The following is a 55,034-nucleotide window of genomic DNA, read 5'->3' on the forward strand; positions in this document are numbered from 1 at the left end:
CCAGCCGCACGTCCTGGTCGACCGGCACTCCGAGGAGCTGACCCGCTGGGTGGCGCGCGGCGCCGAGCTGGTGGACCGCCGCCTCGAGCGCGCGCACCTCGAGGTCGAGCGCCTGCACGGCCACCTGCGCGCCCTCTCCCCCCAGCACACCCTCGACCGCGGCTACGCGATCGTCCAGAACGCGGCCGGGCACGTCGTCCGGGCGCCCGGCGACGCACCGGCCGGCGGCGCACTCGTCCTCACGCTCGCGGAGGGGGCCGTCGGCGCCCGCTCCGAGGGGCCCACCGGCGATCCCGCCGGCCGGTCCTGAGCCCGCCGCGCCACCCGTCCCCCTCAGCCCCGATCGATAGGATCAGACCCATGCCCGACTCCCCCGACGCCCCGGCGACCGACTCCGACGTCTCGGGATTCTCCTACGAGCAGGCGCGCGACGAGCTCGTCCGCGTCGTGTCCGAGCTCGAGCAGGGCAGCTCCACCCTCGAGCGCTCGCTCGCCCTGTGGGAGCGCGGCGAGGCCCTCGCCGCCCGCTGCGAGGAGTGGCTGATCGGAGCACGCGCCCGGCTGGACGCGGCCCGCTCCGGAGGGGCGGCCGCCGGATGAGCCGCGCGAAGCCCGCGCGGGTCGTCGCCGAGCTCGGGCGCCCGGAGACGGCGGCCGAAACGGCCGCACGCAAGGCCGAGAACTCCCGGCTCTACCGTCAGCGCAAGACGGTCAACAACCTCGTCTTCTCGCTGCTCGCGACCGTCGGCGCCGTAGCGCTCATCGTCCTGCTCGTCCCCCGCGGCGACACCGTGGAGCTCTCCTCGGTCGACGTCCCCCGCGTCGCCGCACAGGTCCAGCTGGGCGAGGAGCAGACGCTCGCCGTGCCCTCCCTGGCCGACGGCTGGAAGGCCAACGCGGCCGAGCTCCGCCGCGAGAACGGCACCGACTACTGGTACGTCGGCCTGATCACCCCGAAGGCGGGCTACATCGGCCTGAGCCAGGGGCTCGACGCGGACGCGGCCTGGGTCGCGACGCAGCTCGACCGCCGGGCGGCGACCGGCGTCGAGACGATCGACGGCCGCGACTGGACCGTCTACGACCACCGCGACTCCGGCGACGACACCGGCAACACGCCCTACGCACTCGAGACGACGGAGGGCTCCAGCACCTACCTCGTCTACGGCACGGCCCCGACGGACGAGATCCGCCTGGTCGTGGACGCCATCACCCCGCAGATCGGCCAGGAGGAGTCCCGATGAGCCTCGGAACCAGCAGCACCGTCCCCCGCGAGTCCCGCCCGCCGGCGTGGGTCTGGAAGGAGATGCTCCGCGGCAACCAGCGCTTCGTCGCCGGCGAGCCCCGCCACCCCCGCCAGGACGTCGAGCGCCGCGCCGAGCTCGCCGCCGCTCAGGCCCCGCTCGCCGCGCTCTTCGGCTGCAGCGACTCCCGCCTCGCGGCCGAGATCATCTTCGACCTGGGGCTCGGCGACCTCTTCGTCGTCCGCAACGCCGGCCAGGTGATCGCCGACTCCATCATCGGCTCGCTGGAGTACGGCGTCGCCGTTCTCGGCGTGAAGGTGCTGCTCGTGCTCGGCCACGACGAGTGCGGAGCGGTCCGGGCAGCGATCCAGTCGCAGGCGCCCGGCGCCGAGCGGCTCCCCCCGCACATCGAGCACCTGATCGAGCCGATCATCCCCGCGGTGCGCCGCCTCGTGGGCGCCCAGCCGGACGGCCGCGTGCTCGTCGACCCGTCGGCGACCGACGCGCTGGCCGTCGGCCGCGAGCACCTGCGCGACACGGTCGCCGAGCTGCTCCAGCGCTCCCCGCTGATCGCCGACGCTGTCGCGACCGGGCGGCTCGCCCTCGTGGGCGCCAACTACCGGCTCTCGGACGGCACCGTGATGTCCGATGTCGTGCTCGGCATCGATCCGCCCGAGCTCAGCCCCTACGTCTCCGAGCTGGAGCGCGACTCCGGCTCGGCCTCCTCCGCCGCCGCTCCGAGCGCGGTGGGATCGGATCCCGCGTGAGCGGCTCCGGACAGCACAGCACCAACCGATCAGACAAGGACGAACACAGCGTGGTGGATCACTCCCCGACCGACGACTCCGGCGACTTCCGCATCGAGCACGACACGATGGGCGAGGTGCGGGTCCCCCGCGACGCCCTCTACGCCGCGCAGACCCAGCGGGCGGTCGAGAACTTCCCGATCTCCGGTGCGGGCCTCGAGCCTGCCCAGATCGCGGCCCTCGCCCGCATCAAGAAGGCGGCGGCGCTGGCCAACGCCGAGCTGGGCGTGCTCGACGCCGACATCGCCACGGCGATCGCCGACGCGGCCGACCTCGTCGTCGGGGGCGGCTACGACGCGCACTTCCCGATCGACGTGTACCAGACCGGCTCGGGCACGTCCTCGAACATGAACATGAACGAGGTGCTGGGCTCGCTGGCGACCACGGCCCTCGGCCGCACCGTGCACCCGAACGACCACGTCAACGCCTCGCAGTCCTCCAACGACGTGTTCCCCACCTCGGTCCACGTCGCCGTCACCGGCGCGCTCATCGAGTCGCTGATCCCCTCGCTCGAGCAGCTCGCCGAGTCGCTCGAGGTCAAGGCGGAGCAGTGGGCCGAGGTCGTCAAGGCCGGCCGCACCCACCTGATGGACGCCACCCCCGTCACGCTCGGCCAGGAGTTCGGCGGCTACGCCGCGCAGATCCGCCTCGGCATCGAGCGCGTGCAGTCGGCGCTCCCCCGCGTCGCCGAGGTCCCGCTCGGCGGCACCGCGGTCGGCACCGGGATCAACACCCCCGCCGGCTTCCCGCAGAAGGTCATCGCGCGCCTCGCGGAGGAGACGGGCCTGCCCGTCACCGAGGCCCGCAACCACTTCGAGGCCCAGGGCGCGCGGGACTCGCTGGTCGAGGCCTCCGGAGCGCTGCGCGTGCTCGCGGTGAGCCTGACCAAGATCAACAACGACCTCCGCTGGATGGGCTCCGGCCCCAACACCGGCCTCGGAGAGCTGCGGATCCCCGACCTCCAGCCCGGATCCTCGATCATGCCCGGCAAGGTGAACCCGGTGATCCCAGAGGCCGTCCTCATGGTCTGCGCGCGCGTGATCGGCAACGATGCCACCATCGCCTGGGCGGGCGCCTCGGGCGCCTTCGAGCTCAACGTCGCGATCCCCGTCATGGGGACGGCGCTGCTGGAGTCGATCCGCCTGCTCGCGAACTCCGCCGTGCTGCTCGCCGACAAGACCGTCGACGGCCTCGAGGCCGACGTCGAGCACGCCCGCGCCCTCGCCGAGTCCTCCCCCTCGATCGTCACGCCGCTCAACAAGGTGATCGGCTACGAGGCCGCCGCCAAGGTCGCGAAGAACTCGGTCGCCAAGGGGATCACCGTCCGAGAGTCGGTCGTGGACCTCGGCTTCGTCGAGCGCGGCGAGGTGACGGAGGAGCAGCTCGACAGCGCCCTCGACGTCATGTCGATGACCCACCCCGGCTGAGCCCGGCCCTCCGACGGCCCGTCCCTGCGCTCGGCGCGGAGGCGGGCCGTCAGAGCACCAGCCAGAACCCCGTGAGCAGGAACGGTCCGAATGCGACCCGTCCGCGGACGCGCAGCACGAGCACCCACAGCCCCGCCACCGCGAAGCCGACAGCGGGCGCGGCGACGACCTGCTCGGGTCCGAGAGCCGCGAGCGGCGGTGCGAGGGCCGCCTGGAGCTTCACGTCGCCGAGGCCCAGCCCGCCCGCCGCATGCAGCACGCCCAGGCACAGCACCGTCGCGAGGACGGCGAGAAGCGTCCCCGCCGTGGGCGCGAGGACGGCTCCGACCACCAGCAGCGGGAGCGTGACCGCGTTCGGGAGCCGGTGCCCGCGCACGTCCGCCAGCACCAACGGCACGCTCGCGAGCGCCACCGGGACGAGGCCGGGCGCCCGACCCAGGTGCGGGGCCCCGATCAGGAGGAGCACCAGGGCGCCGAGGAGCAGGGCGGCCCGGTCGAGCAGTGATCCGCGGAGCATCCGCCGAGACTAGGGGGCACCGCCCTCGGGGCGTCGGAGTTCTCCACAGGGCGGCCCGCAGGTGTGCTCGGGCGGCGGCGGGTCCCTCCCCGGCCTCAGTCGCGCGGAGGCAGCGGTCCCAGCAGGAGCGACGCCCAGGCGCCGTGGGCCGACGCGTCGTCGGAGGGGTGGAACTGCCCGGCGAGCACGTCTCGGTAGAGGCGACCGAGCTCCGACCGGCGCTGGTACGCCGAGCCGCCCGCGATCCGGACGGCGCTCTCGACCACGCGGAGCGCTCCTTCCGTGGTGCGGATCTTCACCCCGACCAGCGAGGGGAACCAGCGCGCACCGCGGTCGACGAGCGCGTCCACGTCGGCCGCCGCCGTGCGCAGGGGCGCCTCGAGCCCGTCGAGCAGCATCCCGGCCTCAGCCACCCGGTGCCGCACCTCGGGGTCCTCCGCCAGTGGCCGCCCTCCCGCCCGGAGGGAGGTCCGTCGGCGGACGGAGGCGACGGCAAGGTCGAGCGCGCGCTGCGCGACACCGAGGTAGACCGAGGAGATCAGCAGCTCGAAGGCCGCGAAGACGGCGAAGACGAAGGGGTCGGCGGTCGGTCCGACGGGCAGCGAGCGGATCATCCGCCCGGCCGGGACGACGACGCCGTCGAGCACCGTCGTGCGGCTCTGGGTCGCCCGCATGCCGAGCGTGTCCCAGTCGTCGCGGACCTCGAGCCCGGCGACCGCAGACTCCGGGCTCTCACGGTGCACGAAGCCGTGCACGAGCCGCGGCTCCGTCCCGCTGTCGTCGCGGCCGAACACGCCGAGCCGCGTCCAGGCGGGCGCGAGGGAGGTGAAGACCTTCGTGCCGGTGAAGCGGTAGCCGCCGTCCCCGAGCGGCTCCGCCCGCGTCAGCGAATCCGAGAGCACCAGGTCGTTGCCCGCCTCGCTGTTGCCGAAGGCGAAGACGTGACCCGCCGCGGCGTCGACGAGGACCGAGCGGAGGGAGTCGTCGCCCCGCTCGAGCAGGAGTCGCGCGATCCCGGTCCAGACCAGGTGCATGTTGACGGCGAGCGCGGTCGCGGGCGCGGCGGTCGCGAGGCGCGTCTGCTCGGCTGCCGCCTGCTCCAGGCCGAGGCCGGCACCGCCGAGCTCCTCGGGGACGAGCAGCGCCAGGTACCCGATCGAGCGCAGCTCCTCCAGGTCGTCCGCGCAGAACGCGTTGCGCTCGTCGTAGTCGGCCGCGCGGGTGCGGAAGCGCTCGAGGAGCGCGTCGTCGAGGATGCTCACCCGTCCACGCTACGCCCCGGTGCCCTGCAGGGACGCGCCCGGCCCGGGGATCCTCGGATCCCACGGGTCGGACGCACGGCGAGCCCGTCAGGCGAGCTCGTTCGACTCCAGCATCTCGGTGACCAGAGCGGCGATCGCCGAGCGCTCGGAGCGGGTCAGCGTGACGTGCGCGAACAGCGGGTGGCCCTTCAGCGTCTCGATCACGGAGGCGACCCCGTCGTGCCGGCCGACCCGGAGGTTGTCGCGCTGCGCCACGTCGTGGGTCAGCACCACCCGGGAGTTCTGCCCGACGCGCGAGAGCACCGTGAGCAGGACGTTCCGCTCCAGCGACTGCGCCTCGTCGACGATCACGAACGCGTCGTGCAGCGAGCGCCCGCGGATGTGCGTGAGCGGCAGCACCTCTAGCATCCCGCGCTCGATCACCTCGTCGAGCACGTTCTGCGACACCAGCGCCCCGAGCGTGTCGAAGACCGCCTGCGCCCAGGGGTTCATCTTCTCGGCCGCGTCGCCGGGCAGGAAGCCGAGGTCCTGGCCGCCCACCGCGTAGAGCGGCCGGAAGACCATGATCTTCTTGTGCTGGCGCTTCTCCAGCACCGCCTCCAGGCCCGCGCAGAGCGCCAGCGCCGACTTGCCGGTGCCGGCCCGGCCGCCGAGCGAGACGATGCCGACCTCCGGGTCGAGCAGCAGGTCGATCGCGAGCCGCTGCTCCGCCGACCGCCCGTGCAGGCCGAACACGTCCTTGTCGCCGCGGACCAGCGTGATCTGCCGCTTGCCGGTGACCCTCGCGAGAGCGGAGCCGCGGTCGGAGTGGACGACGAGCCCGGTGTTGACCGGGATGTCGGCCACGACGTCCGTGAAGAGCCGCTCGCGGTCGTAGAGCTCGCTCATCGCGTCGCCGCCGAGCGTCACGTCGTCCATGCCGGTCCAACCGGACTCGGGGGCCTGCTCGGCCAGGTACTCCTCCGCGGCGAGGCCGATGGAGGCGGCCTTCACGCGCATCGGCATGTCCTTGGACACGACGGTGACCACGGCGCCCTCGCTCTGCAGGTTGAGCGCGACGGCGAGGATCCTCGCGTCGTTGTCGCCCATCTGGAGCCCGCTCGGCAGCACCGACATGTTCGAGTGGTTGAGCTCGACGCGGAGCGTGCCGCCGCGGCCGACGGCGATGGGGAAGTCGAGGCGCTCGTGCTGCACGCGCAGCTCGTCGAGGCGGCGCAGGGCCTGCCGGGCGAAGTAGCCGATCTCGGGATCGTTGCGCTTTCCCTCGAGCTCGCTGATGACGACGATCGGCAGCACGACGGCGTGCTCCGCGAACCGGAACATCGAGGACGGATCCGACAGCAGCACCGAGGTGTCCAGGACGTAGGTGCGGAGGAGCTGATCGGCCGGATCCGAGGAGCCGTGCTGGACACGGCGGTGGACGCCGCCCTGCGTCCCGGTCTGCGGATCCATGCCCTGGGGAACTGTCACGACGACTCTCCACACTCCGGGGGCCGGAGCCCCCGGCTCATGTCCTCGAGCCGGCCTCATCGGTGCGTGTCGTGCACCGCGCAGCGTCCCTTCGGCGTCTGCGCGATGTCGAGCCGTACTTCTGTGGCCGTCTCGACCAGGCGCTGTACCTGATGACTCGAACCTAACCCGGCGAATGACATCCGTGTGCTTCTCACCGCTACGAATGTGTAACCAACACGTAAACAGCGGGTTCTGGCCCGGAACTACGCGGATCCCGGCCGGGCGTTCCTCACAGATTCCTCAGGAGCCCCGAGAACAGCATCCGTGATGCCCTGCGCGGCCGCGCGCGTGCGTTCCTCCGCCTTCGGCCAGAGGTGCGTGTAGGTCCTCAGCGTGACCGTCGGCGACGTGTGACCGAGCGCGTGCTGCACCGTGGCGATGTCGCAGCCGGCGGCGATCAGCCCTGACGCGTAGAAGTGTCGGAGGCTGTGCAGCCGGAAGCCGTCGACGCCGGCCGCTGCCTTCGTCTTCCGCCAGGCGTAGCCGATGGTGTTCTGGTGCGCAGGGTTCCCATTGCTCCCGAGGAACAGCCACGCGTCCGAGAGCCCCTGCAGCTGGCAGAGGGCGATGTGCTCCGAGAGGATCTCGAGCAGCGCGGCCGGGGCGGTGACGACCCGTTCGCTCGCGTACTTCGGGAGACGGATCTCGACCTTGCCGCCGTTCTCGCGCTGGATCTGTCGGCGGACGTGGAACTCGCGGCGCAGGAAGTCGATGTCCCCGACCTTCAGCCCGGCCGCCTCGCCGAGCCGGAGTCCCGCGAAAGCGCACAGGGCGATCAGCGCCTTCCACTCGGGGTCGGCGGCGTCGAGCCATGCGCGGACATTCTCTGCGCTCGGGATCTCCATCGACGCTTCGGTCTTTCGCTGGCGCGGGAGCTTCACGCCGACGGTCGGGTCGGCGGTGATCTTCTTGTCGACGACCGCGGCCCGCAGGACGGTCCGCACGTTCGTGAAGCGCGTCGCGATGGTGGAAGGCGCGAGGCCCACCTTTCGCGGCTCACCGTTCAGCACACCGGCTCTCGGAGCCGTCTGCATCTTCTTCACCCAGAGCTCGACGTCCGCGCGGGTGATCGACCGCAACGGCCGGTCGATGAACGGGGTCGACTCGACGGCGAGCGTCATCCCACGGACTGTGCCCGATGCCCAGATCTGCCGCTCGGACCACTCCACGAAGTAGGCGCGCAACGTGACGGCGCCGGCCTTCTGCTCAACATGCGTACCGGTGACGAGCGCTGCGGTCGTCTCGTCGATCCACTTCTGCACCTCGGTCTTCGTGCGGGCGGTCTTCGAGATCTGCGGCCCGCCAGGGACTTTGCGGATCCGGGCCTGCCAGCGGCCGTCAGGGAGCTTCCGAGGAGACGGCATCAGCGCGACTCGCTCGGTCCGTAGACGCGCGTCTCGACGTCGATCCACCCCGGGAGCGCCTCGTGGCGAAAGATGCCCGAGTCCGTCAGGGCAATCTCATCTCGCCCAGTCTTCATCAGGTCGATCTCTCCGAGGGCCCAGCGCCAGACGACGTCTGCGCGGCCGTTGGCTCCTGAGATCTGGACATTCTCCTCAGGCCGCCTAGTGTCCGGCAGGAGCAGCGAGAGAGGCGAGACACCCAGCGCCAGCGCGAGGACCATCAAGTCATCCACTTCGACTCTGCGTAGGCCTAACTCGATCTTGCCGATGCTCGCCGTGGGGATCTTCCTCCCGAGCTCGGCGACCAGCTCCGCCAGGTCTGCCTGCTTCAGGTGGCGTAGCTGGCGGATCCTAGCGACGTTCTCGCCAACGACATCGCTGGTCGGACCGCTCGCGTTGCCTCTAACTCGGCCGCTGCTCTCCATAGAAGGAGACTCTACGGCACCGAGGGTCCGTGCTTGACAAGTAACGACACTGAGTGGTTGTCTTCCTTCTAACGAAGATGCCCTCCGGCCAAGGGGGGCGAGAGAGGACTGCAATGTCGACGTCACGTCTGCTACTCATCCCGGAGGCGGCCGAGAGGCTGAACCGATCGGAAGCGACGATTCGCTACTGGATTCAGCGAGGTGAGTTCGCCGAGACCTTCAAGCTCGGCCGCCGACGCGTCGTGCGTGAGGACGTGCTCGAGGCCTGGCTCTCCGCGCAGGAATCTGCAGGCGCCGCCTGATGGCCGGCGCGAAGCTCGGGGAGGTCCGCGTGACGCTCGCGATCGAGGGATCCACCACCCGAGTCGCAGCCGTGCAGCTCACCCGCGGGAAGACCATCACGGCGGGGCTGCTGCTGCGGTTATTACCTCGGCTCGTGCAGGACCTCACGGCGACGCTCGAGCGGTTGAAGAGCCGTGAGGACCATCCGGCGAACGGCAGGCCGCTGTGAGCCCGTCAGACGCGGCGGGATGGTCCACCCCCCTCGATACCCGCCCACAACGACAAAGGGCCGGAGAGCCATCATCACTGGCTGTCCGACCCAACGACACCCGCCCCAACCGCCAGGAAGAGGAAGCATCATGCTGAACACGAGACTACTGCCCACCCCCGACGCCGCGTCAAGCGAAACGACCTCCTTGGACCTGCTCACGGCGCCGAGTCCGCTCGAGGTGGACCACGCCGCCCGCTTCGAGGGGTGGGCGACAGTCGTCCGACTATTAGCTCGACCCGTGTTCGAGAAGGACGGCTACCGATTCGCCGGCGCGCTCGTCGAGGACGAGTCGGCGAGGACGTTCACCATCCGCATGTACGCGGGCTCGACCATCGGCGACCTGCAGCAGATGCAGCTCATGCTGCGGAGAGTCCGTGAGGGACTGAGCGGCAGGCTCCCGTGGAACGGCCTCGCGGATGGGCGCCGAGTGGTCACGCTCTCCGCCGAGCCGTTCGGCGGACTCCTGATCCCGTGCCGCGAGCCGGCGTGCGTGAACTACCGCGGCGCGCACGTCATCGGCGAGGACGGCAGCCCGTGGCATCAGCACACCGCGCTCAAGCTCGAGGACGACCGCTGGCGGGTGCAGGTTCTCAGGACCGACGACGAGCCCGAATGGATCGTCGAGCTCTCCGTCGACGACGAGTGCAGCGGCGACGAGGCCGCCGCGCTCTCGCTCGCGTTGTCTGCTGCAGCCGACGAGGCCCGGCGCTTGAACTCGAGGGACGGCGATGGATGAGCATCTCGGCCCGCAACTGGGCGTGGGCGGCGGGGAAGCACTACGAGCTCTCGGCGCCGGAGGCGTTCGTGCTGGTGTACCTGGCGGAGATGGAGAGCTGCGAGGAGGGCTGCGCGTTCCCCTCGCAGGAGACGATCGCGTCAGTCACGCGGCAGTCGGATCGGAACGTGCGAACGGTCATCCGCCGGCTCGAGGCGCGGAAGCTGCTGACCGTCGAGAAGCATCGCCGGAAGGGCGGCGACTGGGCGCGATCGGAGTACTTCCTGGCCGTGCCGGAGAGCTTCCGGGAGACGGACAAGGAGTGGGTGCGGCTGCAGGGATGACATGACACCAGCGGAAGGACGTTCCGGTACTACCGGAACCTCACGTCCGACCACCGGAACGTCCTTCCGCGACCACCGGAACCTCACGACCGATCTACCGGAACCACGTTCCGACTACCAGTGAAGACCAGTGACCAAGACCAGTGACCTGAGATCAGGGTCACTTCCTGCCGGAAGCGACCTACCGATTCTCTCTTCGCTGATGAAGACCAGACCATCTACCGGCTGCGGTCCTCGAGACCAGAAGTAGCCAGCTATGAGAGGAAGACCATGAGCAAGATCAACGACCGTCGCCGAGAGGTGACCGAGCAGCTGCAGAGGAAGGGGCCGGCGTTCGAGCGGCCCGAGGTGTCAGGACCGAATCAGGCGGAGCAGGTGATCGAGACGTACCGGGACCGCCGCCTCTTCGCAGCCGATGAGCGAGCAGCCCGCCGCACCCCCGCCGTCACCGAGAAGGAGAACCAGCTGTGAGCAATCCGACCCTCATCGTCACCGAGCCGTACAAGTCCCCGATCGCCCTCGACGGGCTCCAATCGCACGACATCTTCCACGAGGTCGCCCGAACGGTGCCCGGCTACGACGAGCTCGTCGAGCGCACAGCCCGCTTCCTCGACTACAAGGTCGCGGTGCCATCGGCGGGTGAAGCAGTCGTCGCCGCTGCCCGCGCGTACATGGACGGCACCAACGTCGACGATGCTCTCCGGCCCGCTGTGCTGGCCTCTGACGCACGGAAAGTGTCGGAGGTGGGCGAGATGGTGCGCCGGGAGATCTCGGGCACCCTGTCGGCGGAGGCGGACAGCTGGTATCGGACGCACGCAGGTCGTATCACTCGCGGCCTTTCGGCGCTCGCTCGAGAGGTGGAGAGGGAGGCACGTGAGCTGTTCGACGGGCCTCTCCTCGGCATCCGCTCCGCTGACGACGACCGCGAGGGAGCAGAAGCCGAGTGGAAGCGGGCCCGGCAGCTCGCTCGTCGGTACGAGCAGCTCGCGGCGATCGCGTCGGCGATGCTCGGCACGGTCCAGTCGCTCTACCCCGCGTCCTGGATCGTGTCGAACTACGCCGAGGTGTGGCCCGACTGCTGGCTCGCAGGCGGTGCCGACCTCAGCAGCGGCACCGACGTCGGCAGGCAGCTCCCTCGGCAGACCGCTCCGTGGCTGGATCACGTCACGGCTGCCGAGCAGTTCCGGTGGCTGATCGAGCACGGCGCTCACCTCACCGTCCCGACGCGGGCGGAGTACGACCAGCAGCTGCACGGCATCCGCGCCTACACCGCCGCGACCGTGAAGGCCCGCGCGGCCGCCGAGAAGGAGAAGCTCAGCCTCCGCCGCTGACCCCACAGACCGGGGAGTAGGTCAGAGGTGGTTTCTACTCCCCCGCGGCCGGCGTCCGCCTCCTCGCATTGACGCCGGCCGCACCCCACCGACTGAGCCACGAGCTCGCCAGACGCCGTGCTCGGTCGTCGACCGCACACCGAGCCGAGCCCGGCACGCACTGCGCCCCCACTGCCAGCACGGCACGGGGGCGCAGCTGTGTTACGCATGACCGCCCCTCAATGCTCGACCCCCGACAGCCGCACCACCTGTCCGGGATCAATGGCATTCTGCTGGGATGGCAGACGACATCGACCCGAGCAGCGGACCACTCGGCAAAGCCTTTGGGAGCCCCGGTGCGAGCTTCGGCGAACGACTCGCCGCACGTCTGGCCGAGAATGGCGCCCTGAAGTTTCCGCTTCCCGGGGATCTGCTCGAACCCGACCGAGTTGCGGAGCGCCTCAGCAAAATCCCCTACGAGATCGACCAGTCGCCGAAGCGAACCGCGGACAACACAGCCGCTATGACTCAGCACCTCTCTGCTCTCACTGAAGTGATGCGCGAGCAAGCAGAGCTCGTGGCGCAGCAGGTCGCTCTCTCGAAGGACACCCTCGCCACAGCAGAGCAAGCAGAGCGACGCGCGAACCGCATCGGCTGGATCTCCCTCGCGGTCGCAGCCGCATCGCTCGGCACATCGATTGGTGCCCTCTTCATCGTCGGCTGACAGACTGGCCTCTGTGGAATTCGATCCCCGTCAGATGCGCTACGCGAAGCCCTACGACCCGACGCCGTCGAACATTGAGCGCACGGCGGACGAGACCGAGAAGATGCGTGAGCGAGTAGGTGAGATGGTCGACGCGATGCACACGCAGCTAGAGCTGACCCAGGCGACCCTCGCAACGGCCCAGCAGGCAGAGGACCGCTCCCACCGCATGTCGATCGCCTCCACCTGGATCGCCGTCGTGTCCCTCGCCATCGCCGCAGCCTCCCTCGTCGTAGCGATCGCTACCCTCGCTACGACTGCCTGACCCCCGGGCCACCACCCCTTCCCCCACCCGCCACGGGAGCCCGCTTCGCGTTCTGCTGGACGCGGTGCGCAGGACTCTGGGGGGTTTTTTTCTCAGGGGGTCTCCTGGGCCTTCTGCCCCGTAATTCCGCGGGTTTTGCCCTCGTCAAGGCGACGAATTACGCGCGAGAATTGGCCTCTTTCGACCCTGTTTCGAGCAGGTTCTGAGACGGCCCTCGATGGTAGAATCGCCGTGTCGACGTCGCGGGGCTGTCTCGCTCTTCGTGAGGCACCCGCTCCGGTCTCGGGACGTCGACTCTCACCCTTCCGCGACGGCCTCAGGGCTCGGTGTGCAAGCCACGCGAGGAGCGTGCTTTGCTGAACCGAGACCCTGCCCCGACCTACGACCCGGGGCCTTCCTTCCTGATCGAGAACAGCCCGGACTACCCCCGCGCGGTCGAGGAGCTGTACTGCGCATCGATGGCGGCGGGCTCCGATCGCCGATCGTTCGCGGCCGACGTCGTGGCGATCGCTGACCGGTACGGGTTCGAGGGAGACCAGCCGCAGACGCTCCTCCTGGACGTCGTCATGGAGCTCGTGTCCTTCGTTCGGTCGGCTCTGTCGCTCGAGGCTCGAAGCGTCCTCGAGGAGGTTGTCGCTGAGCGCGCGATGATCGCCCGCCTCGCGGACGACCTCGAGAACTTCGAGGACGGTGACCGCTGATGGCCGGCGTAGGCGGCAAGTCAGTCGGCCGCGTCACCATCCGTGTCGTACCGGATGCGACCCGGTTCCGTGAGGACCTGAAGAAGACGCTCACTCGCATCGAGAAGAGCAACGTCCTGAAGATCAACGTGGACGCGGACATGCGCCCGGCCGAGAGGACGATCAAGCGGTTCATCGACCACTGGTCGGGCCAGGAGATCCACCTCAACGTCGACGTGAATGGTGCGACGCTCAGCAACGCGCGCATCGCGCAGGCCGCGCGACCTCGCGTAGTGCCGCTGAACCTCGAGGTGACGAAGGCATCCGTCGCGAAGGTCGGCGCCGCGATCGCCGCTCTGTCCGGTGCCCGCCTGGGCGGAGACATCTTCAAGGGCGTCGGGGAGCGCCTGGCGAATCTGGACCGGGCGCTTCCGAAGATCGCGGCCGTCGCCTCGTCGATCGCGTCTCTCGCCGCCGTGGGCATCTCGGCTGGCGGGGGTCTTGCGACGCTCGCCGCGAGCCTGTCGTCCATCCTCGCGGTGTCGGCCCTCGCGCCGGCCCTCATCGTCGGCGCCGGCGTCTCCGTCGCTGTCCTCGCGGTCGCGCTGTCGCAGATGGGCGACCGGCTCGGCGACGTCATCGACCGGTGGAAGGGCCTCGGCGACGTCATCGGCGACGGGTTCTGGGACCAGGCCGCGCAGCATCTCCGCGAGCTCTCCGACTCGATCTTCCCCGGCATCCGGGACGGCCTAGCCGGTACGGCCGGCGCCCTCGGATCCTGGACTGCCTCGCTCGCGCAGGGCTTCCAGTCCGCCCTCTCTGGCGCCGCCCTCGAGCAGATGTTCGGGCGGCTGAACGAGAGCATCGCGATCGCCTCGAGCGGCACCGGGGCCTTCGCCTCGGCCCTCGTCAATCTCGGCCTCGTCGGCTCCGACTACCTGCCCCGTCTCGCGCAGTGGATCTCGGACCTCACCACCCGGTTCGACGAGTTCGTCGGCGCCGCGGCCGCGGACGGCCGGCTCAAGGGTTGGATCGACACCGGCATCACGGCTGCTCAGGAGCTCGGCTCGGTCCTGTTTTCGGCCGGATCGATCATCTCCTCGATCGCGGACGCGGCGCAGGCTGCAGGTGGTGGCGGCATCGCGACGCTCGCCTCGAGCCTCGCCGGCATCGCAGAAGTGTTCAAGTCCTCCGGCGTGCAGGAGGCGCTCACAACGCTGTTCACCGGCGCAGCTGCTGGGGCTGCCGGGCTCGCTACTGCGTTCGCCCCTCTGGGCAACCTCATCGGCACCCTGGCGCCGGCGATCGCGGACATCTTCAGCGGTGCTGGTGCGGGACTCGGCGAGTTCATCGGCCGGATCGCCGATGCGCTCGCTCGCCCCGAGTTCCAGACCGGACTGACGGGTCTCTTCGACGGGATCCTTGCCGGCATCGACGCGCTCGGCCCATCCTTGCCCGCGCTCGCGGATGCGCTGGGCTCGGTCGGGACGTTCGCGGGGATCCTCGGAGCGCAGCTCGGGGAGGTCCTCGGCGCCGGCATCGAAGCAGTCGCGCCAGTCGTGACGACGCTGCTCGAGTCGCTCGAGCCCCTGATCCCCGTGCTCGGCGACGCGCTCGTCGGAGCGTTCGAGGCACTCGCCCCCGTGCTTTCCGACGCCGCCACGACGCTTCTGCCGCCTCTCGTGCAGGCACTGTCGGAGATCGTGCCCGCCCTCCTGCCGCTGATCGAGGAGCTGCTGCCCGTCCTCATCGAGTCCCTGCCGATCGTCGCGGAGCTGTTCTCCGCGCTCGCTCCGCTGCTGGTGCCGTTCCTCGAGACGCTGACGCTCATCGCAGGCGTCGCGTCGGACGTTCTCGTGCCCGCTCTCGACCTCATCAAGCCCGTCGTCGAGATCCTCGTCGCGTCGCTGACGACGGCCACGGACTTCATGAACGGCGCCCTGCAGACTGCGTTGCTGCTGATCTCGGGCCTCATGAGCGGCGACATGACCGGCGCTCTCGACGCGATCGGTGCTCTGTGGGAAAAGATCTGGCAGGGCATCATCGACATGCAGGAGAAGGTCGGGACGGCTATTGGCGACTTCGTCACCAAGCTGCTCGAGAACTTCGGCGTCGCGAAGGACAGCGCGGAGGACATCGGCGAGTCGATCTCCGACTTCTTCGGTGGTCTCGCTGAGGGCGTGCAGGGCATGGTCGAGGACGCTGTCAGGAACGTGACCAGCTTCATCGATGGGATCGTCTCGGGCGTCAGGACCGCCGTCGAAACGATCAACAGGCTGTTCGGCGGAGTGAAGGGTCCGGACACGTCTGGCGCCCGAGGCGGCGGCGGTGGTTCCTTCGGTGACCCTCCCGAGCTTGCCCGTGGCGCCGTTGTGCTGCCGGTCGAGGGCGGCACTGTCGTGCGTCTGGCAGAGGCCGGACGTTCGGAGGCCGTGGTCGACGAGGGTCGGCTGAACAGGCTGATCGAGCTGTCGAACGCGCAGCTTGCTCAGCAGCAGCAGGTCCCCGCCGGTGACCGCCCCGTCTACATGGACGGCGGCGCCCTCTTCGGAGTCATCCGTGAGATCGCCGACGGCAGCGCGCGCCTAGTCGTCAACGATGCTCTCGACCTCCGCGACCAGGACTCGAGCCGCGGCCGCTGGTAGGGTTCTATCGGGTAGCAGTCCTTCAGAGGGGGGCCTCGATCGTGCAGAATGACTGCATGGTCGAGGCTTCTTCTGTGTTCAACGTCCGGCAGGCGGCGAGGCGCATCAAGCGGGATCGCGTGACGGTCCAGCGGTGGCTCCGGGAGGGACTCCCGCACGAGCGCGTCTCGGAGTACGACGTGCGGATCCGGGAGGACGACCTGACGCTGTGGCTGCGGAAGAAGCTCGTGAATCAGCGTGCGTCGCGCTTCGGGGAGCGAGCAGCGTGACCGCGTACTCGGTCCGTGGAGCTGCTCGGCGGGTGAAGCGGACCCGAACGACGGTTCAGAACTGGATGCGCGAGGGGATGCCTCATCGCCGACTCGGGACGCACCGTGTGGAGATCGAAGAGGACGTCCTGACCGAGTGGTTGCGCCGGAAGATTGTCGCGAACCCGTGCCGTCCGGGCGCCCTGAACTACAACGCACGCCAGGAGCCGGTGACGGACCCCGTGGCGGTCTTTCACGCCGCCTGAGCACTCCCGGACGCAGGGAACCCCAGAGGTACAGGAGGGCCGACAGGCGCGCCACCGCGGTCCGTTTCGCGCCCGGCGCTCCGACCGTCGCGACGTCGCGTCACCCTGGACGCATGACCACCGCCGCGCATCACCTCGTCACCGTCACCCGTCTCTGGGCGACAGAGCCCGACGTCGTCGGCATCTTCGCAACGCGTGAGGCCGCAGAAGCCGCAGTCGCAAGCGCTCGGCGCGACGACGCTGGGCCCGACCGCTACTCGATCGAAACGTGGCGGGACCACCAGCGCGCCGAGAGGTAGCCGGAGACCCGGTGATCTAGACGCTCCCGGCCTTTCACGCCGTCTAGGCAGTCCCGGACGGGCAGATGTGCCAATGCGTCACAGAGGCGCACACCACTCGACTAGGGCGGGCTCGCGCCCATACGATCACGAGATGCCTTACGCCCTGGCGAACTGCCCAGTCCACGGCTCCGTTCCTGCCACCGCTTTCGGAGAGATGGGACCATGGACTGCCGGTCAGACCTTCGTCGGCAGCTCCCAGACCTGCCCGGTGCCTGGCTGCAACAAACGCGCAACCATCCTCGACGCGCGCTACGTGGCGGGGCCTTCGGGACAGCTCCACGTCACCCCATCCACGGAGCTTGGCGAGTATCAGCTCGCGCGACTTCGGAAGTCTCTCGAGCAGACGCGGCGACGCGTCAAGAAAGGCGACGATCCGGAGCGGGTCCTGGCCGACCTGGAACGTGACATCGCTCGCGAAGCACCGGCGCTGGCGTCCGTGATTCAACAGACCAAGAGCTCCTTCTGGGACAAAGCCACAGGAGACCGTGCCGTCGCGCTCTACGCCCTGATCAGCACGATTATGGCGATCATCTCTGTGTTCCTCGGCTCCGCGGCGTTGCAGGTGGCTATGGACAGCCGACAGGACATCATCGACCAGGTGGTCGAGGAGCAGCTTCGGGAGGCTGGTATCGGCGGCGGCGAGACAGGTACGCCATCGCCAGCAGCGCCCACCCCATCTGAACCGCCCCCACCACCTGAATCAGAACCGCCGGTCCTAGAAGCGTGAAGAGCGCGCCGATGATCGCGAGCACACCCCAGGCGATCATCCGTTCCATGCGCGCCAGGTTAACCCAGCGGGGCGCTGACGTCGATGGCCGCCAGAAGTATGAATCCCGTGGTGGCCGTGCTCGCAGGACACGCTGGCGGACGCATCGAGCGGCGCACGGCGGACAGGCGGTGATCGAGCCGCTCGCGGCCGTTCACGCTGCCTAGGCACTCCCGGACGGTCGGTGGGACCGACGTGCGAGACGGGCGCTCAGCGGTGGCACTCCTTCGGCCGTGGGCGCGATGCTGGCTTCATGGATCTTCCGCGGCTCGTGCACATCTGGATCGTCGGGCGGCGGTCGCTCTGTGACAACAAGTCGTACCCGGGGACCCACGAGCCGAACGTGCCGCGGAGCGTCGAGTCCATGAAGGAGGATTTCGAAGCGCCAGTGTGCGGCGCATGCTTGGTGGTCCTCCGCCTGCTGACGGAGATGGCGGACGAGATCCTCTCCCACAGGGCGAGCGTCTACCCGGACACCGTGCGCCAGGCGATCCGCGCGCTGCCGCCGAGTTGGGACAAGGAGTGGGACCTGGACGAGATGGTCGGCCGGCCCCCGTTCGCGAGCTCCTCGGTGTTGGCGTTCTGGGATCCCGAGACCGCGCTCGCGGCCGACAGCTACATGGTCACCGAGCTCGCCCCGAACACGGAAGCGCGAGAGCAAGCCGAGATCGCTGCTCGAGCCGAGTTCGAGGAGAGGCTGCGCCCTCGGGACTGAGCCCCTGCATTCCTCAGCCATTCCTCAGAAGGTCCGTTTCTTGCCGTCGATTGCCAGGCACAGCTATCGAATGAATCCGCGGATTCGCGGCACTGTCCACCATCACCGTCACCAGCCGGTCACCGTTGCCGGATGTGTAACCAGTGTGTGAACGCGCGGAATCCGGCCTAGTAGTCGATGCTCGTGGCCGACGAGATCAGGGCGGCGCGGAGCAGCGCGAGGGTCGCGTCGGTGGTGCCGGCGTGCGCGCTGAAGCGGACGGTGCTCGGACGCAGGCGCGCGGTGACGCCGTGCGCGGCGAGGGAGGCTGCCAGCGGGGCCAGCTCCTCCGGCTCCGGCTCGACGACCACGATGCCGGCGCGCTCGTGCTCGCCGCGGGAGCCCACGACCGCCAGTCCGAACTCGTCCGCGAGGTCGACGATCGCGCTGACCCGCTCCGCGACGAGCGCGGCGATCGTCGACTGCCCGACCGCGGCGACCTCCTCCAGCGCCGACGCGAGCCGGGCCTGGGCGATCGGGTCCGGGTTGCTGATGCTGAAGGCGCGGGCGTCGCCGCGCGGCGGAGCCACCTCGTCCCACGGCTCCGCCTGCTCCGATCCCGTCCAGCCGGAGAGCACCGGGGTCAGCCGCGACAGCGCCCGCTCGCTGAGCGCGAGGAAGCCCGTCCCCCAGCCGGCGCGGAGCCACTTCTGGCCGCCGGTGACGACCACGTCCGCCAGCTCGTAGGGCGCGTCGACGACGCCGAAGCCCTGGATCGCGTCGAGGACGAGCATCCGGTCGCCGATCACGTCCCGGATCGCCGCGACGTCCGCGAGGTAGCCCGTCCGGGAGTCGACCAGGCTCACCGCGACGGTCGTCACGTCGTCCGTGAGCTGCTCGCGGACCGCCTCCGGCGTCACCCGTCCCTGCTCGGTCCGCAGCCAGCGGGGCTCCACCGAGCCGAGAGCCTGCGCCGAACGCACCGCCGCGAACGGCAGGCTCGGGAACTCCGCGGCCGACAGCAGCACCGCGCCCGAGGCGCCGAACAGCGCGTGCAGGAGGCCGGTCGAGGTGTTGGGCTGGAAGACGACGCGGTCGCTGGGGACGCGCACGAGCGCCGCCGCCGCCTCCCGGACGCGCTCGTCCTGCCGGAACAGCTCGTCGAGGGTGCCGCTGCGCGCGCGCACCAGCAGCTCGACGGCCGCCTCCTGCTCGGCGGCGACGGTCGCCGAGAGCGGGCCCACCCGGCCGAAGTCGAGGTACCCGGTCTCCTCGCCGAAGCCGGCGAGGTAGTCCTCGGTCGTGGTGGAGGTGGCCTCGTTCGAGCTCATGCCGGCCCTTCCGGTCGGTGGTGCGGCAGGAGCCGCGAGGTCAGCTGCCGAAGCGGCGGTGCCGTCCGGCGTAGTCGCGGAGCGCGCGGAGGAAGTCGACCTCGCGGATGTCGGGGCCGAGCGCCTCCATGAAGTAGAACTCGCTGTGCGCGCTCTGCCAGAGCATGAAGTCGGAGAGGCGCTGCTCCCCCGAGGTGCGGATGACCAGATCGGGGTCGGGCTGCCCGCTGGTGTACAGGTGCTCGCCGATGAGCTCCGGGGTCAGCAGGCCCGCGACGTCCTCGATGGAGGAGCCGCGCTTGCCGTGCTCCTCCAGGATGCTCCGCACGGCCTGGGCGATCTCGTGCCGCCCGCCGTAGCCGACCGCGAGGTTGACGTGCAGGCCCGTGTGGGAGGCGGTGCGCGCCTCCGCCGTGTCGAGCGCGGCCACGAGCGAGGGCGGGAGGCCCTCGTCGGAGCCGACGTGCTGCACGCGCCAGTCGGGCTGCTGGGAGACCTCCTCGGCGAGGTCGGCGATGATCGCGATCAGCTCGGTCAGCTCGCTGCTGTCGCGGCCGACGAGGTTGTCCTGCGAGAGCAGGTAGAGGGTGACGTGGCGCACGCCGAGCTCGTCGCACCACTGCAGGAACTCGTGCACCTTGGCGGCGCCGGCCCGGTGGCCGTGCGCGGCGGTCTCGAGGGCCCGCTGCCGCGCCCAGCGCCGGTTGCCGTCGATGATCATCGCGACGTGGTTCGGCAGGGAGTCGGGAGGAAGGCTCGAGCGGAGGCGCTTCTTGTAGACGCCGTAGAGGAGGTCCCTTCCCACAGGCAGTCTCGGCTTCGGCACAGTGACACGGTAGTCGACCCGGGGCGCTCCTCGAAGCCCGGCGGCGCTCGGCGTCGGCCCGGGACGGCGTCGTAGTCTGTCCGGCATGAGCCAGCGGCCGACGCCTCCCCCGTCCGATCCCCGCGCCCGCACCGACCGCGGCGGAGACGCCGTCGGAGCGGACCGCCCGGACCTGCCCGCCCTCCCCCTCGTCGAGGACGCGATCGAGCACGACTCCTCGGCGGAGGTCCGGCCCACCTGGCGCGGCTGGATCCACGCCGGCCTCTTCCCGCTCGCGATCGTCGCCGGAGTGGTGCTGATCGTGGTCGCGGATGGGACCGCGGCGAAGTGGGCGGCCGCGGTGTTCGCGACCACGTCGCTCCTGCTCTTCGGCAACTCCGCTCTTTACCACCGCTTCGACTGGAAGCCGCGGACGAAGATGATCCTCAAGCGGATCGACCACGCCAACATCTTCCTGCTGATCGCCGGCACCTACACGCCGCTGGCCGTGCTCGCCCTGCCGCCCGCGCAGGGCACGCTCCTGCTGGTCCTGGTCTGGGCGGGGGCGCTGCTCGGGATCGGCTTCCGCGTCTTCTGGATCGGCGCGCCGCGCTGGCTCTACGTGCCGCTCTACCTGCTGCTGGGCTGGGCGGCCGTGATGTACCTCGGTCCGCTCTTCGAGGCCAGCGCGACGATGATGGTGCTCGTCCTCGCCGGCGGGCTCTGCTACTCCGCCGGAGCCGTGATCTACGGGATCAAGAAGCCCAACCCGGTCCCGGGCGTCTTCGGCTTCCACGAGATCTTCCACGCGCTCACGGCCGTGGCGTTCCTCTGCCACTGGACGGCGGCGCTGATCGTCTCGCTCCACCCCGCCTACAACGCCTAGCGGGGCCCGGGCCCACCGCTGCGGGCCGGGCTCAGCCCTCGGTGCGCTCCGCCTCCTCGGCGTCGAGCCGCTCCTTCACCTGGGCGGTGTAGGTGGTGCGCCGCACGCGCCGGACCATGTCGAGCGCGAGGAGGACGGCGGCCAGAGCGATCACGAGCATCGTGATGAAGCCGAAGAGGCCCGGCGTGACCGTGTCCTCGTTGAACTCGGGACCCGGGGTCGGCACCGTCGTGGAGGCGAGGACGACGACGCGCTGGGCGCCCTCGAGCAGCCCGGCGATCACGCGCGCACCTCGTCGGCGACGACGACGCCGGAGCCGTCGGGCTCCGGGGACACCGGGGCGTCCCCCGAGGGCTCGGGGTCGGGAGCGATCGGCGGGACGACCGCGGTCGGGCCCGGGGCGAGCTCGGCCAGGTCGAGACCGGCGAAGAGATCCGTCTCGGGCGTCGGCGCGTCGACCCGGCTCTCGACGAGCTGGAAGTCGTCGGTCGGCCAGGCGGCGTCGATCGCCTCGTGCGGGAGGAAGAAGAAGGCGTTGTCCGGAGCGACCTGGCTGGCGTGGGCCAGCAGGGCCGCATCGCGCCGATCGTGGAAGCCGGAGATCACGACCCGCGTGGTCGCGAGGTACGGGGTGTCCTCGTTCCAGCGCTTCATCTCCTCGAAGACCGACAGGCGCGGGTCCTCCGGGTCGATCGAGCGCAGGTGCTCGGCGATCGCCCGCAGCTTCTGGCCGCTGAAGACGCGGTCGTAATACAGCTTCGAGACCGACCACGGAGCGCCCGTGTCCCGGTACTCCTCGGCGAGGCCCGCCGCGCGGTAGGCCTCGACGGCGACCTGGTGGGCGCGGATGTGGTCGGGGTGCGGGTAGCCGCCGTTCTCGTCGTAGCTGATGATCACGTGCGGCCGGAACCGGCGGACCAGGCGCACGAGCGGAGCGGCGGCCGTGGCGAGCGGCAGACCCGCGAACGAGGCGGCGTCGACCTTCCCGTCCTCGGGCATGCCGGAGTCGACGAAGCCGAGCCAGGCGTGCTCGACGCCGAGCGCCTCGCGAGCGGCCGCCATCTCGTACCGGCGGAGGCCGCCGATGTCGCGCTCGGCGTACGCGCGGGCCTGGAGGCCCTCGTTCAGCACGGAGCCGGCCTCGCCTCCGGTGCAGGAGACCACCATGACCTCGGCGCCCCGCGAGGCGTAGGCGGCCAGCGTCGCCGCGCCCTTGCTCGACTCGTCGTCAGGATGGGCGTGCACGGCGAGGAGGCGCGGAGTGTCCCGCACCTCCGAATCGACGGAGACCTCGACGGCCTGGGACACGATCGCTCGATTCCTCGGGGTTTAATGGGATCGGCGCTCCCGTCCGCGAAGGACGCGCGCCACCCGTCCAGAGTAGACGCATCACCCAGGGAGTTCCGTGGCCGCCCGCACGTCCGAGAGCGTCGAGGGAGCCGCCGCGCCCGCGCTCGATCCGGACGCCGTCCGCGCCGCCGGACCCCTCGCCACCCGCTACGGCCGCACGACGCGCACCCGCCGCGGCAACCGCTGGCTCTTCGGCGGCGTCGCGCTCGCCTTCGTCGCCGTCTTCGCCGCCTGGGTCGTCTGGGCCGGACTCGACGGAGCACGCGGCGGGGTGGACGTCCAGGACACCGCGCACCAGGTCGTCGACGACCGCACCGTCACCGTCTCCTTCGATCTCACCGCGCCCGTCGGCCGCGAGGTCGCCTGCGCGGTCCAGGCCCTCAACGAGCAGTCCGCCGTGGTCGGCTGGCTGGTCGTGGAGTACCCCGCCACGACGGAGCGCTTCCGCTCCTACACGGAGACGGTCCGCACCACCGAGCTCGCGAACACAGGTTTGATCTCCTCCTGCTGGCTCCCGTAGGCTTGCCCGAAGCCCTGACGGACTCGTCGGGGCCTCGCCATTCCCACCGCCGCCTGACGCCGGCCGTCCCCACCGCCGGACGCGGACACCTCCGCACGGTGCTGCCGGGCGCCGCGAGCGCGGCCCGCAGAGCAGGAGCCCACCATGGCCGACCAGTCACAGGTGACCTGGATGACCCAGGAGTCGTACGACCGCCTCGAGGCGGAGCTCACCGAGCTGTCCACCAACGGACGCGAGGAGATCGCCAAGCGCATCGAGGTCGCCCGCGAGGAGGGCGACCTGAAGGAGAACGGCGGCTACCACGCCGCGAAGGACGAGCAGGGCAAGATCGAGGCCCGCATCCGCCAGCTGACCTCCCTCCTCCGCGAAGCCGAGATCGGCACGCCCCCCGAGAGCCACGGAGTCGTCGAGGCCGGCACCATCATCACCGCCGAGATCGCCGGCGACGAGTCCCGCTTCCTCCTCGGCAACCGCGAGATGGCGGGCGAGAGCGACCTCGACGTCTACAGCCCCCAGAGCCCCCTCGGATCGGCGATCATGGGCCTGAACGTCGGCGACACCGCCCGCTTCACGGCACCCAACGGGCGGGAGATCGAGGTCCGCGTCGCCAACGTCGAGACCTGGTCCGGCCACTGATCGCACGTCGCGGCGCTCTCCGCGGCGTTGTCGTCGGGCGCGATACCGCCGGTATCGCTTCCTCCTCCGCCTTGCGGAGAACGCCGCGACGCACGATCAGCCCTCTCCAGACGGGAGCGGGGCGCCGGCTTCGCGGCGACAGCGTCGGGCGCGATGCCGCCGGTACCGCTTCCTCCTCCGCCTCGCGGAGAACACCGCGACGCACGATCAGCCCTCTCCAGACGGGGGGCGCCGGCTTCGCGGCGGCAGCGGAGGACGCGAGATCGCCGTGATCGCCGTGATCGGATTCTTCCCCGCTGTGCGGGGAACGCCGAGACGGACGAACGGCCTTCCCCGGACTCGGGGCGCCGGCCTCGCGACGGGATCGCGGACGCGGCGCCCTCGAGCGGTCAGTTGCGGGAGATGCGGGGGGCGTAGCCGGCGTCGGTGAGGACCTGGATGACGCGGTCGGCGTGCTCGGGGCCGCGGGTCTCGACGCTGATCTCGATCTCGACCTCGCTGATCTGCAGGCCCCGGCCGTGCCGAGTGTGCAGCACCTCGACCACGTTCGCGTTCGCCTCCGAGATGAGCTCCGCGATGCGCGACAGCTGCCCCGGACGATCCGGCAGACCGATGCTCATCTTGAGGTAGCGCTCCGACGCGGCCAGGCCCCGGCTGATCACCCGCTCCATCATCAGCGGATCGATGTTGCCGCCCGACAGGATGACCGCGGTCGCTCCGGCGTCGCGGATCTTCCCCGTCAGGATCGCCGCGATGCCCACCGCGCCCGCGGGCTCCACCACGAGCTTCGCCCGCTCCAGCAGCACCAGCAGAGCCCGGGCGATGTCGTCGTCCTCGACGGTGACGACCTCGTCCACCATCTCGCGGACGATCGCGAAGTTCAGCTGCCCCGGCTTCGCCACGGCGATGCCGTCGGCGATCGTCGGAGAGATCGTGATCGCGGTCGGCTCGCCGCTCGCGAGCGAGAGCGGGTACGGCGCCGCGTTGGCCGCCTGCACGCCGATGACGCGGAGCGTGCGCCCCTCCTCGGCCGCCTTCTGCTTGGCCGCCGACGCGACCCCGGCGATGAGGCCGCCTCCGCCGATGGGCACCACGATGGTCTCGACGGCGGGGGCCTGCTCGAGGATCTCGAGGCCGACCGTCCCCTGGCCGGTGATCACGTCGGGGTGGTCGTAGGGAGGAACGAAGACCGCGCCGGTGCGCTCGGCGAACTCCGCCGCCGCCGCGAGCGCCTCGTTGAAGATGTGCCCGCTCAGCACCACGTCAGCGCCGTAGTCACGGGTGGCCGCGAGCTTGGGCAGCGCGACGCCGATCGGCATGAAGATCGTGGCCTTGATCCCCAGCTCCCGCGCCGCGTAGGCGACGCCCTGCGCGTGGTTGCCGGCCGAGGCGGCCACGACTCCGCGGGCCCGCTCCTCCGGGGTGAGCCGCGACATCCGGAACACCGCTCCACGGATCTTGTAGGAGCCGGTGCGCTGGAGGTTCTCGCACTTGAGGAACACGGGCGAGCCGAGGACCTGCGCGAGGAAGGTGCTCGTCTCCATGGGGGTGGCGGCGATGACGGGGGCGAGGACGGCGCGGGCCGCCTCGAACTCGTGGAGGGCGGGTCCGACGACGCGGCTAGTCTGCATGCTCTGCGGCAACTCTCTCGGGGGTTCGGGTCGGCGAGCGCCAGGCTCCGCTCGCGACGTACTTGACCATGACGTTGAGCGTGGCCACGACGGGCACCGCGAAGAAGGCGCCGGCGATGCCGCCGATGATCGAGCCTCCTGCCACCGCGAGCACGACGGCCAGCGGGTGGACCTTGACCGCCGACCCCATGATCAGCGGCTGGAGGATGTGGCCCTCGAGCTGCTGCACCGCGAGGACGACGATCAGCAGGAAGAGCGCGATCAGCGGTCCGTTGTAGACCAGCGCGATGAAGACGGCCAGCGCCCCGGTCACCACGGCGCCGATGACCGGCACGAAGGAGCCGAGGAAGACGAGCACGCCGATCGGGATGGCCAGCGGGACGCCGAGGAGGAAGGAGCCGAGGCCGATGCCGACCGCGTCGACGAAGGCGACCAGGATCTGCACCTTCACGAAGTTGGTCAGCGTCACCCACCCTGCGCGACCGGCGCCGTCGACGGCTCCGCGGGCGCGGCGCGGGAAGAGGCGGACGACCCAGCTCCAGATGTTCGGCCCGTCGATCAGGATGAACAGCGTCGAGAAGAGGGTGAGCAGCACGCCCGTCAGCAGGTGGCCGACGGTCGAGCCGACGCTGAGCGCGCCGCTGACCAGCATCCCCGAGTCCTGCTGCAGGGCCGTGAGGGCCTGCTGCGCGTACTGGTTGATGTCGGTCTCGGTGAGGTGGAGCGGCGACTCGAGGAGGAAGGCCTTGAAGTCGTCGTAGGACTGCACCGTCTGCCGGCTGAGGTCGTCGAAGCCGGAGTAGACCTGGGTGACGACGAGGAAGAGGAGCCCGCCGATCACCACGACGATCCCCAGCTCCGCCAGGACGACGGCGGCCCACTTGGGCCAGCGGTGGCGCTGGAGGAAGCTCGAGAACGGCACGAGCAGGGCGGCGATCACGATCGCGAGCAGGAGCGGGATGACGATCAGCCGCAGCTCGATGACGAGCAGCACCAGCACCGCGAGCGCCGCGACCACGACGAGGACGCGCCAGGCCCAGGCGCCGGCGATGCGCATCCCGTCGCTCACGAAGGCCGAATCGGCGACGGGAGCGGGCCGGGAGGGGGCGGCCGGGGCGGCGGGCGCGGCGGGCTGGACGGCGCGCGGGCCGGAGGTGCGGCGGGACCTGCCGAGTCTCATCTGCCCAGACTAGGCCCCGGCGCATACCCCGCGCGGTATCCCCGGGGAGTGCTCATGCGGCGTCGCCGACCGCCGCCTGCTCCGGTGCCGGACCGACCGCGACCGGGCGCCGCGCGGGCAGCACGCCGACCCGCTCCCCCGGCTCGAGGCGGTGACCCGACGCGTGCTGGACGGTGACCTCCTCGCCCGTCGACAGCCGGACGGTCGAGCGCCGCACCGGCCCCAGGAAGCTCGAGGCGAGGACGACTCCGGGCAGGGAGTCGGGAGCGCCGTCGGCCACGACGGCGAGGTCCTCGGGGCGGAGGAACACCGACACGGGACCGTCGGCCGCCGCCGCGTCGACGAGCGGCAGGCGCACGCCGAGCGCGAGGACCGATCCCGACGAGACCGTCCCCGCGACCACCGTCGAGAGGCCGACGAAGCGGGCCGTGAAGGCGGTCGCCGGGCGCGCGTAGAGGTCCTCCGGTGCACCCAGCTGCTCGATCCGCCCGGCGTTCATCACCGCGACGCGGTCGGCGACGGCGAGCGCCTCCTCCTGGTCGTGCGTGACGAAGAACGTGGTGATGCCGATCTCGGACTGCAGGCGCTTGATCTCGTCGCGCAGCTGGACGCGGACCTTCGCGTCCAGGGCCGACAGGGGCTCGTCCAGCAGCAGCACCCGCGGCCGCGTGACGAGGGCGCGCGCGAGCGCCACCCGCTGCTGCTGGCCGCCGGAGAGCTCGTGCGCGTAGCGGTCGCCGAGGGCGCCGAGGCCCACGACCTCCAGCGCCTCCCCCGCGGCCGCCCGGCGCTCGCGCGCCCCGACTCCCCGGGTGCGCAGCCCGAACTCGACGTTCTCGCGCGCCCGCAGGTGCGGGAAGAGCGAGTACGACTGGAAGACCATGCCCATGTCGCGCTTCGCGACGGGGACGTGGGCGACGTCCTCCTCGTCGACGAGGATCCGCCCCGCGTCGATCCGCTCGAGACCGCTGAGGGCGCGCAGGGCTGTGGTCTTGCCGCAGCCGGAGGGGCCGAGCAGCGCGATGAACTCACCCGGGGCCACGTCGAACGAGACGCCGTCGAGCGCTCGCGCGGAGCCGTAGTGCCGCTCCACGTCGACGAAGCGCACGCGGGCGCCGGGGAGGGTGGGAGCGGTCACGAGGAGCCTTTCGAGGAGCGCGCCCGGCCCGTCGGCAGGCCGATCCGCGCGAGGCGGCCGATCCCGAGCAGGAGGGCGAAGGCGAAGAGGAGCGAGAGCAGCGAGAAGATCACGGCGACGTAGGCGTCGGACTTCGACACCTGCACCAGGCCGGTCTGGAGAGTGGTGCGGCTGAGGAGCGAGGCGATCGTGTACTCGCCGAGAACGACTGCGACGGTGATCAGCGCGGCCGCGACCAGGCCCCGGCGCAGGTTCGGCAGGAGGACCCTCCCGAGCACCGCGAGCGGGCCCGCGCCGAGCGAGCGGGCCGCCTCCGAGAGCGTCACGGCGTCGAGACCGGCGAGGTCCGCCGCCACGGCGCGGTAGGCGTAGGGCAGGACCAGCACCCCGTAGGCGAGAGCGAGCGTCCACGGCGCGGAGCCGGCGAGCTCGGTGACCACGGAGTAGACCGGCGCGAGGCCGACGACGAGGACGATGGCGGGCACGGTCAGCGGGAGCAGGCAGACCAGCTCCAGAGCCCGGCGCAGGCGCGGGAGCCGGATCTCGACGAGCAGCATCGTCGGCACCAGCAGGACCAGGACGATGAGGGCGGTGACGACGGCGAGGACCAGCGAGTTTCCGATCCCCTGGAACAGCGAGCGGTAGGCGCGCTCGTTCTCCGGGTCGAGGATCGCCGTCCAGTGCGAGAGGTCGTGGCCGCCGGCGCGGCGGAGCGTGAACTCCGCCATCGCGACGATCGGAACGGCGAACACCAGCCCGGTGATCACGAGCACCGCCCCGGACAGGAGCCGCGCGGGCCTCATCGCTGCCACCGCCGGGCCCGGCGCTGCAGCAGCGCGTACCCGGACATCAGGACCACCATCACCGCGAGCATCCCGAGCGCGAGGGCGCCCGCGAAGTTCTCGCGGCCCAGCACCGTCTCGCTGACCAGCGCGGCGCGGATCTGCAGCGGGACGATCTGCGCGCCCTGGCTGATCAGCGCCGCCGCGGTGGCGAAGGAGGAGAACGCGTTCGCGAACAGCAGCAGCACGCAGCCGAGGAACGACGGCGCCAGCACCGGGAGGGCCACGTGCAGCCAGTAGCCGAGCCGGCCCCCGCCGAGCACCGCGTTCGCCTCGGCCCACTCCGGACGCAGACCCTCGAGCGCGGGCAGGAACGTGAGCACCATCAGGGGCACCTGGAAGTAGAGGTAGGGCAGGACGAGCCCGGGCAGCTGGTAGAGCCATACGCCGTCGGCGTAGAGGTCGACGCCCGCTCCCGCGAGGAGGGTCGTCACCAGCCCCTGCACGCCGATCGTCGCGATGAACGCGAACGCGAGCATCACCCCGCCGAACTGCGCGAGGACGCTCGCCGCTGCATCGACGACGGTCCGGAGCGCCCCGCGCGCATCGGAGCCGAGCAGGGCCAGGCACACGACCGCGCCCAGCACCGCGCCGACGACGGCGGTGACGGCCGAGAGCCCGAGCGACGCGCCGAAGGCGGACAGCACGACGGGATCCCCGAGCGCGAGCACGTTAGCCGTGGTGAAGCGGCCGTCTCCGTCCGTGAATCCGGTCGCCACCGCGAGGACCGTGGGGACGGCCAGGAACAGCAGGACGTAGAGCGCGAAGGGGGCGACGCCCAGCACGGCCGGGGTGCCGCGCCGTCCCCGGGGCGCGGACGCCCCGGGGACGGCCTCGGCGGGAGCGGTGGTCACTGGATCGCCGCGGCCCACTTCTCGGCGAGGAGCGACGAGGCCGCCTCGGTCTGCTCCTCCGTGAACTGGACGAGGTCGGAGGGAGCGGCGCCGACGGCGTCGAGCGCGTCCTGGTCGACCGTGCCGGCCTCGGTCATCGCGGCCAGGCGCACCGGGTAGGCGCCGGCGGCGAGGTAGAGGTTCTGCGCGGCGTCGGAGTAGAGGTACTCCTGCCAGAGCCGCGCGGCCGCGGGGTGCGGAGCGTCGGCGTTGACCGCCTGGTTGTAGTAGCTGCCGACGGCGGAGCCCGGGAGGACGGTCGTCGTCCACTCGCGGGTGCCCTCGTTCGCCTTCCCGGCGGCGAGGTCGTTGTAGCTCCAGTCGAAGACGACCGGGGTCTCGCCCGAGGCGACGGTGGCGTCGGTCGGGTCCAGCGGCAGGAAGTTGCCGGCGTCGTTCAGCCTCTCGAAGAAGTCGATCCCCGCCTGGACGTCGTCGGCGGAGCCGCCGGACTGGAGAGCCGCGAGCTGCACTGCGGCCGCGGCGGCTCCCGCCTGGGTCGGGTCGCCGTTGATCGCGACCGAGCCGCGGTAGTCGGCGCCGAGGAGGTCCTCGAGCGACGCGGGCGCAGGCACCGCGGCCGCGTCGAACCCGATCGACATCAGGCCGGTGTAGTCGTTGACCCAGAGGCCCGACTCCTCCTTGTTCCCCTCGGGGATGTCGTCCCAGGACTGGACCTTGTACGGCGCGAACATGTCCGTGTTCGCCAGAGCGACGGCCGGTCCCAGGTCGAACACGTCGGGAGCGGTGTCCTGCCCGGCGAGGTTCTCCGCCGTGCTGATCTCCTCCGCGGAGGAGACGTCGGGGTCGGCGGAGTTCACGGTGATGCCGTACTCGTCCTCGAAGCCGCTGATCAGCTCGCCGTAGTTCGCCCAGGTGTCGGGCAGGGCGATGACGTTGAGCTCACCCTCGGCCTTCGCGGCCTCGACCAGGGCGTCCAGCCCGCCGAGGTCCGCGCCGGACGTGGCGGACGCCGCGTCCGCGCCGCCGCCGTCGGACGAGGCGGTGGCGCCGCCGGAGCAGGCCGAGAGTGTGAAGACGAGGGCGGTGCCGGCGGCGGCGACCGCGGCGGCGCGCGACAGGCGCTGAATGGTCAAGGGTCCTCCAGGAGTCGGGTGGGCCGCCCCGGTGGGACGGCCTCGGGCACGGTAGGAGCGCCGCGAGTCGGTGACGGAGCGCGGCGGTGAATGCCGGGCGAACGCCGGGGGCCTTATCGGGGACGGCGATGTCGGGGGCGTTCGCTAGCGTGGGCGGACCATGACCGAGCAGCTCTCCGCCGCGCTGGCGCGCCGCATCGCCCTGGCGGCGCAGGGGTTCGGCGTCCCCCGTCCGTCCCGGGTCGACGCGCGCCGGGTGCGCGCCGCCGTGGACCGGATCCGCCCGCTCCAGCTCGACTCGGTGAACGTCTTCGAGCGGAGCCACTATCTGCCGCTGCTCGCGCGGCTCGGCCCGTACGATCGCTCCCTCCTCGACGCCGCGGCCTTCTCCCCCGACGGCCCCTACGTCGAGTACTGGGCCCACGAGGCCGCCCTCGTCCGCCGCGAGGACCTCCCGCTCTACCGCTGGCGGATGGAGCACTACCGCCGGGTCCGCCTGCCCGAGCACGAGGGCTGGGCCCACGAGAACCGCGCCACCCTCGACTGGCTCCGCGCCGCGCTCGCCGACGGTCCCCTCCGCGCCTCCGAGATCGAGCACGAGGCCAACGTCCGCACGGGACCCTGGTGGGGCTGGTCCGACATCAAGCGCGGCCTCGAGGTCCTGTTCCGCTGGGGCGAGGTGGTGACGGCGGGGCGCACGCGCTTCGAGCGCTCCTACGGTCTCGCCGAGCGGCTCCTCCCGAGCGCGGTGCTCGATGCCGACGTGCCCCTCCCCGACGCCGTCCGCGAGCTCGTGCGCCGGGCGGCCCGGGCCCATGGGATCGGCACCCTCGGCGACCTGGCCGATTACCACCGGCTGCTCCAGTCCCCCACGCGCGTCGCGATCGACGAGCTGTTCGAGGCGGGCGAGCTCGAGCGCGTCGAGGTGCGCGGCTGGGAGCGGGGCGGGCGACCCGTGCCGCTCTGGCGGCACGTCGATGCCCGACGCCCCCGCACGCTCCGGGCGGACGCGCTCCTCTCGCCGTTCGACCCCGTGGTCTGGCACCGGCCGAGAGCCGAGCTGTTCTTCGGCTTCCACTACCGGATCGAGATCTACACCCCGGCCGAGCAGCGGGTCCACGGCTACTACGTCCTCCCCGTGCTCCTCGACGACGTGATCGCTGCCCGGGTCGACCTCAAGAGCGAGCGCAAGCGCCGGGTCCTCCTCGTGCAGGCCGCCTGGCTCGAGCCGGGGGCCCCGGCCGACACGCCGGAGCGGCTCGCCGCACTGCTGGTCGAGGCGGCGGCCTGGCAGGGCCTCGACGCCGTCGAGGTCGTCGGTCGCGGCGACCTCGCGGGCGCCCTCGCCGCAGCACTGAGGAGGATCGCGTGAGCGCGCCCGGCGGCGTCCTGGCGCTGGCGCTCTCGGAGCGCTGCGTCGCCCGTCTGCTCGAGCGCGGGAGCGTCGTCGGGGTCGGCACGGGCGAGCTCGCCCACGCAGCCGGCGTCTCCCTCCGGACCTTTCACCGGTACCTCGGCGGGAAGGAGGACTGCGTGCGCCCGGTGCTCGCCGCCGCGATCGCCGCGATGGGACGCGCCCTCCTCGAGCGCCCGGCCGCCGAGCCGCTGAACGCGGCGCTCGGTCACGCCTTCGCCGCGGCGGCCTCCGGTCCCCAGCTCGACCGCACCCTCCGGCTGATCCCCCTGCTGACCGAGACCTCGGCGATGCGCGCCGTCTGGGCGCAGTCGCTGCACGACGGCGAGGAGGCGCTGACGCCGTTCCTCGCGGAGCGGATGGGGCTCGGCCGCACGTCCCCGCACCGGGCGGCCGTCCTGGCCACCGTCGTCCTCGCCCTGGTCCGGCGGGCGCTGGTCGACGCGGCGGCGAGCGGCATCGACCCGGCGCCGGTCTTCGCCGAGTACCTGACGACCGTCGACGGCGGTCCGCTCGCGGCTCCGACCGGATGACGTCCCGTCCGGCGCGGTGACGGGCGCGCCTCTGACCGAAGCGGGATGCGGTGCGGGGCGGCGATCGTCGACGGGGCGTCGGCCGGATCGGCCTGCTAGAAGCGCGAGCCCATCTCGGAGAGGCGGGCGACGCGATCCGCGATCGGCGGGTGGGTCGCGAAGAGGCGCGCGACCACTCCCGGCTTCGACGGGTCGGCGATCCAGAGGTGCGCCATCGAGCTGTTCTGCCGCTGCATCGGCCGGCCCGCGGACTCGAGCTTGAGCAGGGCGCGGGCGAGGGCGTCGGGGTGGCGGGTCGTCAGCGCGCTGGTCGCGTCGGCGAGGTACTCGCGCTGACGGGAGATCGAGAGCTGCACGACCGAGGCGACGATCGGCGCGAGGACCATCGACACCAGCCCGACGATCAGGAGCGCCGGGTTGCCCCCGCCGTTGCCGTTGCCGCCCCGCCCGAAGAAGGCCAGGCGGAGGAAGGCGTCCGAGAGGAAGCCCACCGCGACGACGAGACCGAAGACGATCATCGAGACGCGGATGTCGTAGTTGCGGACATGGCCCAGCTCGTGGGCCATCACGCCCTCCAGCTCGGCGTCGTCCATGATCGCGAGCAGGCCGGTCGTCGCGGCGACGACGGCGTGCTCAGGATCACGGCCGGTCGCGAACGCGTTCGGCGCCGGGTCGTCGATCAGGTACACCTTCGGCATCGGCGTGCCCGTCGCGATCGAGAGGTTCTCGACGATGCGGTAGAGCCTCGGCTCGTCCGCCTTCTCCACCGCCACGCCGCCGCTGAGCGCGACCGCCTGGCGAGCGGCGAAGAAGTACTGGACGAACGCGTACGCGGCGGCGATCACGAGCACCACCACGACGATCGTCGTGCTGCGGTAGACCGCTGCCGCCAGGGCGCCCAGGCCGCCGATGATCGCCAGGAACAGGACGAGGATCAGGACCGTGTTGCGCTTGTTGCGGGCGATCGCGCTGTACACGGCGGCTGCCTAGAACTGGACGCGCGGGGGCTCCGAGATCGCGGCGAGATCGCCGACCTCGAAGAACTCGCGCTCCGAGAAGCCGAGCCGGCGCGAGAAGAGCGTGTTCGGGAAGACCTTCACCTTGGTGTTCATCTCGCGCACGCCGCCGTTGTAGAAGCGCCGGGCCGACTGGATCTTGTCCTCGGTGTCGACCAGCTCGCCCTGCAGCTGGAGGAAGTTCTGGCTCGCCTGCAGTTGGGGGTACGCCTCCGCGACCGCGAAGATCGACTTCAGAGCGCTCTGCATGTGGTCCTCGGCGACCGACGCCTCCGCCGGGCCCTGGGCCTGCAGCGTCTCGGCGCGAGCCTGCGTCACCGACTCGAAGACCTGGCGCTCGTGCGAGGCGTAGCCCTTCACGGAGTCGATCACGTTGGGGATCAGATCCGCGCGGCGCTTCAGCTGGACGGTGATGTCGCTCCACGCCTCGTCGACGCGGACGTTGAGGGTGACCAGCGAGTTGTACGTCGCCCAGAGGTAGACCCCGAGGATGACGACGAGCGCGACGACGACGATGAGCGGGACGAGCCATTCCATGCCGTCCAGTGTAGGGACGGCGCGCTCCCCGGCACCTGTCGATGAGGCGCATTCGCAGGGGCGGGTCGGCCCTACTTGAGGGTCTTCTGCAGCAGGACGGTGCTGAGCCAGCGCTCGAACTTGAAGCCGACGCGGCCCATCCGGCCGACCTCGACGAATCCGAACTGCGCGTGCATCGCCAGCGACGCCTCCGCGCCCTTGTCGGCGATGACGGCCATGATCTGACGGATCCCCACGGCCTTCGCGCGCTCGAGGAGCTCGGCCATCAGCGCCCGGCCGAGGCCCTTGCCCGTGGAGGCCGCCCGCAGGTAGATCGAGTTCTCCACGGTGAAGCGGTACGCCCGCTTGGAGGACCACGGCGACACCATCGCGTAGCCGAGGATCTGGCCCGACGGCGAGACGGCCACGATGAAGGGCAGCCCGAGCTTCTGGTTGCGGGAGAACTTCGTGCGCCACTCCTTCAGCGTCGAGTCGTCCTCGTCGAAGGTCACCACCGTGTTGCGCACGTAGTGGTTGTAGATCTCGCGGATGTCCGGAAGGTCGGCGTCGCGGGCGTCGCGGATCTGGAACGAGAAGCCGGGCTCGGGAGGCGGTGCCTTCCGCAGGTGCGGCGGCAGGACGCGCCGGCTCTCGTACTCTTCCTCAAGCATCCGGCTCCCCTTCGGCTCCGCCCATCGATCCGGGCCAGCGTAGCCGCCCCGCGGGCGAGCGCCCGGTCACGCGAGAGCGCTCCAGTCGACCGGCTCCGCGCCGCGCTCCTCCAGAAGGGCGTTGGCGCGGCTGAACGGCCGGGAGCCGAAGAAGCCGCGCGAGGCCGACAGCGGGCTGGGGTGCGCGCTCTCGATCACTCCGGCCTCCCCCAGCATCGGGCGGAGCGACGCGGCGTCGCGGCCCCAGAGGATCGCGACGAGAGGCGCGTCCCGGGCGGCCAGCGTGCGGATCGCGTGCTCGGTGACCGCCTCCCAGCCCTTCCCGCGGTGCGAGGCGGGAGAGCCGGGGGCGACGGTGAGGACCCGGTTGAGCAGCATCACGCCGCTCGAGGTCCAGCCGCTGAGGTCGCCGTGCTCGGGCGGCTCGACGCCGAGGTCGTCCCGGAGCTCGCGGTGGATGTTCTGCAGGCTCCTCGGCAGCGGGCGCACGTGGCGCTCGACCGCGAAGGACAGCCCGATCGGGTGCCCGGGCGTCGGGTACGGGTCCTGTCCGACGATGAGGACGCGCACGTCCGCGAGCGGGGCGGCGAAGGCGCGGAGCACGTCGCGGCCCGCGGGGAGGTAGGGCCGACCGGCCGCGACCTCGCCGCGGAGGAAGTCGCCCATCGCGGCGATGTCCCCGGCGACGGGGGCGAGGGCCTCCGCCCAGCCCCTGTCGATCAGTCCCGAGGCCGCGAGCTCAGCGAGGTCCACCGGGTCAGCCCGCCGCGAGCGTCGCGACGACGACTCCGGCGTCGCTGCCGCTCACGCGCCACACCGAGCCGGCGCCGCCGACGCGGAGCGCGCCGGTGCCGACGATCAGCACGGTGGACTCGTCGAGCGCGACGCCGCCGTCGACCAGGCCCGCCTCGACGGCCGCGACCAGGCGGCCGAGGGTCCCCCACTGCGCCGCGTGCACGTCGACCGTCACGTCGATGAGGCCGATGCCCTCGAGCACCGTGACCTCGTCGAGCTCCTCCGCCGCGCCCTCCGGGACGACGGCGACACCGCCGATCCGGTGGCCGCCGACGAGGGCGCGATCGGCTGCGACGGCGGCTCCCGCCGAGTAGCCGGCGTACGGCACTCCGGAGGAGACGAGATCGCGCAGCCGCGGGAAGCAGGCCTCGAGCGCGTCGCGGTAGGCCGGGGTCAGCCCTCCGCCGACGAAGATCCCGTCGACGTCGTCGAAGACCGCGGGATCGATCCGGCCGCCCTCCGGCTTCATCACGGCGAACGCGTCGAGCGGGCCGACCGTCGCGAGCAGTGCCGCGTAGCCGGCGTAGGCCTCGGGGCCCAGCCCGTCGTGGACGACGACGATCGCGATGCGCGGGCCCTCGATCCGGCCGGCGTCGACCGCGTGGGCGCGCGCCTCCGCGAGGAACGCCCCGTACAGCTGCTGGTCGTGCTCGACGCCGCCTCCGCCGCCGATCAGGTGGACGCTCACTCGTCGTCCTCGGCGAGGGCTCCGTCCACCGGGGGCAGAGCCGACCAGGGGAAGACGATCCAGCGCGGGGTGCGGCGCCAGAAGAAATCGGGCTCGAGCACCGTGCGCGGCTTCGTGTAGAGGGTCACGGTGCGCACCTCGGCACCCATCGCGCGGATGAGCTTCACCGAGAGGGCGAGGGTGTGGCCGGAGTCGGAGACGTCGTCGACCAGGAGGATGCGCTTGCCGCGCACGGACGCCTCGTCGAGCAGCGGCGGCAGCACCACGGGCTCCGCCAGTCGCGCCTCGACGCCGGTGTAGAACTCGACGTTCAGCGCCCCGCAGCTCTTGATGCCGAGCGCGTAGGCCACGGCGCCCGCGAGGAGCAGACCGCCGCGCGCGATGGCGACGACCAGCTCCGGCCGGTAGCCCGACGCGACCACGTCGTCGGCCAGGTGCCGAGCGGCGTCGCCGAACTCGAGCCAGCCGAGCACCTCCTTCTCCGTGGCGGCGAGGAGGGCGGCGGAGTCGTCGGCGTCGGAAACCATGAGGGACAGGCTAGGCCGTCGCGGGCCTCCGCGTCACATCGGTCAGGCGCGCGGGGCCAGGGGTCCCTTCGCGACCTTGTGCGGGGCCGCCTGCGCGACCGGCTTGATGGTCACGAGGTCGAGGTTGACGTGGGCGGGGAGCTCCACCGAGGAGACGATCGCAGCGGCGACGTCCTCCGCGACGAGCGGGTCGGGGACCTCGGCGTAGACCGCGTCGGCGCGCTCCCGGTCGCCGCCGAAGCGGACCAGCGAGAACTCGTCCGTGTGCACCATCCCCGGCGCGATCTCGATCACGCGGATCGGCTCGCCGGCCAGCTCGAGCCGCAGCACGGCGACCAGCGCGTGCGCGGCGTGCTTGGCGGCGTTGTACCCGCCTCCGCCCTCGTAGGCGACGTGGCCGGCGATCGAGGTGACCGTCACGATGTCCGCGGAGGTGCCGCTCCCCCGGATCCCGGCGCGCAGCAGCGGGAGCAGCGCGCTGGTCACGAGCTTCACCGAGAGCACGTTGATCTCGAACATGCGGCGCCAGTCCTCGGGGTCGGACCTCTCGACCGAGTCGAGTCCGAGCGCACCGCCCGCGTTGTTCACGAGCGCGTGCACGGGCCCGGAGGAGGCGAGGTGGTCGCGCAGAGCGTCGACCTGAGCGGCGTCGGTGAGGTCGGCGGCGAAGTACCCGGCGCCGGTCTCGGCGGCGAGCGCCTCCAGCCGGTCGCGCCGGCGCGCGACGGCGACGACCTCCCAGCCGTGCTCGCGGAACAGGCGGACCGCGGCCGCCCCGATCCCTGAACTCGCTCCTGTCACGACAACGCGTCGATCCACGCCCGTCCCCTTCCGTCAAGCCTCGGACACCCTCGACTCCGTCGTCGCAGCCCAACGCTAGTCTGGCCGTGTGCCGCCCGCCGACCCGGTTCCCGCGACCGCCGGGACAGCCGTCACCCCGAAGCGCCGCGTGCCCCTCTGGGACAACGCGCGCTTCGTCTGCGTGACCCTCGTCGTGATCGGGCACGGCGTCCAGCGGCTGACGGCCAACTCCGACACCTCGCTCATCGTCTACCTGACGATCTACGCCTTCCACATGCCGGCCTTCGCGATCATCTCGGGCTACTTCTCCAAGAGCGGCGCACCGAGCGGGCGCGCGATGCGGCGGGTGCTGACCGACATCCTCCTGCCCTACCTGATCATGGAGACGATCTGGACCCTGGTGCAGTTCCTGGTCGAGGGGAAGCAGGAGTTCAACCCGACGAAGCCGAGCTGGACGCTGTGGTTCCTGCTCGCGCTGGGCATCTTCCGCCTCGTCCTCCCCTACCTGGCGCTGCTGCGCTGGCCGCTGCTGATCAGCGTGGTGCTCGCGGTCGGGGTCAGCTACTACGACAACATCGACTCGACCTTCTCGCTCGCACGCGCGATCGGGATCCTGCCGTTCTTCGTGTTCGGCTGGCGCCTGCGCGGCTTCGCCCCCGGCGGCCGCTCCGCCGTCGACCGCTGGCTCGATCAGCCGCCGTCGCGGGTGCTCCTCGCCCGGATCCTCGCCGTCGTCCTCTTCGCGGTCACGGCGGTCGTCATGACCGTCAACATCGAGGCGTTCCGAGCGGCGGACCTGCGCTACTGGTTCTTCTACGACCGCCCCTACGACGCGCTCGGCGAGACCCAGTGGTGGGCCGGGCTGGTGCGGCTGGCCCTGATGGCCGGAGCGGTCGTGCTCTCGCTCGCGCTCTTCGCGATGGTGCCCCGCCGCCGCACCCCGCTCACCGCCTGGGGGCAGTCGACGATGTACGTCTACCTCCTCCACAGCTTCGTCCTCTATCCGCTGCGGGAGTCCGGGATCCTCTCGCAGACGGAGAGCACGCTCGCCCTCGTGCTGATGATCGTGTTCTGCGTCGCGGTCTCGGTCGCGCTCTCGCTGGGCTGGACCCGCACCGTCTTCCACCGGCTGGTCGAGCCCCGCGCGGCCTGGCTCTTCGCCCCGGTGGCCGACGAGAGGCCTCCGAGCCCGGACCGCGCAGACCCTACGGGCGCCAAGCGCGACCGGCAGCCCGAGCGGCGCTGACGGCCGTTACCCCGTGTGTCGGCGGTCCTGGCCGCCCGGCGGGCCCCCGCGTACGCTCGTCGCGACGGAGAACGGCCCCGTCACCGACCCCGACGATCCGATGGGAAGCACCATGACCGACTCCGAGAAGTGGCAGTTCGAGACCAAGCAGATCCACTCGGGCGCCGCGCCGGACCCGGTGACCAAGGCCCGCGCGACGCCGATCTACCAGACCACCTCCTACGTCTTCGACAACGCGGAGCACGCCCAGAACCTGTTCGCGCTGGCCGAGTTCGGGAACATCTACACCCGCATCCAGAACCCGACCCAGGCGGTCGTGGAGGAGCGGCTCACCGCCCTCGAGGGCGGCTCCGGCGCCCTGCTGCTCGCCTCGGGCCAGGCCGCCGAGACCGCGGCCGTGCTGAACATCGCCCAGGCCGGCGACCACATCGTCTCGTCGTCCTCGATCTACGGCGGCACCTACAACCTCTTCAAGTACACCCTCGCCAAGCTCGGCATCGAGACGACCTTCGTCGAGAACCAGGACGACCGCGAGGAGTGGCGCCGCGCCGTCCGTCCGAACACGAAGCTGTTCTTCGCCGAGACCGTCGGCAACCCCAAGATCAACATCCTCGACATCCGCACCGTGGCCGATGTCGCGCACGACGCCGGCGTGCCCCTGATCGTGGACAACACCATCGCGACGCCCTACCTGATCCGCCCCTTCGAGCACGGCGCGGACATCATCGTGCACTCGGCGACGAAGTTCCTCGGCGGCCACGGCACGGTCATCGGCGGAGCGATCGTCGACGGCGGCCGCTTCTCGTGGACCGCGAACGCCGAGCGCTTCCCCGGCCTCACCACGCCGGACGAGTCGTACCACGGCGCCGTCTACACCGCCGCGGTCGGCGACTCCCTCGCCTACATCATCAAGGCCCGCGTGCAGCTGCTGCGCGACCTCGGCGCCTCGATCGCCCCGGCGAGCGCCTGGCAGCTCATCCAGGGCATCGAGACCCTCTCGCTCCGGATCGAGCGCCACGTGCAGAACGCGCAGGAGATCGCGGAGTACCTCGAGAACCACTCCGACATCGCCTCGGTGAACTACTCGGGCCTGCCCACCTCGCCCTGGTACGCCGCGGCAAACCGCTACGCGCCGAAGGGCGTGGGCGCGGTGCTCTCGTTCGAGCTCAAGGGCGGAGTGGACGCCGGCCGGGCCTTCGTCGACTCGCTGGAGCTGTTCTCGCACCTGGCCAACATCGGCGACGTCCGCTCGCTCGTCATCCACCCCGCGTCGACCACGCACTCGCAGCTCTCGCCCGAGCAGCAGCTGACCGCCGGCGTCACTCCGGGCCTGGTGCGCCTGTCGGTGGGACTCGAGAACGTCGACGACCTCCGCGCCGACCTCGACCAGGCCCTCCGCGCCGCGCGCGCCGTCGTCGAGGCCTCCCGCGCGAACGCCTGAGGCCCCTCGGCGCCCTGACGGGGTCCCCGTCCTCGAGGACCACGTCAGGGCGCTCCGCGCGCGGGCGGAGGAGCGCGGGAGCAGGGCGTAACAAACGGCTCCGCCCCGCGGCGCTCTGACACGATGGACAGCGCTATGGACTGGCAGCAGACACTCGAGGACACGGTCCCGTCGGCGTTCGTCACCGAGCGCCAGCTCCTCTCGGTCATCGGCAAGCCGCCCGCCACCGGAGCCTGGCGCGACGGCGACCACCCGGGCGGACGCCGCTTCGTCGACCTCGGCCCGTTCGACTTCGAGGCGGGCGGCCGCCTCCCCCACGCCCGCATCGCCTACGAGAGCTGGGGCGCGCTGAACGAGCGCCGCGACAACGCCGTCCTCGTCCTGCACGCGCTGACCGGCGACTCCCACCTGCTCGGCCGCGGCGATCCCGGCCACGCGACGGACGGCTGGTGGTCGGGACTCGTCGGCCCCGGCCTCGTCATCGACACCGACCGCTTCTTCGTGGTCGCCCCGAACATGCTCGGCGGGTGCCAGGGCTCCACCGGGCCCGCGTCCCTCGCCCCCGACGGCCACGAGTGGGGCGCACGGTTCCCGTACACGAGCATCCGCGACCAGGTGCGGGCGCAGGTGCAGTTCAGCGACCTGCTCGGCGTCGAGCGCTGGCACACCGTCATCGGCGGCTCGATGGGCGGGATGCAGGCGCTGGAGTGGGGGATCGACCACGCGGAGCGGGTCGCGCGCCTCGCGGTCCTGGCCGCTCCCCCGCGGGCCACGGCCGACCAGATCGCCCTCAACTTCGTGCAGCTCGAGGCGATCCGCAACGACGCGGCCTTCGCGGGCGGCTCCTACTACGACGCCGGCGACGGCCAGGGCCCGTACCACGGCCTCGCGCTCGCCCGCCGGATGGCACTTCTCAACTACCGCAGCCCCTCCGAGCTCAACGACCGCTTCGAGCGCAGCTGGCAGTCGGGGCTCAGCCCGCTCGGCGGCGGCGGCCGCTTCGCCGTGGAGTCGTACCTCGACTTCCACGGCAACAAGTTCACGCGCCGCTTCGACGCGAACAGCTACATCACGCTCGTCGAGGCGATGAACTCGCACGACGTCGGCCGCGGCCGGGGCGGCGAGGCGGCCGCCCTCTCCCGGATCACCAGCCCGACCCTCGTCCTCGGCATCGACAGCGACCGGCTCTTCCCGGTCGAGGGCCAGCGGATCATCGCGGCGCACGCTCCCGGCGCCCTCGACGGCGGAGAGGTCGCGGTGATCACCTCGACGTTCGGCCACGACGGGTTCCTCATCGAGGACGACGCGGTCGGCGCGCACCTCGCCCGGCTGCTGGCGCATCCCGCGACGGCCTGACCCGCCCGACCCCGGCGCGGTTCGACGCCCCGAACCGCTCCGACCGGCCCGGGCAGTGGCTATCGTGAGACGGGGGCCAGCCCCGCGCCACGACCGGAGGGGGCCAGAGCGTGCCGATGATCCGCAGCGCTCGCGAGCGCGATCGGCTGCTGCGCCACTCCGCCTGCGGGATCGGCCTGCTCACGGAGGCGGGGGCGCTCGGCATGGCCCTCATCCCCGGGACGCTCCAGCCCGCCGCCGTGCCGTTCGCCGTCGCGCTGCTCCTGGGCATGATGGCCGCCCACGTCGAGCTCGCCCGGACGGGGCGCCGCAGCCGAGTGATCGCCGTCGCCGTCGGCGGCCTGCTGCTGGGCTGGGGCCTCGCGCTGGGGCTCGCTCCGGGCGCCGACTTCGCCGGGTTCGTCCTGGTCAACACCGCGAACGCCGTGACCGCGAGCATCGCCGTGATCGTGACGACGTCCGCGCGCCGACTGCTCCTGCTGCTGCCAGTGGTCCTCCCGAGCCTGATCCCGTCGGTGCTCGTCTCGAGCGGCACCATGATCCCCACCGTGGTCGTCCAGAGCCTGCTGCCCTGGGGCACGCTCTGCGGATTCGCCCTCTGGATCGGCACAGCGGTCCCTCGGGTGGTGCGGCGGATCGACAGCATCGGCAACGCGCACCGTGTGGAGCGCCTCGCCAGCGAGACGGAGGCGCAGCGCCGGCAGGGTGCGCGGCTCCTGCACGACACGGTGCTGGCCACCCTCACGCTCCTCGCGCACTCGGGCCGCGGAGTGTCGGTCGACGCGCTCCGGCAGCAGGCGGCGCAGGACGCGCAGCTCCTGCGCCAGCTCCGGCTCGGCGGGACCCCCACCCCGAGCGCGTCCGGCTCCTACCAGCTGACCAGCGTCACCTCCGCCCCCGCGGCCAACACCCTCGAGACCGTCCGCAACCGCTTCGGCCGGATGGGGCTCGACGTGATCTGGCACGGCTCCGGCCAGGTGGCGCTCACCGGCGCGGCCCTCGACTCCTTCGTCCTTGCCCTGGCGGAGTGCCTCGAGAACGTGCGCCGCCACTCCGGCGTCGCCTCGGCCGACGTGACGATCACCGAGGACGAGACGACCGTCCGCGCGATGGTCACGGACGCGGGCGCGGGCTTCGACATCGCGACCGTCCCCGACACGAAGCTCGGCTTCAAGGAGTCGGTGATCGCCCGGCTCGGCGACGTCGGCGGCCGCACCAGACTGTTCAGCGCCCCCGGATCGGGGACGACCGTGGTGCTGGAGGTCCCCAAGTGAGCCCCGCGCCGGAGTCGCGGGCCCCGCTGCTGGGACGCGTGCCCGCGACGCACGGCCGCTCCTCCCGGTCCGCCCGCTCGGTCCGCCGACAGCAGGAGGGGCTCGGCACCAACTACCTCGGCAGCGGCCTCAACGGCATCGCCGCCGCGATCCTCGCCTACGAGCTGCTGATCTTCCTCTCGACCTCCGCCCGCTACAGCGACCTCGCGCCCGCGGCGATCGCCTGGGTCCTCGTCGTCCTGGCCTTCGGATCCACCGTCCTCGCGATCCACCTCGGCGGACGCCGCCTGCCGCTCCCGGTCTACCTCTGCTTCCTCGTCGCCCTCGGAGCCGCCGTCGTGCTCGACCTGGTGGCCGTGACCGACTCCGGCGCGGCCCGCACCGTCCCCACCGCCGCGGTCGCGGGCGCCGTCGCGCACGCCGCGCTGATCGTCCACCGGCGCGGGATCGAGATCCTCGCGGTGAGCGCCCTCGTCGCGATCGCCGAGGTGATCGCGTTCCTCTCGATGGAGTCGGGCGGCGCAGGCGCGCTCTCGGTGCGCATCAGCGCCCTCGTGGTGACGATCGCGCCGGCCGTCGTCGTGGTCGTGATGATGCGCGGATTCCGCCGGATGGTCCAGCTCGAGATCGACCGCGCCCTCGTGCAGAGCACCACGCTCGGCCCGCGCTACGCGGTCGGGATGCTCGCCTCGGAAGAGCTCGCACGGCTCGACCTCGCCGCCGAGCGCCTCCTCGCCGAGGTGGGCGACGGCTCGGTCCGCCTGCCCCTCGACGCCCAGCGCGCCGCCCACGCGACCTCGCTCGCCACCCAGCTCCGCCTCCACCTCATCGAGGGGCGGCGCGAGACCTGGCTGCACCATGCCGTGCTCGAGTCCGAGCTGCTCGCGCCGCTCGTCGAGCTCGACGATCCGGACGGCACCGCCGGACTCCTCGGGCACCAGCAGCGCGACGGGCTCCTCTCGGCGATCTGGCTGATGGCCGACAGCGCGACCGGGCTCGCCGTGGTCCTCCACGTCGAGTCGGGCAGCCCCCGCGATCCCGGAGCCGGGACGGCCGCCCGAGGACTGCTCGTGCCGATCACGCTCCGCTCCTCAGGCGCGCCCTTGCGCGGCGTCGATCCTGCGACGTGGGAGGCTATCGCTCAGGTCGGCGTCTTCCGCGACACCTCGCGCGACGGAGAGCTCCGGATCGAGATCGACTGCCTGGTCGAGAATCCCGCCGACCGGTGAGCAGCCGCCGAGAGACCGCCGACGACCGCCGACCGAAGGACACCGATGACACCCACCGCTGACGCGAAGATCACTCTCGCGGTCGTGGACGACCACAAGATGCTCCTCGGAGCGCTCACGGAGTGGATCCGCGGAGCCGCCTCCGACATCCAGCTGGTGGCCGCGGTCGCCTCCTGGCCCGAGCTGCTCACGCACCCCGAGTTCCCCGTCGACGTCGTCCTCCTCGACCTCGACCTCAAGGACAACATCCCGATCTCGGTGAAGCTCTCGACCCTCAAGACCACCGGGGTGAAGACCGTGCTGATGAGCACCTACTCCGAGCCCGCCGTGGTCCGCGAGGCACTCGCCTCCGGAGCCCTCGGCTACCTCGTGAAGACCGAGGACGCGGACATGATCGTCGAGGCGATCCGCGCGGCCAAGGACGGCCACTCCTACATCTCGCACGAGCTCGACATGGCGCTCTCCACCGGCGACTCCGACGGAGCGCCGAAGCTCAGTGCGCAGGAGCGCCGCGTGATGGCTCTCTACGGCGGCGGCGAGCCGGTGAAGTCGGTCGCGTTCGAGCTGGGCATCTCGGAGGAGACGGCGAAGTCGTACCTCAAGCGGATCCGCGAGAAGTACCGCGTCGTCGGCATCGACGTCGGCACGAAAGTGGCGCTCCGCAAGCGCGCCATCCACGACGGGATCCTCATCGAGACGGACTGAGTCCTCTTCCGTGGCGGTCCCTGCCCGCCACGGCGCGGTCGGCTTCACGACGTGGTGCGTTCCCCAGAGCGGGGTGCGTCGCCCGGCATCGATCCGCTGGCACGCGGATCGCTGTCGGCGGGCTCCACGAGGGCGCGGCGGTCCCCGCCCGCCGCGGCGCGGTCGACTTCACGACGTAGTGCGTTCCGCAGAGCGGGGCGCGTCGCCCGAGCATCGATCCGCCGGTACGCGGATCACTGTCGGCGGGCTCCACGAGGGCGCGGCGGTCCCCGCCCGCCACGGCGCGATCGGCTTCACGACGCGGCGCGCTCCGCAGAGCGAGGTGCGTCGCCCGGCATCGATCCGCCGGCACGCGGATCACTGTCGGCGGGCTCCACGAGGGCGCGGCGGTCCCCGCCCGCCACGGCGCGATCGGCTTCACGACGTGGCGCGTTCCGCGGAGCGAGGTGCGTCGCCCGGCATCGATCCGCTGGCACGCGGATCGCTGTCGGCGGGCTCCACCTCGTCGAGCGGCGGCCACCTGCTCCTGCAGTCGACCAGGGCGGGCGTGCCCGAGTCGTGCCGGTCGAGTCGCCGTGGGACGCGGCGCATCGAGAACCACCAGGCACGGACAACGGGTCGATGCTGGTCGAGATGCCGCGGGACGCGGGGCATCGAGAACCACCGGACCGGACTGTCAGTGCTCCTGCGGGCCGGCGTCAGGGGGCCAGGACGGCGACCGTCATGCCGGGCGTCGCGGCGGGGGCGTCCATCGCGGCGAGAGCGGCGGGCAGGTCCTCGAAGGCGATGGTGCGGCCGACGGATTCGGCGGGGCGCAGACGGCCGGCGACGATGTCGTGGAGGAGGGCCGTGTAGCCGCTCCGGGCGATGCCGTGGCTGCCCAGCAGCTCCAGCTCCTGGGCGATGACCCGGCCGAGCGGGATCGCCGGTGCGGCGTCGGGCCCGAGCAGCAGACCCACCTGCACGTGCCGGCCGCGCGGACGCAGGGCGGCGATCGACGCCTCCGCCGTGACGCTGCTGCCGACGGCGTCGATCGCCAGATGCGCCCCTCCTCCGGTCGCCGCCCGGATCGCCTCGGCGGCACCCTCGCCTCCGGGGACGGTCACCGCCCCGAGCGCGGCTGCGGCCTCCCGCGCCGGGGCGGAGACGTCCGACGCCACCACACGGGCCCCGGCCGCGAGCGCGACGATCACCGCGGAGAGGCCGACTCCGCCGCAGCCCAGCACCGCGACCCACTCCCCCGGGGCGACCCGGCCGCGCTCGTGCAGGGCGTGGTACGCGGTCCCGAAGCGGCAGCCGAGACCGGCCGCCTCGACGAAGCCGACGGAGTCGGGCAGGCGCACCAGGTTCAGGTCCGCACCCGGCACGGCCACCGCCTCGGCGAACGACCCGTCGAGGGTGAATCCCGGCTGCTGCTGCCGGAGGCACACCTGCGTCGCCCCCTCCCGGCACTGCTCGCAGTCGCCGCAGGCGAACACGAACGGCGCTGTGACCCGGTCGCCGACCGCGAAGAGCGACACCTGGGCTCCCGTCGCGATCACCGTCCCGGCGAACTCGTGCCCGGGGATCTGCGGCAGGACGACCGAGTCGTCGTGCCCCTTCCACGCGTGCCAGTCGCTCCGGCACACCCCGGTCGCCGCGACGCGGACGACGACGCCGTCGACGGGGCAGACGGGCTCCGGGACCTCGACGATCGCGGGGAGGGCGGAGAAGGACGAGTAGCTCACGGCGCGCATGCCGAGAGTCTTCCAGAGGCCCGGGCGGCGCTCTGCTTACAGTGCGTCGACCGGGATGCCGCCGGTGCCCGGCTGGGCGGGCTCGTGGTGGACCGGGTAGACCGTGCCTCGGGCGCGGTCGATCGCGATGCTGCCGAGGGCGAGCACGATTCCGGCCGCGGTCAGGCCCACGCCGACCCAGATGGGCGACAGGTAGCCCAGTCCGGCGGCGATCGTCAGGCCGCCGAGCGCGGCACCCACCGAGTTGCCGATGTTGAGGGCGGAGTGGTTGAGCGCGGCCGCGATCGTCTGGCTGTCGCGCGCCACGTCCATCAGCCGGGTCTGGATCGCGGGCGACGCGGCCGCCGAGAAGCCTGCCGAGAGGAACGCGAACACCACCAGGCCGACGACCGACGAGGCCGACAGCGCGAGCCCGATCAGCGAGACGCCGACGCCGGCGAAGAACACCACCAGCGCCCGCCGCACGTCGCGGTCGGCGGCCCAGCCGCCGACGAGGTTGCCGACGGTCATCCCGAGGCCGATGACGACCAGGATCCACGGGACCGCGCCGAGCGGCAGGCCCGTCACCTCGGTCGCGAGCGGCGAGATGTAGCTGTACATCGCGAAGAGTCCGCCGAAGCCGATGGCGCCGACGAGCAGGGTCATCCAGACCTGCAGGCGCCCGAACGCCCGCAGCTCGTTGCGGACGGTCGCCGCCGGATTCCCGGGCTGCGCGGGCACCAGAAGCTGGACGGCCACGACGGTCAGCGCGAAGAGCACCGCGACCACGAGGTAGGCGGTGCGCCAGCCGGCGATCTGCCCGACCCAGGTGATCGCGGGCACGCCGATGACGTTCGCGATCGTGAGCCCGGAGAGGACGAACGCGACTCCCTTGCCGCGCTTGCCGGGACCCATCAGGTCGGCGGCGACCAGGGAGGCGATGCCGAAGTAGGCGCCGTGCGGAAGCGCGGCGACGAAGCGCGCGGCGAGGACGAGCGGGAAGCTCGGGAGCAGCGCCGAGCCGATCGTCCCGACGGTGAAGGCGACGAGGAGGGTCAGGAGGAGCCTCTTGCGCGGCCAGCGCGCCGCTGCGGCGGCGATGGTGGGGGCGCCGACCACGACACCGAGCGCGTAGGCCGAGATCAGCATCCCCGCCTGCGAGACGGCCTGCTCCTGGCTCGCGGCCCAGACCCCGGGGAGGAGGTCGGCGGCGAGCTGCGGGAGGAGCCCCATCGCGACGAACTCGGTCGAGCCGATGCCGAAGCCCCCCATCGCGAGGGCGAGCAGGGCGAGGCGGGTCCGAGCGGGCGAGAGCGTCACCGGTCAAGGCTACTCAGGATCGGACAGATGTCGAATCGATTCGAGCACGCCCGGACACGAGAGGTCGTGGCGGGGACCCGCTACTCCCCCAGCGCGTCGTTCAGCCGGGCGATCTTGCCGTCGATCTCGCCCGAGTAGCCGGGGCGGATGTCCGCCTTCAGGACGAGCGACACGCGCGTCCCGAACGCTCCGACGGCCTCCGTCGCGCGCTTGACGACGTCGAAGACCTCGTCCCACTCCCCCTCGATCTCGGTGAACATCGAGGTCGTCCGCGACGGCAGGCCGCTCTCGCGGACGATGCGGACGGCGGCGGCGACGGCGTCGTGGACGGACGCGTCGGGCGCCTCGCCCCCGGACGGTGCGACCGAGAATGCGACGAGCATGGGAGCCTCCTTGACTGCGCGCACCGCGTGCCGGCCCCGCGCCCTCCGAGCCTACGAGCCCTGGGGCGCCAGGCGGGTCTCGCCGGTCAGCGACGACGCGGAAGTCGTGGCGCCGGGTGCGACGACCCGCGCCGTCCCCATCCTCCACAGCTCGCGCAGCAGCCAGCCGAGCAGCACCACGAGGAGGACGTTCCGCACGGTCAGCACGAGCACCATCCACCAGTGCGACCAGAGGAGGAAGAGGTAGAGGTACGGGTAGACCACCTGGGTCAGAGCCGCAGTGACGAGCGTCAGCTTCGCGGGCCGGTCGAACGCGCCGTCGCGGCACGCGATCAGCCCGGCGATCACCGGCGGCGCGAGCCAGACGATGTACTGCGGCGAGAGCACCTTGTTGGTGTCGATGAACACGACCACGAAGGTCAGCGCGAGCAGCGGGAACAGCCTGGCGGGGTCCGCCCGGCGGGCGAGAGCACGGGCACCCAGCAGGGCCACGCCGAGCATGGCCAGAGCGAGCAGCGGGGTCATCAGGCTCGCCGCGAACTCGGTGCCGGGCCCGTGCATCTCGAAGGTGTTGATGTCGGCGGCGTAGTAGACGTAGCTCCCCGATCCCGGGAGGACCGACAGCCACATCCAGGGAGTGCTCACGACGGCCTCGATCTGGAGGCCCCGATCGGTCTGGTCGGTGACGAAGCTGAAGACCTGGTCCCCGCCGCCGACGAGGACGACCGCGAGCACGATGATCACGGAGGCGACCGCGGGGACGAGGATCATCCGCAGCCGTCCGCGCAGGACCAGCACGGCAGCGGCGAGGATCGCGGCCGGCCACACCTTGATCCAGGTGGCCACGGTCAGCAGCAGCGCCGCGACGCCCGGACGGGTCGCCGCCCAGAGCGTCCCGGCGATGGCCGGCGGCGCAGTGAAGGCGTCGATGCGGCCGATCGCGATCGGCCCGAGGAGGACGAGGAACAGCAGCCACCAGCGCGCCGCGGCGAGGCGAGGCGCCGACCGGCCGCGCAGCAGCAGGGCGAAGGCGGCGGCATCGGCGAGCGCGACGAGGACGAGCCACATCAGGTCGTAGCCCGCCGAGCCGAAGAGCCAGGAGGCGGCGATCGGGCCCCAGGCGAGGATCGGGTAGACCCAGCCCGTGTCGATCCCGGCGATGCCGCCGCCCTCGACGGCGGTCCTCATCCACTCCTTGTAGACGATGCTGACGTCGCCCATCGGCAGACCCGGAGCGAACAGCGCCAGGAGGGAGAGCACCACGTGCACCAGCGCGAAGGCGCCCCAGAGCACGGCGACGGAGTCGCGGTTCTCGCGCAGCCGGGCGAGGGGGCGGGAGGACGCTCGAGGAGGGGAGGACGGCACCGCGTCATTGTAGAGGGGCCGCTGAACGGGACCCTGGCAGCACCTGAGCCCGCCTGAGAGCGCCGCTCCCGCCGGGCATCGATCCCCCGGCGGCGTCGGTCGCCGCCGGGCGTCAGCGGCCGGCGTCGCGACCCGACGAACTCAGTAGCCGGCGAACGCGTCGGTGCGGATCCGCTTCGCCCCGGCACCGCGCAGGGCGCCGCGGACCGAGTCGACGAACGACGGCGACCCGGAGACGTAGCCCACGCGGCGGCCGGCGTCCGGCACCGCGTCCGCGAGCAGCTCGGCGGTCAGTCGGCCTGTGACGTGCGACCACCGTGCGGGCAGGTCGGTCGGCGCCTCCTTCGAGCAGAGCACGACCCGGGCCCCCGACTCCTGCAGCAGGTCGCGGTACGCGACCTCGGCGAGGCTCGGCGCGGCGACCACGACGACGACGTCGCGCCGCGGACCGTCCGCGAGCGAGCGGAGCTGACTGGCGAACGGGGTGATCCCGATGCCGCCCGCCACCAGCAGCAGCGGCACGGTGGGATCGGCCGGCAGGACGAAGTCACCGCCGACGCTCGTCGCCCGGAGCGAGTCGCCGGGCTCCAGCGCGGCGAGGGCGCGCTTGAAGCTGCTCGCCTTCTCCGGCATCCGCAGGGCGATCGCGATCTCGCCGTCGGACGGAGCGGAGGAGACCGAGAAGGTGCGCCGGCTGCCCCGGCTGTCGGCGCGGTGCGGCAGGTCGAGCTCGAGCCACTGGCCCGGCTCGAAGGTCAGCGGCGAGCGGGAGCGGAAGCGGTACTCCGCGATGCCCGGCGCCAGCACGCGGGTCGAGGCGAGCTCGAGCGTGTGCCGCCGACGCTGGCGGAATGCGAAGGCGAACGCGAGGGCGTTGCCGACCACGAGGCCCAGCTCCGGAGTGGCGGAGACGACGCCGATGTGGAAGGGGACGCTCGCCACGAGCGCTGCGACGACCGCGATGATCAGCTGCTGCGAGCGGCGCGGCGCGAGCGTGAGCGGCTCCGTCAGCATGAAGGCGCCGGCGAAGACGAAGGGGTAGGCCGTGAGGACCAGGGCCGCCGCGGCGCCGAGGTCCTGGCCGTTCTGCACCGCCTGCTGCACGGACACCCCGCCGGCGACGACGACGAAGACGGCGAAGACGGCCCAGCGGCGGACCCGCGCGACGATCAGGAGGGAACCCACGACGACGAACGGCCAGATCGCGCCACTGGCGATCCACCAGGCTCCGGCGTTGAGCCCCGTGAAGCCGATGATCAGCACGGCGACCGCGGCCGGGTTGAAGAGGTGGCGGCCCCGCCAGGCGAGGACGTACTTGGACGCGGCGGCGATCGCGCCGACGAGCGCGATCACGGCGAGCCCGCGGGGATCGGCCGTCGGGAAGAGCAGGCAGGCGATCAGCAGACCGGTGACGAGCGAGGACTCCAGGTGCGCGCGGCTGCGGAACAGCCTCGCGAGGACCGCGCTGACCAGGGCCGTCGAGACGACGGCGACCAGCGTCGTGCCGAGGATCTCGAGCGGCGACGAGAAGATCAGGCCGGCTGCGGCGTAGCCGACGGCGACGAGCAGGAGCGCGGCGAGCGTCATCCAGACCAGCCGGTAGGTGGTGACGCGGCCGAGGGCGCGGTCGAAGGTGCCGATCATCGGAAGACCTCTCCGGGGAAGGAAGGCGAGTAGTGGAGGGTGCCGTCGCTGCGGACGCGGACGAACTCGAAGTCGAAGCGCTCGGCGAGGGCCTCGGGCGGGCAGACGAACAGCGCGGTCGCGAGCCCGTCGGCGACGAGGGCCGTGTCGGCCACCGCCCAGGTGGCGACGATGCTCTCGACCGGAGCTCCGGTCCGCCCGTCGAGGACGTGGTGGAGGCCGCTGCCCCAGGCGCGGCGGTTGCTCGCCGAGCCGCAGAGCGCGCGGTCGCCGGGCACCGCCACTCCCAGTGCGCTGCTCGGGTCCCACGGGTGCTCGAGGCCGACCCGGACGGGTCCGGCTCCGATGCCCCGGAGGTCGCCGCTCGCGTCGACGACGGCGGGCCCGACTCCGTCGAACTCCTCGAGGACGAGGTCTACGAGCTGGCCCTTGCCCGCGGCGCCGACGTCGACGACGGTCCCGGGCTCGACCCGCAGTCCCGCCGCCCCGCGTCGGGCGGCGGCCCAGGAGGGAGCGGGGACGGCGGGTCCGCGCGGGACGAGGGTGTACGCGGAGTCGTAGCCGAGCTGCTCGAGAGAGCCGCCGACGAAGGGGGTGACCGCCCCGCCGGTCAGCTCGTCGAGCACGTCGTACAGTGCGAAGAGGTCGGCCGCCTCGTCGGGGAAGACGTGCTCGCCTCCGACCCGCAGCTGCGAGACGGCGGAGTCGTCACGGAACCGCGACCAGGTGCGGTCGTACTCCGCGATGCGCGCCTCGACCCGCGAGCGGTGGGAGGGCTCGAGCGGCTCGGCGGTGTCGATCTGCCAGCCGGTGCCGATCGCGTCGAACCTCCACGCGTGGCCGAGGACCGTCGGGGCGTCAGGCCGTGGCATCGGCCTTGATGGTCTCGACGGCGTCGTTGAAGCCGCCGGAGGTGAGGGAGGACCCCGACACCTTGGAGACCTTCAGCTCGTCGAGCTGCTTGCCGACGACCTCGCCCGCGATGCCACCCGCGAAGCGCGACTGGTACTGCTGGCCGGTGGGGTTCTCCGACTCCGGGGTCACGGTCACGTCGGTGACGACGCCGTCGGCGAGGGTCAGCGAGACGCCCACCTTCTCGTTCCCTCCGGGCGAGGTGTAGGCGCCCTCGGCCTCGTAGGTGCCGTCGGCGTAGCTGCTGCCGCTCGCGGCGGAGGACGCGGCGCCGGTGGCCTCGGGGGCGGAGCTGGTGGCGGTGCTCGGAGCGGTGGTGGTCGCCGCGTCGGCGGCGTCGCTCCCGGTCGTGGTGGTGCTGGAGCAGGCGGCGAGCGCGGCGAGGGTGCCGGCGCCGGCGAGGAGGGTCAGGGCGTAGCGGGCGGGAGTCGTGGTCTTCGCGGTCATGTCTGTTCTCCTGGTCGAGGCGGACGCGGCGGATCCGACGGTAGAGGTGCTCGCTTCGAGCACCCGATGAGGCGGCGGTGCGGAGCCGGTGAGCCGGGCCGCGGGCGTCGCTTCCTCCAGGACAACGGCGGCGGTCCCGGTTCGGTTCAGCGCTCGTCCGACGGGCGTGTCAGCGCAGGAGTGCGGCGACCACTCCGGGCAGGTGCTCCGCGATGTCGAGCGCGGCGATCGGGCCGCCGGCGGAGGCGCTCCGTCCGGCCTCCGCGTGCAGGACGGCGGCCGCGGCGGCCACGGGGGCGAGGTCCTCCGCCGTCAGAGTCGCCCCGGCCGCCTCGGCGTCCGCGGCCCGACCGGCGAGGAGTGCGCCGAGCACGCCGCCGAGGACGTCGCCGCTGCCCGCGGTCGCCAGCCAGGGCGTGGATCCGGAGACCTCGAGCTCGACGCCGCCCGCGACGACGTGGGTGGTGCCGCCCTTGAGGAGCACGCAGACTCCGAGGCGGTCCGCCGCCCGGCGCGCCCACTCCCCCGGGGCCTCGGCGATCGTCGCGGCGTCCGCGCCCAGACCCGCTCGGCCGAGCACTCCGGCGAGCTCGCGGTAGTGCGGCGTGATGACGACCGGGCCTGCGGCCTCGTCGATCAGGTCGAGCGCGCCCGCGTCGAGCACCACCGGGACTCCCGAGTGCAGCTGCTCGATCAGGGTGCGCCGCTCCTCGTCGCTGCGGTCCTCGGCGCTGGTGCCGGAGCCGACGAGCCAGGCCTGCACGCGCCCCACCGCGGTCACGACCTCCGGCCGCCGGGCGAGCACCAGGCCCCCGGGCCGCTCCGGTCCGAGGTAGCGGACCATGCCGACTCCCGTCCGCACCGCCGCCTCGACGCCGAGCACCGCCGCTCCCGGGTACCGCTCCGACCCGGTCGCGATCCCCAGCACCCCGCGCGTGTACTTGTCGTCGTCCTCCCGCGGCACCCTGATGCTCCGCGCCGCCTCCGCCGTCCCGACCCGCTCACCCATCCCGCCACCCTACGTCGCCCTGCGACCGAGCCGCCCGGTGCCGGCGCAGCCGCACTGATGCCGGCGCGGCGCACTGGTGCCGGCGCAGCCGCACCCCTCTCCCCTTTCTCCAGGGGGGCGCGTGTGCTGGAGGGGGCATTCGCTGGGCGAAGGAGGAAGCGGTACCGGCGGTACCGCGCCCGACGACAACGCCGCGAACGCCCCCTCCAGCACCCGCGGGCGCGGGCCGCGGAGGGGTCGGATGCAAGGCGGAGGAGGAAGCGATACCGGCGGTATCGCGCCCGACGACAACGCCGCCGAACGCCCCCTCCAGCACCCGCGGGCGCGGGCCGCGGAGGGGTCGGATGCAAGGCGGAGGAGGAAGCGATACCGGCGGTATCGCGCCCGACGACAACGCCGCCTCCAGCACCCGCGGGCGCGGGCCGCGGAGGGGTCGGATGCAAGGCGGAGGAGGAAGCGATACCGGCGGTATCGCGCCCGACGACAACGCCCCCTCCAGCACCCGCGGGCGCGGGCCGCGGAGGGGTCGGATGCAAGGCGGAGGAGGAAGCGATACCGGCGGTATCGCGCCCGACGACAACGCCGCAGACGGCCCCTCCGCGGCCCGCGCCTAGCGGCGGGTGGCGTCGTCGACTTCGCCGACGAGCTCCTCGATGATGTCCTCGAGGAACAGCACTCCGGTGGCGCGGCCCTGCTCGTCGAACGCCCGGGCGAGGTGGGCGCCGGTGCGCCGCATGATCGCGAGGGCGTCCTCGAGGTCGGTGGCCTCGAAGATCGAGGCGAGCTGGCGGATGCGCTTGGCGGGGACGGGGAGGCGGAACTTGGCGCCCTCCGTGTCGCCGTCGAGGTCGAGGACGTCCTTGAGGTGGATGTAGCCCTCGGGGGTGCCGTCCTCCCCGAGGATCACGTAGCGCGAGAAGCCGTGCTTGGCGACGGCGCGCTCGACGTCGGCGGGGGTCGCTCCGCTGGGGAGGCTGACGATCCCGTCGAGGGGCAGGGCGACGTCGTGGACCTTCTTCTCGGTGAACTCGAACGCGGCGAGGAGGGTCCCGGTCGAGTCGCGGAGCGTGCCCTCGCGGGTGGACTGGTCGACGATCGTCTGCACCTCCTCGAGCGTGAAGGTGCTGTTCGCCTCGTCCTTGGGCTCCACCTTGAAGAGGCGGAGCACTCCGTTCGAGACCGCGTTGAGGGCGACGATGATCGGGCGGAGGACCCGGGCGATGGCGACGAGCGGCGGCGCCAGGAGGAGCACGGCGCGGTCGGGCATCGAGAACGAGATGTTCTTGGGGACCATCTCGCCGAGCACCACGTGCAGGAACGACACGATCAGCAGCGTGATGACGAAGGCGACGGTGCCGGAGAGCTCGTCGGGGATGCCGACGGCGTGCAGCGGCACCTCGAGCAGGTGGTGGATCGCCGGCTCGCTCACGTTGAGGATCAACAGCGAGCAGACGGTGATGCCCAGCTGCGTGGTCGCGAGCATCAGTGTGGCGTGCTCCATCGCGGCGAGCGCGGTGATCGCGCTGCGGCGTCCG

At 71.9% G+C, this 55,034-nt stretch carries 61 protein-coding genes (2 of these 61 cut by a window edge); 30 read left to right on the top strand and 31 right to left on the bottom strand.

Going from position 1 to position 55,034, the window contains the following annotated elements:
* The 5 genes in view from xseA to C5B93_RS01030 are tightly spaced (at most 50 nt apart) and all read left to right on the top strand, a layout consistent with a single transcriptional unit that may run on beyond the window.
* Positions 1-310, top strand: partial view of an exodeoxyribonuclease VII large subunit gene (gene xseA, locus C5B93_RS01010; RefSeq protein ID WP_104291552.1) — the 3' end only. Its footprint begins 923 nt before the window's first position; the window shows 310 of its 1,233 coding nt (coding positions 924-1,233); the start codon falls outside the window, past its left edge; its stop codon occupies positions 308-310.
* A 50-nt stretch (positions 311-360) separates the two neighbouring features.
* The gene (locus C5B93_RS01015; RefSeq protein WP_104224418.1) at positions 361-600 is read left to right on the top strand and encodes an exodeoxyribonuclease VII small subunit; all 240 of its coding nucleotides are present in this window, start codon (positions 361-363) and stop codon (positions 598-600) included.
* A complete protein-coding gene (locus C5B93_RS01020; RefSeq protein WP_104291553.1) occupies positions 597-1,241 on the top strand; it encodes a DUF4245 domain-containing protein in 645 nt (214 codons plus the stop codon). Before C5B93_RS01015 ends, C5B93_RS01020 begins: the two co-directional genes overlap by 4 nt.
* Complete coding sequence (locus C5B93_RS01025) at positions 1,238-2,008, top strand: carbonic anhydrase (RefSeq protein WP_208543312.1); 771 nt, start codon at positions 1,238-1,240, stop codon at positions 2,006-2,008. Before C5B93_RS01020 ends, C5B93_RS01025 begins: the two co-directional genes overlap by 4 nt.
* A 50-nt stretch (positions 2,009-2,058) precedes the next feature.
* Positions 2,059-3,474: an aspartate ammonia-lyase gene (locus C5B93_RS01030; protein WP_104224420.1), complete on the top strand. Its 1,416-nt coding sequence runs from the start codon at positions 2,059-2,061 to the stop codon at positions 3,472-3,474.
* A 49-nt stretch (positions 3,475-3,523) separates the two neighbouring features.
* Here the strand turns inward: C5B93_RS01030 and C5B93_RS01035 are convergent, their stop codons facing one another.
* From C5B93_RS01035 to C5B93_RS01055, 5 genes are all read right to left on the bottom strand, one after another.
* A complete protein-coding gene (locus C5B93_RS01035; RefSeq protein ID WP_104291554.1) occupies positions 3,524-3,991 on the bottom strand; it encodes a prepilin peptidase in 468 nt (155 codons plus the stop codon).
* 95 nt (positions 3,992-4,086) lie between these two features.
* The gene (locus C5B93_RS01040) at positions 4,087-5,253 is read right to left on the bottom strand and encodes an acyl-CoA dehydrogenase family protein (RefSeq protein ID WP_104291555.1); all 1,167 of its coding nucleotides are present in this window, start codon (positions 5,251-5,253) and stop codon (positions 4,087-4,089) included.
* 87 nt (positions 5,254-5,340) lie between these two features.
* On the bottom strand, positions 5,341-6,705 hold the full coding sequence (locus tag C5B93_RS01045) for a PhoH family protein (protein ID WP_104266924.1): 1,365 nt from the start codon (positions 6,703-6,705) through the stop codon (positions 5,341-5,343).
* A gap of 263 nt (positions 6,706-6,968) precedes the next feature.
* Positions 6,969-8,129, bottom strand: coding sequence for a site-specific integrase (locus C5B93_RS01050; RefSeq protein WP_104291556.1), 1,161 nt, complete (start codon positions 8,127-8,129; stop codon positions 6,969-6,971).
* Positions 8,129-8,593: a helix-turn-helix domain-containing protein gene (locus tag C5B93_RS01055; protein ID WP_104291557.1), complete on the bottom strand. Its 465-nt coding sequence runs from the start codon at positions 8,591-8,593 to the stop codon at positions 8,129-8,131. Before C5B93_RS01055 ends, C5B93_RS01050 begins: the two co-directional genes overlap by 1 nt.
* Positions 8,594-8,706: 113 nt before the next feature.
* Between C5B93_RS01055 and C5B93_RS01060 the strand changes: the two genes are divergently transcribed.
* From C5B93_RS01060 to C5B93_RS01130, 14 genes are all read left to right on the top strand, one after another.
* Positions 8,707-8,895, top strand: coding sequence for an AlpA family transcriptional regulator (locus tag C5B93_RS01060; RefSeq protein ID WP_219814008.1), 189 nt, complete (start codon positions 8,707-8,709; stop codon positions 8,893-8,895).
* Positions 8,895-9,104 (top strand): hypothetical protein, encoded by a 210-nt coding sequence (locus tag C5B93_RS01065; RefSeq protein WP_104291558.1) that lies wholly within the window; start codon positions 8,895-8,897, stop codon positions 9,102-9,104. Before C5B93_RS01060 ends, C5B93_RS01065 begins: the two co-directional genes overlap by 1 nt.
* A gap of 130 nt (positions 9,105-9,234) precedes the next feature.
* Positions 9,235-9,882 carry a hypothetical protein gene (locus tag C5B93_RS01070; RefSeq protein ID WP_104291559.1) on the top strand — a complete coding sequence of 216 codons (648 nt, stop codon included), beginning with the start codon at positions 9,235-9,237 and terminating at the stop codon, positions 9,880-9,882.
* Positions 9,879-10,205 carry a helix-turn-helix domain-containing protein gene (locus C5B93_RS01075; RefSeq protein ID WP_104291560.1) on the top strand — a complete coding sequence of 109 codons (327 nt, stop codon included), beginning with the start codon at positions 9,879-9,881 and terminating at the stop codon, positions 10,203-10,205. The genes C5B93_RS01070 and C5B93_RS01075 overlap by 4 nt, the downstream gene beginning before the upstream one ends.
* A 270-nt stretch (positions 10,206-10,475) precedes the next feature.
* Complete coding sequence (locus tag C5B93_RS01080) at positions 10,476-10,676, top strand: hypothetical protein (protein WP_104291561.1); 201 nt, start codon at positions 10,476-10,478, stop codon at positions 10,674-10,676.
* Complete coding sequence (locus C5B93_RS01085) at positions 10,673-11,536, top strand: hypothetical protein (protein WP_104291562.1); 864 nt, start codon at positions 10,673-10,675, stop codon at positions 11,534-11,536. Before C5B93_RS01080 ends, C5B93_RS01085 begins: the two co-directional genes overlap by 4 nt.
* A gap of 277 nt (positions 11,537-11,813) precedes the next feature.
* Entirely contained in the window at positions 11,814-12,239 is a 426-nt protein-coding gene (locus C5B93_RS01090; protein ID WP_104291563.1) for a hypothetical protein, read from the top strand.
* 13 nt (positions 12,240-12,252) lie between these two features.
* Entirely contained in the window at positions 12,253-12,543 is a 291-nt protein-coding gene (locus C5B93_RS01095) for a hypothetical protein (protein ID WP_146078403.1), read from the top strand.
* A gap of 353 nt (positions 12,544-12,896) precedes the next feature.
* Positions 12,897-13,244 (top strand): hypothetical protein, encoded by a 348-nt coding sequence (locus tag C5B93_RS01100; RefSeq protein ID WP_104291565.1) that lies wholly within the window; start codon positions 12,897-12,899, stop codon positions 13,242-13,244.
* The gene (locus C5B93_RS01105) at positions 13,244-15,868 is read left to right on the top strand and encodes a hypothetical protein (protein WP_104291566.1); all 2,625 of its coding nucleotides are present in this window, start codon (positions 13,244-13,246) and stop codon (positions 15,866-15,868) included. Before C5B93_RS01100 ends, C5B93_RS01105 begins: the two co-directional genes overlap by 1 nt.
* 41 nt (positions 15,869-15,909) lie before the next feature.
* The gene (locus C5B93_RS01110) at positions 15,910-16,137 is read left to right on the top strand and encodes a helix-turn-helix domain-containing protein (RefSeq protein WP_146078404.1); all 228 of its coding nucleotides are present in this window, start codon (positions 15,910-15,912) and stop codon (positions 16,135-16,137) included.
* Between the two features lie 358 nt (positions 16,138-16,495).
* A complete protein-coding gene (locus tag C5B93_RS01120; protein WP_104291569.1) occupies positions 16,496-16,681 on the top strand; it encodes a hypothetical protein in 186 nt (61 codons plus the stop codon).
* Positions 16,682-16,814: 133 nt separating this feature from the next.
* Complete coding sequence (locus C5B93_RS01125; protein WP_146078405.1) at positions 16,815-17,450, top strand: hypothetical protein; 636 nt, start codon at positions 16,815-16,817, stop codon at positions 17,448-17,450.
* A gap of 292 nt (positions 17,451-17,742) precedes the next feature.
* Positions 17,743-18,204, top strand: a complete 462-nt coding sequence (locus C5B93_RS01130; protein WP_146078406.1) for a hypothetical protein — start codon at positions 17,743-17,745, stop codon at positions 18,202-18,204.
* A gap of 167 nt (positions 18,205-18,371) precedes the next feature.
* On the opposite strand, the gene C5B93_RS01135 is transcribed toward C5B93_RS01130, so the two are convergent.
* Positions 18,372-19,514: an aminotransferase class V-fold PLP-dependent enzyme gene (locus C5B93_RS01135; protein ID WP_104232765.1), complete on the bottom strand. Its 1,143-nt coding sequence runs from the start codon at positions 19,512-19,514 to the stop codon at positions 18,372-18,374.
* A gap of 40 nt (positions 19,515-19,554) precedes the next feature.
* Complete coding sequence (locus C5B93_RS01140) at positions 19,555-20,319, bottom strand: isoprenyl transferase (RefSeq protein WP_279630826.1); 765 nt, start codon at positions 20,317-20,319, stop codon at positions 19,555-19,557.
* 106 nt (positions 20,320-20,425) lie between these two features.
* Here C5B93_RS01140 and C5B93_RS01145 point away from each other — a divergent pair, with 106 nt between their 5' ends.
* Positions 20,426-21,205 carry a hemolysin III family protein gene (locus tag C5B93_RS01145; protein ID WP_104291572.1) on the top strand — a complete coding sequence of 260 codons (780 nt, stop codon included), beginning with the start codon at positions 20,426-20,428 and terminating at the stop codon, positions 21,203-21,205.
* Between the two features lie 31 nt (positions 21,206-21,236).
* Here the strand turns inward: C5B93_RS01145 and C5B93_RS01150 are convergent, their stop codons facing one another.
* Positions 21,237-21,488 carry a hypothetical protein gene (locus C5B93_RS01150; protein ID WP_258065361.1) on the bottom strand — a complete coding sequence of 84 codons (252 nt, stop codon included), beginning with the start codon at positions 21,486-21,488 and terminating at the stop codon, positions 21,237-21,239.
* A complete protein-coding gene (gene mca, locus C5B93_RS01155; protein ID WP_258065362.1) occupies positions 21,485-22,513 on the bottom strand; it encodes a mycothiol conjugate amidase Mca in 1,029 nt (342 codons plus the stop codon). The genes C5B93_RS01150 and mca overlap by 4 nt, the downstream gene beginning before the upstream one ends.
* A gap of 97 nt (positions 22,514-22,610) precedes the next feature.
* Between mca and C5B93_RS01160 the strand changes: the two genes are divergently transcribed.
* A complete protein-coding gene (locus C5B93_RS01160) occupies positions 22,611-23,075 on the top strand; it encodes a DUF4307 domain-containing protein (protein ID WP_104232767.1) in 465 nt (154 codons plus the stop codon).
* Between the two features lie 144 nt (positions 23,076-23,219).
* Complete coding sequence (gene greA / locus C5B93_RS01165) at positions 23,220-23,711, top strand: transcription elongation factor GreA (RefSeq protein WP_104225519.1); 492 nt, start codon at positions 23,220-23,222, stop codon at positions 23,709-23,711.
* A 389-nt stretch (positions 23,712-24,100) separates the two neighbouring features.
* Here greA and ilvA read toward each other — a convergent pair whose 3' ends face one another.
* Genes ilvA through C5B93_RS01195 form a run of 6 tightly spaced genes read right to left on the bottom strand, consistent with a single transcriptional unit; the run spans position 24,101 to position 30,492 of the window.
* Positions 24,101-25,342 (bottom strand): threonine ammonia-lyase, encoded by a 1,242-nt coding sequence (ilvA, locus tag C5B93_RS01170; RefSeq protein WP_104224429.1) that lies wholly within the window; start codon positions 25,340-25,342, stop codon positions 24,101-24,103.
* Positions 25,332-26,522, bottom strand: a complete 1,191-nt coding sequence (locus C5B93_RS01175; protein WP_104246634.1) for an AI-2E family transporter — start codon at positions 26,520-26,522, stop codon at positions 25,332-25,334. The genes ilvA and C5B93_RS01175 overlap by 11 nt, the downstream gene beginning before the upstream one ends.
* A 52-nt stretch (positions 26,523-26,574) precedes the next feature.
* Positions 26,575-27,660 carry an ABC transporter ATP-binding protein gene (locus C5B93_RS01180; RefSeq protein WP_104291573.1) on the bottom strand — a complete coding sequence of 362 codons (1,086 nt, stop codon included), beginning with the start codon at positions 27,658-27,660 and terminating at the stop codon, positions 26,575-26,577.
* Complete coding sequence (locus tag C5B93_RS01185) at positions 27,657-28,463, bottom strand: ABC transporter permease (protein ID WP_104291574.1); 807 nt, start codon at positions 28,461-28,463, stop codon at positions 27,657-27,659. Before C5B93_RS01185 ends, C5B93_RS01180 begins: the two co-directional genes overlap by 4 nt.
* Complete coding sequence (locus C5B93_RS01190) at positions 28,460-29,356, bottom strand: ABC transporter permease subunit (RefSeq protein ID WP_104291680.1); 897 nt, start codon at positions 29,354-29,356, stop codon at positions 28,460-28,462. Before C5B93_RS01190 ends, C5B93_RS01185 begins: the two co-directional genes overlap by 4 nt.
* The gene (locus tag C5B93_RS01195; protein WP_104291575.1) at positions 29,353-30,492 is read right to left on the bottom strand and encodes an ABC transporter substrate-binding protein; all 1,140 of its coding nucleotides are present in this window, start codon (positions 30,490-30,492) and stop codon (positions 29,353-29,355) included. Before C5B93_RS01195 ends, C5B93_RS01190 begins: the two co-directional genes overlap by 4 nt.
* A gap of 160 nt (positions 30,493-30,652) precedes the next feature.
* Here C5B93_RS01195 and C5B93_RS01200 point away from each other — a divergent pair, with 160 nt between their 5' ends.
* Positions 30,653-31,864, top strand: a complete 1,212-nt coding sequence (locus C5B93_RS01200) for a winged helix-turn-helix domain-containing protein (protein ID WP_104291576.1) — start codon at positions 30,653-30,655, stop codon at positions 31,862-31,864.
* Positions 31,861-32,439 carry a TetR/AcrR family transcriptional regulator gene (locus C5B93_RS01205; protein WP_104224435.1) on the top strand — a complete coding sequence of 193 codons (579 nt, stop codon included), beginning with the start codon at positions 31,861-31,863 and terminating at the stop codon, positions 32,437-32,439. The genes C5B93_RS01200 and C5B93_RS01205 overlap by 4 nt, the downstream gene beginning before the upstream one ends.
* 95 nt (positions 32,440-32,534) lie before the next feature.
* On the opposite strand, the gene C5B93_RS01210 is transcribed toward C5B93_RS01205, so the two are convergent.
* The 7 genes from C5B93_RS01210 to C5B93_RS01240 form a co-directional block, all read right to left on the bottom strand.
* Positions 32,535-33,416 (bottom strand): M48 family metallopeptidase, encoded by an 882-nt coding sequence (locus tag C5B93_RS01210; protein ID WP_104291577.1) that lies wholly within the window; start codon positions 33,414-33,416, stop codon positions 32,535-32,537.
* A gap of 9 nt (positions 33,417-33,425) precedes the next feature.
* On the bottom strand, positions 33,426-33,992 hold the full coding sequence (locus C5B93_RS01215) for a LemA family protein (protein WP_104225511.1): 567 nt from the start codon (positions 33,990-33,992) through the stop codon (positions 33,426-33,428).
* A 71-nt stretch (positions 33,993-34,063) separates the two neighbouring features.
* The gene (locus tag C5B93_RS01220) at positions 34,064-34,642 is read right to left on the bottom strand and encodes a GNAT family N-acetyltransferase (RefSeq protein WP_104291578.1); all 579 of its coding nucleotides are present in this window, start codon (positions 34,640-34,642) and stop codon (positions 34,064-34,066) included.
* Positions 34,643-34,708: 66 nt separating this feature from the next.
* Entirely contained in the window at positions 34,709-35,395 is a 687-nt protein-coding gene (locus C5B93_RS01225) for a uracil-DNA glycosylase (RefSeq protein ID WP_104232774.1), read from the bottom strand.
* Between the two features lie 4 nt (positions 35,396-35,399).
* Positions 35,400-36,125 carry a peptidase S51 gene (locus C5B93_RS01230; RefSeq protein WP_104224440.1) on the bottom strand — a complete coding sequence of 242 codons (726 nt, stop codon included), beginning with the start codon at positions 36,123-36,125 and terminating at the stop codon, positions 35,400-35,402.
* Positions 36,122-36,652, bottom strand: coding sequence for a phosphoribosyltransferase (locus tag C5B93_RS01235; protein ID WP_104224441.1), 531 nt, complete (start codon positions 36,650-36,652; stop codon positions 36,122-36,124). Before C5B93_RS01235 ends, C5B93_RS01230 begins: the two co-directional genes overlap by 4 nt.
* A 42-nt stretch (positions 36,653-36,694) precedes the next feature.
* Entirely contained in the window at positions 36,695-37,471 is a 777-nt protein-coding gene (locus tag C5B93_RS01240) for an SDR family NAD(P)-dependent oxidoreductase (protein WP_258062822.1), read from the bottom strand.
* A 70-nt stretch (positions 37,472-37,541) separates the two neighbouring features.
* Here C5B93_RS01240 and C5B93_RS01245 point away from each other — a divergent pair, with 70 nt between their 5' ends.
* From C5B93_RS01245 to C5B93_RS01270, 6 genes are all read left to right on the top strand, one after another.
* Positions 37,542-38,699 (top strand): acyltransferase family protein, encoded by a 1,158-nt coding sequence (locus C5B93_RS01245; protein WP_104291580.1) that lies wholly within the window; start codon positions 37,542-37,544, stop codon positions 38,697-38,699.
* A 112-nt stretch (positions 38,700-38,811) separates the two neighbouring features.
* Complete coding sequence (locus C5B93_RS01250; RefSeq protein ID WP_104225507.1) at positions 38,812-40,140, top strand: bifunctional o-acetylhomoserine/o-acetylserine sulfhydrylase; 1,329 nt, start codon at positions 38,812-38,814, stop codon at positions 40,138-40,140.
* A 135-nt stretch (positions 40,141-40,275) separates the two neighbouring features.
* Positions 40,276-41,496, top strand: coding sequence for a homoserine O-acetyltransferase (locus C5B93_RS01255; RefSeq protein ID WP_104224444.1), 1,221 nt, complete (start codon positions 40,276-40,278; stop codon positions 41,494-41,496).
* 116 nt (positions 41,497-41,612) lie between these two features.
* Complete coding sequence (locus C5B93_RS01260; protein ID WP_104291581.1) at positions 41,613-42,770, top strand: sensor histidine kinase; 1,158 nt, start codon at positions 41,613-41,615, stop codon at positions 42,768-42,770.
* 38 nt (positions 42,771-42,808) lie between these two features.
* The gene (locus tag C5B93_RS01265; RefSeq protein ID WP_146076851.1) at positions 42,809-43,999 is read left to right on the top strand and encodes a hypothetical protein; all 1,191 of its coding nucleotides are present in this window, start codon (positions 42,809-42,811) and stop codon (positions 43,997-43,999) included.
* Positions 44,000-44,044: 45 nt separating this feature from the next.
* Positions 44,045-44,704 carry a response regulator gene (locus C5B93_RS01270; RefSeq protein WP_104224447.1) on the top strand — a complete coding sequence of 220 codons (660 nt, stop codon included), beginning with the start codon at positions 44,045-44,047 and terminating at the stop codon, positions 44,702-44,704.
* A gap of 698 nt (positions 44,705-45,402) precedes the next feature.
* Here C5B93_RS01270 and C5B93_RS01275 read toward each other — a convergent pair.
* The 9 genes from C5B93_RS01275 to C5B93_RS01315 all read right to left on the bottom strand — a co-directional run.
* On the bottom strand, positions 45,403-46,440 hold the full coding sequence (locus C5B93_RS01275; protein WP_104291582.1) for an alcohol dehydrogenase catalytic domain-containing protein: 1,038 nt from the start codon (positions 46,438-46,440) through the stop codon (positions 45,403-45,405).
* A 36-nt stretch (positions 46,441-46,476) separates the two neighbouring features.
* Complete coding sequence (locus C5B93_RS01280) at positions 46,477-47,691, bottom strand: MFS transporter (RefSeq protein ID WP_104291681.1); 1,215 nt, start codon at positions 47,689-47,691, stop codon at positions 46,477-46,479.
* 128 nt (positions 47,692-47,819) lie between these two features.
* Positions 47,820-48,122, bottom strand: a complete 303-nt coding sequence (locus tag C5B93_RS01285) for a thiamine-binding protein (RefSeq protein WP_104224449.1) — start codon at positions 48,120-48,122, stop codon at positions 47,820-47,822.
* Between the two features lie 51 nt (positions 48,123-48,173).
* Positions 48,174-49,487, bottom strand: a complete 1,314-nt coding sequence (locus C5B93_RS01290; protein WP_104291583.1) for a glycosyltransferase 87 family protein — start codon at positions 49,485-49,487, stop codon at positions 48,174-48,176.
* Positions 49,488-49,628: 141 nt separating this feature from the next.
* Positions 49,629-51,131, bottom strand: a complete 1,503-nt coding sequence (locus C5B93_RS01295; RefSeq protein WP_104291584.1) for an oxidoreductase — start codon at positions 51,129-51,131, stop codon at positions 49,629-49,631.
* A complete protein-coding gene (locus tag C5B93_RS01300; RefSeq protein WP_104291585.1) occupies positions 51,128-52,003 on the bottom strand; it encodes an FAD:protein FMN transferase in 876 nt (291 codons plus the stop codon). Before C5B93_RS01300 ends, C5B93_RS01295 begins: the two co-directional genes overlap by 4 nt.
* Positions 51,990-52,490: an FMN-binding protein gene (locus C5B93_RS01305; protein WP_104224453.1), complete on the bottom strand. Its 501-nt coding sequence runs from the start codon at positions 52,488-52,490 to the stop codon at positions 51,990-51,992. The genes C5B93_RS01300 and C5B93_RS01305 overlap by 14 nt, the downstream gene beginning before the upstream one ends.
* Positions 52,491-52,659: 169 nt before the next feature.
* The gene (locus C5B93_RS01310; RefSeq protein WP_104291586.1) at positions 52,660-53,499 is read right to left on the bottom strand and encodes an ADP/ATP-dependent (S)-NAD(P)H-hydrate dehydratase; all 840 of its coding nucleotides are present in this window, start codon (positions 53,497-53,499) and stop codon (positions 52,660-52,662) included.
* A gap of 610 nt (positions 53,500-54,109) precedes the next feature.
* Positions 54,110-55,034: the 3' portion of a hemolysin family protein gene (locus C5B93_RS01315; protein ID WP_104224111.1), read on the bottom strand. 122 nt of this gene lie beyond the right edge of the window; 925 of the gene's 1,047 nt are visible here — the last part of the coding sequence; the start codon falls outside the window, past its right edge — the gene reads right to left on this strand; the stop codon is at positions 54,110-54,112.

The organism is Rathayibacter sp. AY1A2, from assembly GCF_002930935.1.
In the GTDB taxonomy this organism is placed as follows: domain Bacteria; phylum Actinomycetota; class Actinomycetes; order Actinomycetales; family Microbacteriaceae; genus Rathayibacter.

Coding starts and splice junctions, on each gene's coding strand:
- C5B93_RS01015 (WP_104224418.1), top strand. CDS start 361: ATGCCCGACTCCCCCGACGCCCCGGCGACCGACTCCGACGTCTCGGGA.
- C5B93_RS01020 (WP_104291553.1), top strand. CDS start 597: ATGAGCCGCGCGAAGCCCGCGCGGGTCGTCGCCGAGCTCGGGCGCCCG.
- C5B93_RS01025 (WP_208543312.1), top strand. CDS start 1,238: ATGAGCCTCGGAACCAGCAGCACCGTCCCCCGCGAGTCCCGCCCGCCG.
- C5B93_RS01035 (WP_104291554.1), bottom strand. CDS start 3,991: ATGCTCCGCGGATCACTGCTCGACCGGGCCGCCCTGCTCCTCGGCGCC.
- C5B93_RS01045 (WP_104266924.1), bottom strand. CDS start 6,705: ATGGATCCGCAGACCGGGACGCAGGGCGGCGTCCACCGCCGTGTCCAG.
- C5B93_RS01050 (WP_104291556.1), bottom strand. CDS start 8,129: ATGCCGTCTCCTCGGAAGCTCCCTGACGGCCGCTGGCAGGCCCGGATC.
- C5B93_RS01055 (WP_104291557.1), bottom strand. CDS start 8,593: ATGGAGAGCAGCGGCCGAGTTAGAGGCAACGCGAGCGGTCCGACCAGC.
- C5B93_RS01060 (WP_219814008.1), top strand. CDS start 8,707: ATGTCGACGTCACGTCTGCTACTCATCCCGGAGGCGGCCGAGAGGCTG.
- C5B93_RS01065 (WP_104291558.1), top strand. CDS start 8,895: ATGGCCGGCGCGAAGCTCGGGGAGGTCCGCGTGACGCTCGCGATCGAG.
- C5B93_RS01070 (WP_104291559.1), top strand. CDS start 9,235: ATGCTGAACACGAGACTACTGCCCACCCCCGACGCCGCGTCAAGCGAA.
- C5B93_RS01075 (WP_104291560.1), top strand. CDS start 9,879: ATGAGCATCTCGGCCCGCAACTGGGCGTGGGCGGCGGGGAAGCACTAC.
- C5B93_RS01080 (WP_104291561.1), top strand. CDS start 10,476: ATGAGCAAGATCAACGACCGTCGCCGAGAGGTGACCGAGCAGCTGCAG.
- C5B93_RS01090 (WP_104291563.1), top strand. CDS start 11,814: ATGGCAGACGACATCGACCCGAGCAGCGGACCACTCGGCAAAGCCTTT.
- C5B93_RS01105 (WP_104291566.1), top strand. CDS start 13,244: ATGGCCGGCGTAGGCGGCAAGTCAGTCGGCCGCGTCACCATCCGTGTC.
- C5B93_RS01120 (WP_104291569.1), top strand. CDS start 16,496: ATGACCACCGCCGCGCATCACCTCGTCACCGTCACCCGTCTCTGGGCG.
- C5B93_RS01125 (WP_146078405.1), top strand. CDS start 16,815: ATGCCTTACGCCCTGGCGAACTGCCCAGTCCACGGCTCCGTTCCTGCC.
- C5B93_RS01130 (WP_146078406.1), top strand. CDS start 17,743: ATGGATCTTCCGCGGCTCGTGCACATCTGGATCGTCGGGCGGCGGTCG.
- C5B93_RS01135 (WP_104232765.1), bottom strand. CDS start 19,514: ATGAGCTCGAACGAGGCCACCTCCACCACGACCGAGGACTACCTCGCC.
- C5B93_RS01145 (WP_104291572.1), top strand. CDS start 20,426: ATGAGCCAGCGGCCGACGCCTCCCCCGTCCGATCCCCGCGCCCGCACC.
- greA (WP_104225519.1), top strand. CDS start 23,220: ATGGCCGACCAGTCACAGGTGACCTGGATGACCCAGGAGTCGTACGAC.
- ilvA (WP_104224429.1), bottom strand. CDS start 25,342: ATGCAGACTAGCCGCGTCGTCGGACCCGCCCTCCACGAGTTCGAGGCG.
- C5B93_RS01175 (WP_104246634.1), bottom strand. CDS start 26,522: ATGAGACTCGGCAGGTCCCGCCGCACCTCCGGCCCGCGCGCCGTCCAG.
- C5B93_RS01185 (WP_104291574.1), bottom strand. CDS start 28,463: ATGAGGCCCGCGCGGCTCCTGTCCGGGGCGGTGCTCGTGATCACCGGG.
- C5B93_RS01200 (WP_104291576.1), top strand. CDS start 30,653: ATGACCGAGCAGCTCTCCGCCGCGCTGGCGCGCCGCATCGCCCTGGCG.
- C5B93_RS01215 (WP_104225511.1), bottom strand. CDS start 33,992: ATGGAATGGCTCGTCCCGCTCATCGTCGTCGTCGCGCTCGTCGTCATC.
- C5B93_RS01220 (WP_104291578.1), bottom strand. CDS start 34,642: ATGCTTGAGGAAGAGTACGAGAGCCGGCGCGTCCTGCCGCCGCACCTG.
- C5B93_RS01235 (WP_104224441.1), bottom strand. CDS start 36,652: ATGGTTTCCGACGCCGACGACTCCGCCGCCCTCCTCGCCGCCACGGAG.
- C5B93_RS01250 (WP_104225507.1), top strand. CDS start 38,812: ATGACCGACTCCGAGAAGTGGCAGTTCGAGACCAAGCAGATCCACTCG.
- C5B93_RS01255 (WP_104224444.1), top strand. CDS start 40,276: ATGGACTGGCAGCAGACACTCGAGGACACGGTCCCGTCGGCGTTCGTC.
- C5B93_RS01260 (WP_104291581.1), top strand. CDS start 41,613: ATGATCCGCAGCGCTCGCGAGCGCGATCGGCTGCTGCGCCACTCCGCC.
- C5B93_RS01270 (WP_104224447.1), top strand. CDS start 44,045: ATGACACCCACCGCTGACGCGAAGATCACTCTCGCGGTCGTGGACGAC.
- C5B93_RS01275 (WP_104291582.1), bottom strand. CDS start 46,440: ATGCGCGCCGTGAGCTACTCGTCCTTCTCCGCCCTCCCCGCGATCGTC.
- C5B93_RS01280 (WP_104291681.1), bottom strand. CDS start 47,691: ATGGGGGGCTTCGGCATCGGCTCGACCGAGTTCGTCGCGATGGGGCTC.
- C5B93_RS01285 (WP_104224449.1), bottom strand. CDS start 48,122: ATGCTCGTCGCATTCTCGGTCGCACCGTCCGGGGGCGAGGCGCCCGAC.
- C5B93_RS01295 (WP_104291584.1), bottom strand. CDS start 51,131: ATGATCGGCACCTTCGACCGCGCCCTCGGCCGCGTCACCACCTACCGG.
- C5B93_RS01300 (WP_104291585.1), bottom strand. CDS start 52,003: ATGCCACGGCCTGACGCCCCGACGGTCCTCGGCCACGCGTGGAGGTTC.
- C5B93_RS01305 (WP_104224453.1), bottom strand. CDS start 52,490: ATGACCGCGAAGACCACGACTCCCGCCCGCTACGCCCTGACCCTCCTC.
- C5B93_RS01310 (WP_104291586.1), bottom strand. CDS start 53,499: ATGGGTGAGCGGGTCGGGACGGCGGAGGCGGCGCGGAGCATCAGGGTG.